Raw genomic sequence first — 54,770 nt, forward strand, 5'->3', positions numbered from 1 at the left:
CCCCGCAAATATCTCCCGCATTGCCGGGTGATCACCGACCGAAATCACCATCTGCCCCTGAATCGAGCGCGCTAGCTCAGCCATCGCTTCATACTCCTCGAACGCAAACGCTCCCGCCCCATACCCAGCCGTTGCCCAATACGGCGGGTCCAGATAGAACAACGTGTGCTCCCGGTCATACCGCCGGATGCATTCCTTCCAATCCAGATGCTCCACGGTGGCCCTGGCCAACCGCAGGTGCGCCTCGCTGAGCTTCTCCTCCAGGCGCAGCAGGTTCAGTTTCGGCGCCGTAGTGGTCGATGTACCAAACGTGCGCCCTGTGGGCTTGGCCCCAAAGCACAGCTGCTGCAGATAGAAAAACCGTGCGGCTCGTTGGATATCCGTGAGCGTCGCCGGCGCTTGCAGCTTGGCCCAGTCGAACATGGTGCGGCTCACCAACGCCCATTTGAACTGGCGGACGAACTCCTCCAGGTGGTTGGCGATCACCCGGTACAGATTCACCACTTCGCCGTCCAGGTCGTTGATCACTTCCACACGGCTGGGCTCTTTCATGAAGAACAGCGCCGCGCCACCGCAGAAGGGTTCCACATAGCAGTCGTGTTCAGGAAATTCAGGGAGGATATGTTTTGCCATGCGGCGCTTGCCGCCCATCCAGGACATTATCGGTAACGTCATTGGCATCCTTCTTTGGCCGTTGACCAGGGGGTATTCAGCCAGCTGCAGGGCCGGCACGTTGGCCAGGCTCGGCAGCGGCAAAACGCACCACCTCCTCGCCCAGGTGTTCGTTTATCTGCTGCAAGCGCGCCTGGATCGGTGCGAGTTCGTTTTCCAGCCACGCCTCGGTGGCATCCTTGATCGAGCCGAAGCCGCCGGCGTTCTGCGGCACAATGCCCATCAGCTGCGGCGGTATGCGCAGCGCGGCCAGCACGTCATCGCGGCTCACGTTCTTGATCGAGCTAAATTCATCCTTTGCGGCTACCTCGCTCACCGGAATCACCTGAATGCCGTCCTTCTTCCCACCCGGCGCATACACGAACAGGTTCCTGAAATTGCCCGGCCCCTTGGCCGACTTCAGCGCGGTGCGGATACCCTCCACGTCCACCTCGTTATTGGCCGTGTCCGTCAGGTAGAGGATGAAGCCGGCATGGCTGCCGTTGTTGTAGTACTTGCGCCGGAACAAGGTGGCGGACTCGTTCAGCAACGCGCTCTGCAGCGCCGGCAGCCACTCGGGTAGCCCATACACTTCCTGGCTGATGTCCGCCTCACGGATGTGGCAGATGGCGCCGGGTTCGAACGCAAGCTCATCCTGCCAACCGCGCACTTGGAAGAAGCTGTCCGCGCCCTCGCCGCGCCGCATGTACTTGGCGAGCGTGGGCTGCAGGCTGATCAGCCCACCCAGGCGGGAGAGGCGCTTTTCGAGGTAGGCATTGCCCGACCACAGCCAGTCCAGGGCGAACTGCTCGAACCCCGCACGGCTGAGCAGCCGATGGGGAATGAAGGTGCGTGCCAGGGCGTTGCGCTTGAAGTTCAGGCCAGACCGAAGGAACACGCTGGCGCCCGTTGCCCGGGCCAGCCCCTCCAGGGCCACCGGCGGCTCATACCAACGCCCGTTGAACCAACACTCGCAGCAGTCCAGCACTTCGCGCCCATCCAGCACCGGCACCGGTTCACCGAACGTAAAGGCTTCAACGCGGGCGCCCGGTGCGGTGGCCAACTCGGAAGTGGTCATCAGTAAATCTCCATAAAGCCAGTATTCACCCCCGTCTGCCCCTCCAGCGGCTCGTTGTGCAGCGCGTGGAACAGCGCCCACGCCAAGTCCGCGTGCCCAGTCGAATCCGTCCTCCCCGCCGTATACGTAAACTGCCGCCCACTCGCCGTGACTGTCTTACGGATCGCCATCAGCGCCTGGGCAAAATCCGTCCACCCGGCATCGAACTCCAGCCGCCCTTTGTGGATCACGTCCCACGCCTTCAGCACCAGCCGGGTCTTCACCTCAGGGGAGTAGCTGAAGGTCACCAGCCCAGGAAAGAACTGGCGCACCAGTTGCGCCACGCCTGCGCCCATGCCGGTGACATCGATGCCGATGTAGGTCACCCAATAGCGCCGCGTCACCTGGCGAATCGCCTCAGCCTGGGCGGCGAAGTCCATGCCCCGGAACTGGTGACGCTCAAGCACGCGGAATTTGCCACCAGGCACCAACGGCGGCGCGACCACCACCAAGCCAGCGGTGTCTCCGGTTTCGGCGGGGTCGTAGCCCACCCACACAGCGCGATTAGCAAGGGGCCGGGCTGCGAAGGGCTTATAGTCGTCCGCCCAGGCCTCCCAACTGTCGACCATGCACCGCTGCAACACCGTCAGCGGAAAAATGCTCGCGCCGTCATCGACGAACTGGCACATCAGCAAGTTGGCGAAGGCCTCGGCGTCGTACTCCAGCCTCAACTCTTCAAGGTCGAACAGGTGGCAGCCGCGGCCTTCGGCATCGAGGATGGTGACGATCTGCCGCCAGATGCGGTCCTCGCACAGCCGGCCGCCTTGGAGGGCGTCGTGGCCGACGTCGATGCTGAGCCGCTGCGCCGCTGGCTTGCCCTTGTTGAAGCGCTCGCCCGTCCAGAAGCTGTACGCCTCATGGGCCATGCTCGAAGGCGTGGAGAAGTAAGTGCGGCGGTAGCGCTTCTGCATGGCCATGCCGCTGGCCACCTTGTTCAGCTCGTTGAACTTGAAGGTCCAGAAGAATTCATCGAAATAGAAATTGCCGTGGTAGCCCTGGGCGGTGCGGGCGTTGGTGCCAAGAAAATGCAGCTCGGCGCCGTTGGCGAGGATGATCGGATCGCCGGTCACCTCCACGCCACACACCTCGCGAGCAAACGCCTGGATGTACGCTTTGAAGATGTGCGCCTGGCTCTTCGAGGCCGACAGGAAGATCTGGTTACGCCCGGTCGTCAACGCGTCTATCAGCGCCTCGCGAGCGAAGTAGAAGGTCGCACCGATTTGTCGGCTTTTGAGAATCGCCCGGGTGCGCTGATTACCGGCGCGGTACCAGTCCCGCTGGTAATCGAAGCACTGATCCAAGAACGCCGACGTTAGCTGCTCGACCTGGTCCTCGCTGAATTCATTGCGAGCGGGCTTCTTCTTCGGGCCGGCGTTGCGCTTGGCCAACTCCGGGTTCAGGTCCGTTTCGGTGCCGCCGCCCTGATAGCGCTGAATGCGCGCCTGGCGCTCCAGTTGGCGGTGCAGCAGGTCGATCTCCTTGAAATCGCCCCCGGTCTTGCCCTCCTTGAGAATCAGCTGCACCAGCCGCGCTTCCAGGGCGCCGCCGATGCGCTCCACGTTATCGGCCCGGTCCCATCCATCCCGGGTTTTCCAGGCGTGCACGGTTTTTTCGTTCAGCCCCAGCAGCTCGGCGATGGCGCACACCCGCAGGCCACTCCAATACAGGAATTTGGCCTGGCGGCGGTCGTCGCGAGCAGGTGGTGGTGTAAGGGCTTGAGCGAGGGCTGTCATGGCGGCGATGCTGCCGCCCCGCGCACGCGAACGCGTAGCGCCGGCCGTTGTGCATCACCTCGATACAGTTCCGGCCAATTGCTGTGACGCCGTGCCCTCACGAACATGGCCCCAACACTGCGTTGAGGACGTGCCCTGATGAAAAAATTCCGCTCCAGCTGGTTCCGCGTCGCTACCGCTGGCGCCACCACGGATGGCCGTGAGATCGATGCTGCCTGGATCACCGAGATGGCCAGCAGCTACAACCCGGCCGTGTATGGCGCCCGGGTGTGGATGGAGCACATTCGCGGCACCATCGCCGACAGCCCCTTCCGCGCCTACGGCGACGTGATCGCACTCAAGGCCGAAGACGTGGACGTCTCGCTCAACGGCCACACCGAAAAGCGCCTGGCCCTGTTCGCGCAAATCGAACCCACCGCCGACCTGGTCGCCATGAACAAAGCGCGGCAGAAGATCTACACCAGCATTGAGGTCAATCCTCAGTTCGCCGGTACCGGCAAGGCGTACCTCACCGGCCTGGGCATCACCGATAGCCCCGCCAGCCTGGGCACCGACGTGCTCGCCTTCGCTGCCAAACATCCGGACGCCAACCCGTACAAAGCCCGCAAGCAGCACCCGGAGAACCTGTTCAGCGTGGCGGAGGAAGTGGCGTTGGTCTTCGAAGAGATCGAGGACAAACCCTCGCCCGCCGCCGCGCTGCTCAGCCGTATCAGCGAGCTGTTCAAAACCCGGGACGCTAAAACCGACCAAGACCTTACCCAGTTTGGTGAAGCCGTCACCGCCCTGGCGGAGCACGTCAAAGCCCAAGACGACCAGTTTGCCGCCGAGCAGCAGGCAAGCCGGGAACAGCGCACCCAACTCCAGCAGTTGACGACCAACTTCAACGCACTCAAGCACCGCCTGGAAACCACCGAAACCCAGCCCCAACGCCCGCTGGTAAGTGGCGGCGGCGCGACCACCTTGACCGACTGCTGAGAGCCTCCTATGCGCAACGACACTCGCCTATGTTTCACCCAGTACCAGGACCAGTTGGCCAAACTCAGCCAGGTAGCCGACACCTCCGTGACCTTCGCCGTCGCCCCCACGGTGCAGCAGAAGCTCGAAGACCATATCCAAGAGTCCAGCGACTTCCTCAAGCGGATCAACATCATCGGCGTGGATGAACTGGCCGGGCAGAAGGTCGGGTTGGGCGTTAGCGGCACCATTGCCGGCCGTACCGACACTTCCGGCAACGGCGTACGCGTGCCACGCAATGTCGCCGCGCTCAGCGAGAAAGGCTACGAGTGCAAGCAGACCGATTACGACACCGCGATTCCCTATGCCCTGCTCGACGCCTGGGCCAAGTTCAAGGACTTTCAGGTGCGCCTGCGTAACGCGATCATCAAGCGGCAAGCGCTGGACCGCCTGGTGATTGGTTTCAACGGTAAGTCGGCGGCAGACACCACGAACCGCGAGCAAAACCCACTGCTTGAGGACGTGAACATCGGCTGGCTGCAGAAGTACCGCGTGCATGCGCCCGAGCGCGTGATGAAGGAAGGCAAAACCTCAGGCAAGGTGGTCATCGGCACCGGCCGAACGGCCGACTACAACAACTTGGACGCCCTTGTGTACGACGCGGTCAGCAACTTGATCGACCCCTGGTATCGCCGCGACCCAGGCCTGGTTGTCATCCTTGGCCGCGAGCTGGTCCACGACAAGTACTTCCCCCTGGTGAACCGTGAGCAGCCTGCCAGTGAAAAGCTGGCCACGGACCTGATCCTGGCGCAGAAGCGCATGGGCGGACTGCAGCCAGTGGAGGTGCCCTATTGCCCGCCAAAGGGGATGCTCATCACCTCCCTTGAGAACCTGTCTCTCTATTGGCAACTGGGCGGCCGTCGCCGCTACATGAAGGAGGCGCCCGAGAAAAATCGCATCGAAAACTACGAGTCGAGCAACGACGCTTACGTGGTCGAGGACTACGGTTTGGGCTGCCTGATCGAGAACATCACCCACGAAAGCGAAGCCGAGAACGATGGCGAAGGGGGCGAGGATGGCGAACAGCCCAGCTAAGGCCCACTACCTGCGCGTCACTGCCGCCCAGGCCGCCGAGCAAGCAGCGCCCACCGCGAGCATGGCCGGGCTCACGGCCTATGAGCAACAGCTGAGCCAGCTGCACCAGGACCGCTTGCGCCTGAAAAACGTGCAGTCGAACACCGGCAAAGCCGAACTCAAGCGCCAGCTATTGCCCGCTTATGTGCCCTACGTGCAAGGCGTGCTCGCAGCCGGCCACGGCGCCCAGGATGAAGTGCTAACCACTGTGATGCTATGGCGCATCGACGCCGGCGACCATGCCGGCGCGCTGGACATCGCCGCCTACGCGCTCAAGCACGGTTTGAAAATGCCCGACCGCTTTGCCCGGTCCACTGGCTGCCTGATCGCCGAAGAAATGGCCGAAACGGCGCTCAACGTCATGAAGGCTGGGGGCGAGCCGGACCGAGCCTTGCTGCAGCGCACTGCCGAACTGACCGCCGAACAGGACATGCCAGACGAAGCCCGCGCCAAGCTCTACATGGCCCTCGGCCGGGCGACCTTGCTTGGCCTGACGGAAGCCGAACCCGGCCGCTCTGGCCAGGTACTTGCCGGCATTGAGCTGCTACGCCAGGCCGTGCGCCTGCACGACAAATGCGGCGTAAAGAAGGACCTTGAAGCGGCCGAGCGGCTGCTTAACAAACTCAAGCCTCACCAGGGCTGACCCGAGCGTTCCCCGCGCACCCCGGCGGCCCGGAGTCGATTGGCAAGCCCTGTGCCTCGCCCTGACACCCCGGCCACCGCCGAATCAAGGGAGAAAACCATGAGCGGATTTATCGCTGGCGGCCCGGTTGCCAGCACCCCCCTCGATAACGACGGGTTCTGGCCAAACATCGATGCCGGCGCCGTTACTACCGTGCTGCGCCTGGACGGCAGCGTTCCCGTGGTGCGCCTGGAACAGGCTGTGCTCAACGCGATGCTCAGCCTGAACCGCGAACTGCGCGCCCTTAAAGCACGCTACCGCGCCGAGGGTTTCACCACCCTGGCCCAAGTGCCGGCTGAACAAGTAGGCGGCGAAAGCGAATGGCTGTTGCTGTATCGCCGCGCGGTGTATTGCGCCGCCGGTGCGGAGCTGTGCGAACGCTACCGCAGCTATGACAGCACCGGCGAGGGACACAACCGCGCCGACGTCCTGGCCCCGACCGTGGACGAGTACCGCCGCGACTACCGCTACGCTGTGCGCGACTTGCTTGGCAACGGGCACGCCACGGTAGAGCTCATCTGAATGGCCCGGCAAGCCTTGGCCCAACAGGGCGATACCGTCGACGCCTTGTGCTGGCGCGCTTACGGCCGCACTGCCGGCATGGTCGAGCGCGTGCTCGAGGCCAACCCTGGGCTGGCCGACCACGGCGCAGTCCTGCCCCACGGCACGCCGGTGCAGTTGCCGGACGACGCCCCATTAGCTGAACGCAAGGAGCACATCCAGCTATGGACCTGAACCCCCCTCCTAAAAGGACCCCCACCATGCCGGACAAACCGGAAACCTGGGCCTGGCTCTCGGCCTGGCTGCAACAGCACTGGCCGCCCGTGTACGCCGGCCTACTCGCCGGCGTGATCGCGGGCCTACGTGTGATCTACGGCGGCGGCACCTGGCGCCGCGTAATACTCGAAGCTCTGCTGTGCGGCGCCTTGGCCCTGGCGGGCAGTTCCGGTCTGGAAATGCTCGGCATCGCCAATAGCGCCGGGCCGTTCTTCGGCGGGGTCATCGGCCTGCTGGGCGTTGAGGCGGCCCGCGTGTTGGCACTGCGGTTATTCGCCGGCAAAGCAGTCCAGCTATGACCCAGTTGCGCCAAGGCGTCTTCGGCCTGGCACTGTTGTTCGCGCTTGGCCTGTTACTGCGGCTCAACGCCCTGGAGCGGAGCGCGGCCGAGGCCCGAATCCAACGTGCGGATGAAGCCCGCTCGCGCAACGACGCCGTGTTGAACGACCTCCGCCATACCCTGCACGCCGAGCGTGAAGCCCAAGCTCGGTTACGCGAGCAATACGACCAGCTCACCGCGCTCGCGGCGCAACGCAAACGCCTCATCGAGGACCTCAAACGTGAAAACACCGACCTGGCCAATTGGGCTGGCCGGCCTCTGCCTGACCTTGCTCGCCGGCTGCACCAGCACCCTGCCCTCACCGGCGCCGCTGCCTACCGTGAGTGGCTGTCCAGCCGTGGCGAGATGCACCTTGAGCGCAAGCCAGCCGCAAAATAATGGCGACCTGCAGGCCGCGCTTGATGCAGCAGAGGCGGACTGGGCTCGCTGTGCCGCGCAGGTGGACATCATCGCCGACCACCAGGAGCGCGCCCCATGAACAAACCCGACGCCTTGCGCCAGCAGTTGCTCGCCAATGTGGCGGAACTGCGCAACAGCCCAGACCGGCTAATGATCTTCATCGACAACGGCACCATCCGCAGCACCGCTGCCCACGGTCTGTCCTTCGAATACGCCTACACATTGAACGTGATCCTCACGGATTACGCCGGCCACCCCGACGCGGTCGCCATACCCTTACTCGCCTGGCTGGGTCAGCACCAACGTGAGTTGCTCCACGACCTCGAAAAAGCCCGGGAAGCCATCACGTTCGAGGCCGACCTGTTGGACAACAGCAAGGTGGACTTGGCCATTAAGCTCCCGCTGACCGAGCGAGTGATTGTCAAAACCGAGGAGGATGGCTCGCTGAGGGTTGTTCACCCGCCCGAGCCGCCGCTGGACGACTATTGCATGCCAGACGAGGGCGTGATCATTCGTAGCAGCAGCGGTGAAGAACTGGGCCGCTGGAGTAACCCATGACTCTGCACGCCCTGGAAGACTGGGCCGACACCCTCCTCGCGCGGCTCGAACCCTCCGCACGCCGGCAACTGCTCACTCGCCTGGCCCAAGACCTGCGCCGTAGCCAGCAACAACGTATCCAGGCCCAGCGCAACCCAGATGGCAGCCGCTATGAGAAGCGAAAGCCTAAGCAGCGCTTACGCAAGCGCCATGGGCAGGTCAAGCGGCGTATGTTCACCAAGCTGCGCCTGGCCCGGCATCTCAAGATGAGCACCAGCAATACGGGGCTCAGCGTTGGATTTAGTGGGCGGGCGTCGCGGATCGCGTGGGTGCATCAGCGTGGTAAACTTGATAGGCCTGGGGCGGGCCAAGCCGCGGTGCCCTACCCCTCCCGCCAGTTGCTCGGATTGACCCGCGAAGAGCTGGCTTGGATACACGACGCACTGCTGGAGCACCTGAGCCCTCACTGAACCATATTGAGTCAGTCACATGCAGGTGTAGCCATAGACGGGATGATTGGGCGCGCAGTAGCCGCTGCAAACCTGAACGTGTACACCGCCGGAGGCACATCTGACTTCCGGGGCCTGGCAAGTTCCCAGCGGGGTGCCGCAACTGCTCGACGGTCGCGTATTCATAAAGGAGGCGAATGGGTGAGGAATGATGGCTGGTGACGCACTGGGGACGCCCGCGCTCTGTTGGACATTGCGAGTGACAATCCAAGCGGCATACCGCGTTTGAGCACCATAGGCCTCCTGCTCTACTGAGGTCGAATCTCGTCTAGGACAGCAACTGCGCCGCGAGGGCACGCAGTTAGTCGGGGGCATACGGTCGAGATCGGGCAGCGAAGTCATGGTTGTGGACTGTACCTAAGCAGCCCGATAGTACTGGCTCGTCGCGAAACAGATCGTGGCAGCGCCCCTCGCCCTCAGCGCCTACGTGTAAGCGTGGGCCGCCGACTTCGAACCGGCACCCACGAATGCCAAGGTCTCACCCATCACTCCGTAATTCTGGCAACAAAACTTCGCAAATCATCCAGCATCAACTGTGGTTGTTCCCAGGCAGCGAAGTGGCCTCCACATGCCATTTCGGTCCAGTGCACAATGTTGAACGTCTTTTCCACAAATGAGCGCGGCGGCGGGATAAACACTGGGTCGCGAAAGGCCGCAAAGCCGGTCGGCACGGTTATGTAGGTACCTGCCGGAAACTTACCAGAGCCTTCAAGCCTTTTGCCGTGATACATCCAGGTCGCCGTGATAAAGGAGGATGTGGCCACATAGAGCATGATGTTGGTCAGCAGTTGTTCCTCGCCAAATGTGCTCCAGATGTCCGGGTCGCCTTCCGCGTTGCGCGGCAGGTCGGCCCACTTTCCAAATTTTTCCAGTATCCATGCGGCGGCGCCCACGGGGCTATCGGCCATGGCTACGCCTAAAGTCTGCGGCCGGGTTTCCTGCTCATGGTTATATCCGGTCTCCCAATCAAGAAGAACGTCACGTCGTGCGACAAAATCCCGTTCCTCGGGCGTGGTAGCGATGGTGCCCTGCGCAAGCAGATCAGCCATGTTCAGATGGATACCGAGTAACGCTGGCGCAAAGTCGTGCGCGAGCCAACCGGCTATCCCCGAGCCCCAATCCCCGCCTTGCACGATGTAACGCGATTGCCCGAATAGCTGCCCCATCAATCCGTTCATAAGTTCCGCAGCTCGCCGGGGGCCGATGACGCCAGTGATAGGCGTCGAAAACGCGAATCCTGGAAGCGAGGGCACAATCACATCGTGCCCGCATGCAGCAAGCGGTTCGAGCAGATGTTCAAATTCGATAAACGAGCCCGGCCAGCCATGCAGCAACAAGAGTGGAGGTTTGGAGCTATCGCCGTGAACGTGGATAAAATGAATGCATTCACCCTCGATTTGAGTCGTGAAGTGGGGTAACTGATTGAGACGCTTTTCAACCTGTCGCCAATCGTAAGCCTGATCCCAATAACGGACGAGACGCCTGAGATCACTGATACCCACGCCTGACTTCCAGCCTCCAGTATCGGGAAGCTGACCCCAGTCATAGGCACTGACTTTCGCCCTGATTGCAGCCAAACGCTCCTCTGGAATATTGATAGTGAAAGGAATCGCCATGATTGTTCCTCCTCAGATTGCTGTGCAATAGTTATCCAAGATGCGCTAGTAGTTATGTGTTTTCTATTGAGCTGTTCTACGCAATACTAACCCACGTAGGATCGAGCTTTAATCCCAATAAAGGGCTAAGCACCTATGCGTTCTTTGCAAAAGTGAGAATCTATGGATGTGGCTGGCGAACTTGAAATATTCACTCTGGTGGCCGATACACTCAGTTTTTCAGAGACCGGCCGGGTGCTGAGGCTGGCTCCCTCCTCTATCGCACGCACCATTGATCGCCTCGAAGCACGAATCGGTGTTCGGTTGCTATTGCGGACGACACGAGCGCTCGCCTTGACTGCTGAGGGGGCGACTTATGTATCCTCGGCACGAAGAATCCTCGCCGACCTGAAAGAGACCGAACAGCTAATTGCCCATCAGAGTTCACCACGCGGACGGCTACGGGTGAGCGCCTCCGTCCTGTATGGCAAAACGTTCCTGCTGCCGCTGCTCAAGGAGTTTATCCAAAGGTATCCAGACATCCTTATCGAGATCAATCTCACGGACGTCGTTGTAGATATCAGCGCCGGCCAAGCCGATGTGGCGTTGCGACTTGGCCCTCTAGCAGACGGGCCCTTAAAGGCGCGAAGACTGGGAAGGACCCGGAAGCTTATCGTCGCGTCTCCCTGCTATCTGGCGCGGCGAGGGACGCCTCAAGTGCCACAAGACCTGCTCGACCACGACTGCATCGATTTCAATTTCAAGCGTGCTGCACCTGGGTGGCCGTTTCTAGACGGAGGTCAGGAATATGCATTGAAGATCAAAGGCTGCGTGGAAACCAATAATGGAGACACACAGGGGCAACTCGCCAGAGAAGGTATTGGCATCGCTCGTGTGTGTGCCGAGACCGTCCAACAGGCTATCGTAGCGGGTGAGTTGGTGCCGATATTGGAAGCCTTCAATCCAGGAGATGGGGAGGAAATCCACGTGGTCTTTCTAGGCGGTTCCCATCTTCCTGCGCGTGTAAGGTGCTTCGTTGATTACCTAGTGGAGTGCTTTTCGGTAGGAGGTGAAAATATCGGATGTATCGCCAAAGGCGGAGCTGTTTGAACTTTGCCTGAGAAATTGGTTGCCGCTTTTTATGGAAAGATTTAGCGAGGGCTGTCATCGAAGGTTTTCGAGCATTTTTTAACCGTGCAGTAATCAGATAATAGCGTTACCTGCTTGAGAGCTACAAGGTGTGTTCGCTGGCCGCTTACGAATCTCGAACGTATCGAACGGAGAAATCGTGTACTCCCTAATTCTGATACTGCTGCACATGCGTTAATTCATGCGCTTGTAAGGGTCGATCTTATCTTTGAGTTGCCGGTTAACATCATCCATCGACGTTCCGAGACCGGGAACTAACTGATCCACAATGCCGCCTAGCAGCCCCCCTGCTTGCACCGCGCAGGAGAGAGAGAGCGTCAGAAAGAGTGGAAGGAAGCGGAGGATACCCATGGCTGACTCCTCAAATAGATGTCGATAGTCCCAAGCATGGCCATCGACATCTCAAGGATCTGAACCACTGGTGGTAAGGGTTGGGACGCCCTATTTCAGCGTAGATGAGTCAATGTCGAATCACATAACCGACAAGGAATATTCCCGCAGTCTGCGGATGGCGTATCGGACGTAGTGGGCGAATTTAGAGGTGCGCCTTAGTACCTCTGAGCTACACAAACTCCGCAACGTGCATCGGGCGTTCACGGTAGCCACCATCGTGGCCATGGATTTCCTCACTGAACTCAACCGCGCCCTACAAAACCTGATCCGAGGCGGCAACATCGCCGCCCTGGATTCGAGGACCGTCCGCTGCCGCGTCGCCACCGGCGGCCTCGTCACGGGCTGGCTGCCCTTCTTCCAACCCCGAGCCGGCGAAGACCAAGAATGGGACCCGCCCAGCCTGGGCGAACAATGCGTCGTCTTCTCCCCAGGCGGACGACCGGAGTGCGGCTTTGTGCTGGTCGGCCTGTTCAGCCAGCGCTTTCCTGCGCCAGACGACTCCCCCGACCGTCATCGGCGCCGCTACCGTGACGGGGCGGTGATCGAATACGACACAACCTCTCATTGCTTAAGCGCGTCCCTGCCGGCCGGTGGCCGAGTCCAAATGGTCGCACCTGAGGGGATGGCGATTACAGGCGATTTAACGATCCAAGGCACCGTCACCGCCAGCCAAGATGTGATCGCCGGCGCTCAAGCCATCAGCCTGGTCAACCACCCTCATGGTGGAGTCAAGGCCGGCCCCGACAGCTCGGGAAAACCGCTGCCATGATCGGCATGAGTGCACGTACGGGGCGGCGTATCGAAGGCGCGGAACACCTCGCGCAATCCATCGCGGATATTCTGCTCACACCTGTAGGCTCCCGACTGATGCGCCGCGACTATGGCTCGCTGTTGTTGGACCTGATGGATTGGCCCCTGAACGGCCATACCCGCCTGCAAGCCTACGGTGCAATAGCCATCGCCCTGATGCGTTGGGAGCCGCGCATTCGCCTAGCGCGTATCAACATGCAGTTGGGCGAACAGCCCGGCCAAGCCATTCTCGAACTGGATGCCCTGCGGCTGGACAACAACGAACCGCTAAACCTGCGCGTGCCGCTGAATCTGGGAGCAGCGGCATGAGCACCTTCACCCCCATAGACCTGGCCCAGCTGCCGGACCCTGCGGTGGTCGAGCACCTGGATTACGAAACGATTCTGGCCGAGCGTAAGGCATACGCCATTGCCCTATGGCCCATAGCCCAACGGGAGGAAGTGGCAGCCACCTTGGCGCTCGAATCTGAGCCGCTGACCAAACTGCTGCAGGAGAATGCCTACCGGGAAATGCTACTCCGCCAGCGTGTGAACGAGGCGTCGCTGGCCTGCCTCCTGGCTAAGGCGCGTGGCACGGACCTGGAGCAGTTGGCTGCCAACGTCAACGTGAAGCGCCTAGTCGTCACACCGGGGAATCCCACGGCAACGCCTCCTGTGGCGCCGGTGAACGAATCAGACGACAGCTTGCGTGAACGTGCACAAATGGCTTGGGAGGGCCTATCGACTGCGGGGCCGCGCAAAAGCTACATCCTTCACGCTCGTAGTGCCGACGGACGCGTGGCCGACGCTACGGCTGAAAGCCCTTCGCCAGCGGAGGTGGTGGTGACGGTGCAGGGCCTTACCGGCGATGGCACCGTAGGCCAGGAGGTGCTGGCTACCGTCAGCGCTTACCTCAGCAACGAAGACCGCCGGCCCCTGGGCGACCGGCTCACGGTGCAATCCGCAAGCATCTTGCCCTATAGCGTGAATGCCACGCTTTACCTCAGTTCCACCGGGCCAGAAAGCGAACCCGCTCGCGCGGCCGCCGAAGCACGCTTGCTGAACTATGTGCACAAACGTCGGCGCCTCGGCGTGGAAGTGGTCAAGTCCGCCCTGCATGCCGCGTTGCATGTGGAAGGCGTCAGCCGCGTGGAGCTTCATGACTGGAAAGACCTTCAACCCACGACCGCGCAGGCAGCATTCTGCACCGCCGTCACAGTGCGCATCGGCGGTACCGCATGAACACGTTGCTGCCACCCAACGCCACCCAGCTCGAGCGCCTGGCCGCCGAAGCATTGACCCAGATCGAGCAGGTACCGGTACCAATGCGCGAGCTGGTCAACCCCGACCTCTGCCCCGCTCAGTTGCTTCCCCATTTGGGGTGGGCGTTCTCCGTCGACCGCTGGGACTCGGCTTGGTCCGAAACCACTAAGCGACAAGTCATCAAGGCTTCGTACTACGTCCATGCCCACAAAGGCACACTCGGTGCGCTGCGCCGCGTGGTCGAGCCATTGGGCTATCTGATCGAAGTGGTGGAGTGGTGGCAAACCGAGCCAAACGGCCCACCCGGCACATTCGCGCTTAAGGTTGGTGTGCTCGACTCGGGCATCACCGAACCCATGTACGAGCTGCTCAGCTGGCTGATCGACGACGCCAAGCCCCTCTCTCGTCATATGACGGGTTTGGCCATCAGCCTGGAAACCATCGGCCAATTGTCCCTTATGGCCAGCGCCCACGACGGCGAGGAACTCGACGTGTACCCGCCACAGTCACGCGACATCGAAGTAGGCGGCGCCATCGGCATCACCGGCCATGAAACCTCTCTCGACCTGCTGGACGTGTACCCATGACTGACCTCGCTTCACAGTTTTACGCCATCCTCACCAACATCGGCCTGGCCAAGCAGGCCAACGCCGACGCCTTGGGCATTTCTTGGAAGATCACCCATATGGCGGTCGGCGACGCCAACGGCACTGACCCCCAGCCCTCGGCGACGCAAACCCGGTTGATCAATGAGGTGCGCCGCGCGCCGCTCAATCAACTCAAGGTTGACCCGGCCAACGAGGCGGTGGTCATCGCCGAGCAGGTTATCCCCGCCGACGTGGGCGGCTGGTGGATTCGCGAGCTAGCGCTGTTTGATGAGGCGGGAGACATGGTGGCGGTCGCCAACTGCCCACCTTCCTTCAAGCCTCTGCTTGCACAGGGAAGCGGCCGTACTCAGGTGGTGCGGATGAACCTGGTGGTTAGCAATGTAGGCAATGTGGAGCTCAAGATCGATCCTTCGGTGGTGTTGGCGACGCGATCTTGGGTGAGCGACATTATTGAGGCACTTAAAAAACAGCTGGTTCAAGCGACCGAAGCCGTTATTGGCTTGGCGAAAATCGCATCACAGTCTCAAGTCAACTCAGGCGCTGACGACACGACCATTGTAACGCCAAAAAAACTTAGACTTGGCTTTTGCGTTTCGCTTTCTGAAATTGGGTACATCGCGCTACCTACATGGATGGGGGGGCTAATTTTTCAATGGGGTGTGGTTTACGACGTTGGTCAGGCATCTCATACAGGCAATACGCCCGGGCCAACGAAGACAATCACATTGCCGATTACTTTTCCCAGAGAAACCTATGTAGCCATAGCATCCATGCACTTCAATACCATGTCGACAACGAGCGCATTTGCGCCAGGAGCTGTTTTTCTAAGCAAGTCGCAGATCTCGGTACAAAACAACTACACCAGTTCTGCAGGCAACCTTGTATGGCTAGCGATCGGAAAATAAGAATGGGTGAATATTTTTATAGCAAACACCTCGGCGGCTTCGGCAACATCCGGATGTTTGGCGCGTCTAATATCCCCGCCGACGCGGTTGAAGTAACAGATCAGGAGCGGCTTGCCCTGTTGCTTGGCGAGTCAGCAGGTCAGCTGATTACAACCGATGAGAAAGGTTTTCCTGTCCTAAAGACTCCACCTATAGCCGAGGTGGACGTCAGGGAGCGCATTGCGTTCGTCCGCTATGAACGCGAGACGGCCGGCATTACATTCAATGGCGCGCCCGTCCATACCGATCGGATGACGCAGAGCCGCCTCGACGGCATGAGCCGCCGTGCCGCTGAGGATGCTGCCTATACAACAGATTGGAAGCTCGCCGACGGCACTTTCGTGTTGTTAGATGCTTCGGAGGTGGTGAAAATGGCTGACGCCGTCGATGAGTATGTACAAGCATGTTTCACCCGAGAGAGAGAACTGCTAACTGCACTGAACAATGATGTTTACGACCCAGACATGCTTGCTGATGGCTGGCCAGGGCAGTTGAGATGATTTTTTCAAGCAAGCGCACTCGCCAGCAAGACAAGTAAAGCTATTAAGAGGTTTAGCTCTTGAACAGATGCGTCGCCCCTTTTCCTAGGCACACGCCACAAAATTACCTTATAGGGGCATCGGTTAGCATCGTAGATTGATAATACCAAGGCCCGTCCCTGTCGGCGATATATTTTTTGTATTCATCGGATCCATAATAAGCTTTTGTTATAGGATCTATCGGAGCTTCCACTGCCTCTTTCGGGACCAGGCAGTCTGCAATACGATTGGGCATGACGCTTAAATCCCTAGCCGCTTTAAAAAGACTTTCTACCTCAAAGTACATTAATTTTATTTCTTTAGCCTTAAAATGATGATCGCTGGTATGAAACCATTCACCTTTGCTCGTGAAATCCATATAAGCACCATTATGGACAAGTCTATTTCGAAAAGCACCTATTGCTTTCAGCTGCGAAAAAATAGACTTCAGATCATTAGTACATTTATCGCTACAACCTTGAACCTTAAGGAGGCTTATCATAGTGTCCATATATGAAGAAATATTAAGTTTTTCCGTAATAAGTTTAACAGCCTTGTCCGCAACCAACCAATTTCCTGCCGTCTTTTGATGATCCGTTATCTCTCTTAGGGCTGATACCCCGGCCTCCTCGCAACCATTCAAAAAAACAGGCGCTGAACTAAATATTTCTTTTATCAAATCTTGCAGGTGAATCGCGAGGCATGTTTCAACAGAAGAGTAGTAAGTCATGAGCATTCCAACGCCTATGTAATATTTATTTTGCAACCACTCCGGCGGCACGGTTCTAAAATTTGATTGCGGGTCGAGGTCCGCAAGCTCTTCAGGAATTGAAGCACTGCACGCTGCACACTTTATATTCAAAGACATAGAGGTCTCTCTCGATTCACTTCATCTCAACATTCACTCTAGTGTAGAGCGACACCTGACAATAAGCTAAAGAAGAAGAATTCTTTTGCGAACATCATAATCAACTGATGTTGTCTATAAGGTAAACACAATGCCCACCTCCTACCACCACGGCGTCCGAGTTCTCGAAATCAACGAGGGCTCGCGCCCGATCCGTACTGTATCCACTGCCGTGATCGGCATGGTCTGCACCGCCCAGGACGCAGACGCTAAAACCTTCCCCCTGAACAAACCCATTCTGCTTACCGACGTGCTGAGCGCCAGCGGAAAGGCTGGCAAGAAAGGCACTCTGGCCTCGAGCCTGGATGCCATCGCCGACCAGGCGAGCCCGGTCACCGTGGTGGTGCGTGTAGAGGAAGGTAAGGACGCGGCCGAAACGACCAGCAATATCATTGGGGGCAGCACCCCTACCGGGCAGTACACCGGCATGAAGGCGTTGCTGGCCGCGGAGGCACAGCTCGGGGTCAAACCACGCATCCTGGGCGTGCCGGGGCTGGAAAGTTTGCCGGTAGCCACCGAGCTGGCAGGCCTGGCGCAGAAGCTGCGCGGTTTTGCCTACGCCAGTGCCTGGGAATGCGAGACGGTCACCGAGGCTACTGCATACCGCCAAGGCTTCGGTCAGCGTGAACTGATGCTGCTGTGGCCAGATTTTTTGGGCTGGGATACCGCCAGCAATGCCGAGGTCAAGGCCGCGGGGACGGCCCGGGCGCTGGGCCTGCGGGCGAAGATCGACCAGCAGACCGGCTGGCATAAAACTCTCTCCAACGTCGCGGTCAATGGGGTGACCGGGTTGAGCAAGGACGTGCATTGGGACCTGCAGGACCCGGCCACCGACGCCGGCTTGCTCAATGCGGCCGACGTCACCACCCTGATCCGCCGCGACGGCTTTCGCTTCTGGGGTTCGCGCACCTGCAGTAGCGACCCGCTGTTCGCCTTCGAGAACTACACCCGCACTGCCCAGGTGCTGGCAGACACCATGGCCGAGGCACATTTCTGGGCGGTAGACGCCCCGCTCCACCCGAGCTTGGTGCGGGACATTCTGGAGGGCATTAACGCCAAGTTCCGCGAGCTGGTTCGCCTGGGCTACTTGATCGGCGGCTCGGCTTGGTACGACGACGCGGTGAACGACAAGGACACCCTCAAGGCCGGCAAGCTGTTCATCGACTACGACTACACGCCAGTCCCGCCGCTGGAAAACCTGCAGCTTCGCCAGCGCATCACGGACCGCTTCCTTGCCGACTTTGCCGGCCGCATCAACGGCTGATCCAGGAGTACCCCATGGCTTTGCCCCGCACCCTCAAGCACATGATGCTGTTCAACAACGGCACTAGCTACGTTGGCCAGTGCGCCAGCGTCACCTTGCCCAAACTGGGCCGCAAGTTAGAAGCCTGGCGTGGTGGCGGTATGGACGGCCCGGTGAAAGTGGACCTGGGCCATAGCGACGATGGCATTGAGCTGGAATGGACGCTCGGCGGCCTCGACCTGCTGGTGTTACGCCAGTTCGGTGCGGTCAAGGCTGATGGAGTAATGCTGCGTTGGGCGGGCTCGTACCAGCGGGACGACACCGCTGAAACCACCGCCGTGGAAGTGGTGGTGCGCGGCCGCCACGAGGAACTGGACATGTGCGAAGCCAAGCCCGGCGAGAGCACCGAGCACAAGATCAAGACCGCCTGCACCTACTACAAGCTCAGCGTGGACGGTAAAGAGGAGATCGAGATCGACCTGCTCAACTTCATCTACCAAGTGGACGGTAAGGACCTGCTCGCTGAGCACCGTAAGAACATCGGCCTTTGATCACCACCGGAGCAGCGTTCATGACTCAGCCCACTTACAGCGACCCCATCATGTTGGACAACCCGATCATCCGGGGCTCGACCTCAATAACCGAAGTTACCCTGCGCAAACCCTTGTCTGGCGAACTGCGAGGCTTGAAGCTCGTCGACCTGCTCAATGGCGATGTGAACGCGACCCTTCGGCTGGTGCCAAGGATCAGCCAACCCACGCTCACCGAGCAGGAAGTCGCCAGCCTGGACATTGCAGACCTGGTTCTATGCGCAGATGCCGTCGCGGTTTTTTTGCAGAAGAAGGCAGCGACGGCGGCCTCCCTGGAACCGTAGACGACGCCATGGCGGACATCGCGATGGTGTTCCATTGGCCTCCTGCCCCGATGGCCACCATGCCGGTCAGCGAGCTGGTGCAGTGGCGAGAGCAGGCACGCCAGCGCTGGGAGTTGACCCATGGGGCGTGACCTTCGCGTACAGGTCGTGCTCCGTGCCCTGGATCGGGCGACTCGGCCGCTGCGCAGCATTGACGGTCAGGCTAAACGTGTCGGCCGGGCAATGCGGGGCGCGCATTCGCAACTACAAGCGCTCAACAACAGCCAACGCCAGATTGGCCAGTTCCGTGAGCTGCGCCAAGGCCTGGATAGCACCCGCACCGCCCTTGGGAACGCCGCCCAACGCACCCAGGCGCTTGGCCGCCAGTTCAGCGCGACTACCCAACCCACCCGAGCGCTGCGCCGCGAGTTTGAACAGGCCAAGCGCACGCTGGGAAGCCTGAAACAGAAGGAAGTTGGCCAAACCCTCCAGCTGCAGCAGATGCGGCAAACTCTGCGGGCCACTGGTATAGATACGCAACAATTGACGACCCATGAGCGCCGCTTGGCTACACAGGTGCGGGAAACCACCCAGCGCCTCGAAGCCCAACGGGCGGAGCTGAGGCGGCTTGGCCAACAGCAGCACGCCAGTGCACAGGCTCGATCACGCTTGGAGAATACCCGGGGCCTTGCCGCAACCATGGCGGGGCAAGGGGCGGCATCGGCAGCCGCAGGCGGGACTGCGCTGTACGCAGGTGCCAGGATGATCCAACCGGGGCTTGAGTTCGACGCGAGCCAGAGCAAGGTCCAGGCGCTGACTCGCCTCGACAAGAACGCCGAAGCCATGAAGGCCCTGCGGAGCCAGGCTCGACACCTTGGCGCGACTACCCAGTTTACCGCCACCGACGCCTCCGATGGGCAGGGCTACCTGGCCATGGCCGGGTACACGCCCCAGGCCATCCAGCAAGCGCTGCCGGGCGTTTTGGACCTTGCCAAAGCCGGAGATACGGGCCTGGCTGAAACGGCGGATATCGCCTCGAACATCTTGTCCGGGTTCAAGCTCAAGGCATCCCAAACAGGGCAAGTGGGCGATGTGCTCGTGGGTACGTTCACCCGGTCCAACACCGACCTGCGGATGCTCGGCGAGACTATGAAGTACGTCGCGCCGGTTGCGGCGGGCCTGGGTCAGGATATCGAGACCGTTGCGGCCATGACCGGCAAGCTTGGCAACGAAGCTATCCAGGGCAGCATGGCCGGCACCGCCTTGAGGTCCATCCTCAGCCGGCTGGCGGGGCCGCCTAAAGAGGCGCAGAAAGCGCTGGCGAAACTCAACATCACCACTAGAGACGCCAATGGCAATCTGCGGAGCATGCCCATCCTGCTCGAGGAAATTCACCGCAGCAGCAAGAACCTGGGCAACACCGAGCGCACACAGCTATTCAAGGCCATTGCAGGGCAAGAAAGCTTTGGGGCGCTGCAGGTCCTCGCGACTCAAGCGGGGTCTGGCGAGCTCCAGGCGTTCATAGGGCTACTTCGCGATGCCAAAGGCGAAGCCTTGAACACCTCCAAAGTGATGGCGGACAACTTACGTGGCGATCTCGACGCGTTGGGTAGCGCCTGGGCAGACCTTGGTATCCAACTAGAGGAACAGCAGGATGGCCCATTGCGCAGCCTCGCGCAGAGCCTGACGGGGCTGGTGGGGAGTGTGAAAGCCTGGGTAGCTGAGCATCCTAGGTTGGCGTCACAGCTCACCAAGGCTGCCGCTGCGGTGAGTGTGCTGATGCTTGGCATGGGCGCGCTGACACTGGCCATGGCCGCCCTACTCGGGCCGTTTGCCCTGGCCCGCTTTGCCATGACCCTGCTAGGCATCAAGAGCCTCGGCTTAATAAGTGGCCTCAAGCTGCTTGCGGGCCCAGTGCTGGGCACGTTGGCCACAGGCATCCGCACCGCCAGCATGGCACTGTGGGGGCTGGCCGCCAACCCAGCGGTGTTGGCGATCGGCGCGACAGTAGCGCTGCTGGGCGGCGCTGCCTACTTGCTTTGGCGCAACTGGAGCAGCGTTGAGGGTTTCTTCACTGATATGTGGGGCCGCGTTAAAACGTCCTTCTCCAACGGCCTGGCGTCTATTACGGGTCGCTTGGCCACCTTCTCCCCCATGGGAATGCTGCACCGGGCGCTATCTACCACCTTAAAGCAACTTGGCAGCACCCTGCCAACGCGGTTCCGTGAGCTTGGCGGCATGCTGATTGGCGGCTTGGCAGATGGCCTGCGCTCGGCAATGGCAGAGGCAAAGCAGGCCGTCGCTAGCTTGGGCGACAACCTGATCGGTGGCTTCAAGGCCAAGCTAGGCATCCATAGCCCAAGCCGGGTGTTCGCTGAGCTGGGCGGTTTCACCATGGCCGGTTTAAGCGAAGGGATAGCCTCCAAGAAGGCGCTGCCACTTACCGCCATTACTGACATCAGCGAGAGCTTAGGCCGTGCTGGCCGATTCGATCTCCGGGCCAACTTGGCGCCCCTGCCCCGTATCGATAACCGTGGCCCGCTTCGCCCGGCTGCGGTGCGAGCCTCGGCCCCGAGCGGCGATGTCATCACGATTAACATTCAAAGTTCGCCTGGCCTAGACCCTCAAGCGATTGCCCGCGCCGTGGGCGCCGAACTGGACCGCCGCGAGCGAGCCAAGGGCGTGCGAGGGCGCAGTGCACTGTATGACAACGACCAGGAATAGACACGCATGATGATGGCCCTGGGGCTGTTCGTATTCGGCCTTGAAACCTTGGCGTACCAGGAATTCCAGCGGCAAACCCGATGGCGTCATGCGAGCACATCGCGCATCGGCGCGCCACCTGCGCGGCAATTCACCGGCCGGGGAGATGAAACGCTCACCCTGCCAGGCGTGCTGTTGCCCGGCCTGGCTGGCGCTCCTTTAAGCTTGGACACGCTGCGGTACATGGCAGACACCGGCAAGGCGTGGCCGCTGGTGGAAGGCACAGGCCGCCTGTATGGCGCCTGGGTGATCGAAAGCCTGCAGGAGACGCGCACGTTGTTCTTCCGCGATGGTGCCGCCCGGCGCATTGAGTTCAGCCTGGCCCTGCAGCGTATCGATGACGGTAAGGACGACGCACTGGGCGCAACACTGGGTTCTACAGGCGCTCTTCTGAGGCGACTGCTGTAATGCTTGGCGACCTGCTTGCGGCCGACACCGCTAGCTACCCCCACCCAAGCTGCCGAATTGTAGTAAACGGCCGGGACATCACTCGCACCGTAGAACAACGGCTAGTCCACCTTTCGCTCACCGACAACCGAGGCCTTGAAGCCGACCAATTGGACGTCACCCTAAGCGATCATGACGGCCTGCTGGCGATCCCGCCACGGGGTGCCAAGGTGCACCTATGGCTGGGCTGGAGCGATAAGGGGTTGGTGGACAAAGGCACCTTCGTAGTCGACGAGATCGAGCACAGCGGTGCCCCGGACGTGCTCAGCATCCGCGCCCGCAGTGCCGATCTGCGGGCAGGGTTGAAGGTCAAGCGCGAGCGTAGTTGGGATCGCCGCCTGCTGGGCGACATCCTTCGGGACATTGCCGCCTCCCATGGGTTGATGGCGGTGGTGAGCGACGCCCTGGACCGCCAACTGGTCGCCCACTTGGACCAGGCCGGGGAATCGGACGCCAACCTGCTGAGCCGCCTAGGGCTGGATTACGACGCCGTGGCGACGGTCAAGGCGGGGCATTTGCTGTTCATGCCCACCGGAGCCTCTACATCGGCCAGCGGCTTGGCCTTGCCTCACATCCACCTTAGCCGCCAGGACGGCGACCAGCACCGCTACCTGCAGGCGGATCGAAACAGCTATAGCGGCGTACGTGCGCATTACTACGATGCTCACGGTGCCGAAAAGAAAAGCGCTATTGCCGGCGCCGAGGGCAACCTGAAAACCCTTCGGCACCTGTACACCGATGCCGGCAGTGCCCTGGTGGCTGCTCGAGCGGAATGGACCCGGTTACTACGAGGTACCGCGACCCTGACCTACACCCTGGCACGTGGCCGACCGGACCTGATCCCGGAGTTGACGTATAGCCTCTTTGGGGTGAAGGAAGAGATCAGCGCTATTGTGTGGCTGGGCGCTAACGTGCGGCATGGCTTTTCTCCCGAGGCGTTCACTACCGAGCTGGAGCTGGAATCCAAGTTGCCGGATAGCGCAGACGTGGGGGCATTGGTAGATGGGAAGCTGACCGAGTACACAGGTGTGGTGGCATGGTACCGGGGCGCAGACGGCGCCCAGAAGGCTTATACCCTGGGCGACCAAACCCGGCCGTTGCGCCTGGTGCACCTGTACGCAAGCCAGACAAATGCGAAACGAGCGGCGGAGCGGGCAATGCAACTTCACTCTGGCCGCTGAAATTTGCTGGCCTGGACCAACACCTTTAATGTGCGGAGCATCCGGCGCTGATTATCGCTACTTAACTTACCAAAGAGAGTCACAACCTCCAACTTAATGTCTGAGGCAAGCTCAGCAGCCCGGGGTGATTGTTCTTCGTGAAGCTGATCAAAAGGCTCGGACTTCATAAAAGCAGACATCCCTAAAAGGTGTGTCTGCACATTACAATTCTGATTCAAGCCCAACAACAAAGAAGTTGTAACGCTTTGAAAAGTTTTCTGAACTCCAAAGAAATTGGAAAAATCGCCTGCAACCTCTAGCACTACCTTGCCTTCAGGGCAGTTACCAGCTCTTCTGCTCCCTGTTCGCTAGCGTACAGTTTCGCAAACGGCTTCACCCAACCATCGAGCTGCATAGTCCCAAGTTTCTGAGGCTCCACCAACTCAGACAAATCTGAGACAGGTATAAAATCCTTCGCCACGGCCAGCGCGTCGTCTCGGGTGACTTTTAAGCGCAACACAGGGGAATCCAACAGCTTGACCGTGTCTGTGTGGAGGTCATGCAATAATGGCGACGCAGTCACCTCCACGGCCTTGGCGTTGGTATGGATAAAGATCCGATAAACACCATAGAGTGCTGCCCTGTTAACTGAGTCAAGTTGCGACGACGCGGGCTCACCGGATAACACCATCGGGTGGAATGCGACTTCCAAGGGCGAAGTGGAGATAAGTTTGAACGTATCATTATCAGCGGAATAGTCTCCAAACTCTTCCACCATGGTCTCAACACTGTCAAAATGTTGAGGTTCCAGGGCTGCGGCTGATTGACAAAAAATAACAAACAAAGAAAGCGTCAACGCCTTAAACATGTTGGTTTTCATAGTGCTCCCTGCTTCGGTTATTAGTGTAACTTTGTGACTTCCGCCATTGAATAAGCCATACGACGGATCGTTTCCTTGTCGTAGTCGTTCAGCCCCCGTAAATAATCAAGTACCTCCCGCTCGAAAGCGTCCAGCGGCCCCGTTTGCCCATCTGCAGTGCTTCCGAAGATCACGAAATGGACGTCAACGCCCGCCTGGCCAGCGGCCAGAAGGTAGGCCGCATCTGGGCTGCGTTCATCTTTTTCATAATTGAGCTGCGTGTTCTTCGCTACCCCGCAGAGCGCGGCAAAGTCCGTCTGGCTCAGGCCCAAACGAGACCGCTCAGCCCTGAGCCTAGATCCAATGGTCATCGAAACCGCACCTCACGAGGTTGACAGGTACAAATTTGAGTACCATTATCGTTGTAAACCCACAGAAAACCACACGAATGAGCACTATGCCCAACCCGCCCATCAGCGAGCAAGCGCTGGACAAGGCCCGTTACCGGCTCGTCCAGCACGGCGTATCCACCAGCCGTTTTGCAAAGGAACACGGCCTGAACGCTAGTACCGTCTATGCCGTGCTAAATGGTCAATCCAAATGCCTGCGCGGTGAAGCCCACCGCGCTGCGGTATTACTCGGTATCAAGCAAGGTGCGGGCGAACTTACGGAAGTACAAGAATGTGGGAAACAGAACCATGGCGTGCAGCCTGAAGCATTGTGCCAATGCGCTGGGCATCGCCCACATAAGGCAGGCGCATGAGCGTTTACAAGCTGGTCTGCCCCCACTGCCACGGGAAGATGCGCATTCGCACCAGCGACGGTGTGCATATTTTTCTGCGGGTGGCTTACCTGCAATGCGTCCACGAGGGCTGCGGCTGGGCGTGCCGAGCCCAGTTTGAGATGACTCACGAACTGAGCCCTTCCGGTATGCCAAACCCGGCCATCGACTTGCCACTGGCCCCGAAGGCATTGCGCCTAGAAGCGCGGCGGCGCCCTACCACTGACCATCAAATGGACCTGACCGGCCTGGAGTAGCTGTTATGAATACCCGCATCCCTTTTGACTACCGTAGCGCCCTTCATCGCATGGCATTGGCATTTTTGGAGGATCACCAGGCCGCACACCTAAGCGGCGACCAGGCGCTATTTAGCCGTACCGTTGCCCATCTGCGCCATGAGCATGGCGTGGATGAAGCCTTGGCCCAACTGACCGCAAGCCGGGCCTACGGCGAATTTCGCAGCGCTGGCGAGCGCCGACACCTGGACGTGGCCAACAGCAGCAGATCTGTTGCCGTACTGACGGACCCGTCCAGCGGCCTGACCTACGCGGTACCCGTTGCCGTTATCTTCCGCTTGATCATTGACGCCCCCGAACGCCGCCGACTGCGCGCGGTGTACTGACCCTTCCCTGAGCAACCACCCACTGCCGTGGGTATGGGTGAACTACGCCCTAAATTCGGAAAAACCGCATGAAAACAGGCATCGAAATACGAATGAAATGGCGCCAAGGCGAGGCCTGCGCCTTGGCGCAGGCGCTGGGTGAACATCTGCGCCAGGCGCTGCAGGAACTCGGGCTCGATGTCCGGTCCCGCCACGTACCCGATGGGGTACGGACCCGCGCGATCCTAGATGGCTCCCCAGCCTTGCCAGCGCAGAAAGCCGCGCTGCAGAGGCTACGAGCATGATGCAGGAGCGCTTGCGCGCCGAGGTGCTGCATCGGCTGCAGGAGGCTTACGGCTTGAAAGCGCGCCCGGGCACGCAGTACCTTCGGGGCGGCACCTGCCCCGCCTGCGGCAAGAAGGAGCTCTATACCCGCAGCGACGCACCGTGGGTGGTGCGCTGCGGTCGCGAACGGGCATGCGCGGCCCAATGGCATGTGAAAGAGCTTTATGCAGACCTGTTCGACGACTGGAGCCGCCGAGCGCCGGCGACCGAACACGCCCCCGATGCCAGCGCCATCGCCTACCTGGAGTTTGCAAGGGGCTGCGGACTGACCTGGTTAAGGGACGATTCAGCCAGGAGCATTACTTCAACCGCGACCTCGGGATAGGCTCGGCGACCATTCGCTTCCCGCTCGAGCAGGGTGGTTACTGGGAACGGCTGATCGACCAGCCGCAACGCTTCGGCAAGATGAAAGCCCGCTTCAAGCCGGGCGAAAGCTACAAGGGCCATTGGTGGGCCTGCCAGCCAGAGGCGATGGTCCTCACCGAGGAGGTGTGGATCGTCGAGGGTATCTTCGATGCCATTGCGCTAGCGCAAAACGACCTGGTCGCCGTTGCTGCGCTGTCCTGCAATGCCTTCCCCGAAGCCTCGCTGCTGGCACTGGCCCAAGCGCGGGCCGGCGCCCTGCCGAAGCTGGTGTGGGCACTGGATAACGAACCTGCAGCCCGGCGGTACACCCGGCAGTGGGTAAAGAAGGCTGAAGCGCTAGGCTTCCGTTGCAGCGCCGCTCAGATTCCACAGCGCGACGGCCGCAAGGTGGACTGGAACGACCTGCATCAGCGCTGGGGTTTCCTAGAGGAAGAGGACCGCGCTGAGCGGGTAAGCAAAGACGTCGAAGAGGCGCGATATCACGGCGCACTGCTGCTGGCCGAAAGCGCGGTGGAGAAAGCGCTGTTGATGTATCAGTGGCGCGAGCGGGATGAGTTCCATTTCCGCCACGACGCCCGCCTGTACTGGTGGAAGCTGGACATCAGCAAATACAACAGCGCGTTCCAGGCGCTGGAGAGCAGCGACAAACACGAAGATCAACTGCTCGATGACAAAGCGCGACGGGAGAAAGCATTGCGCATGAGTGGCGGCGTGGTGGAAATCGCCAACTGCTACCCGCAAGCGCTGTACTTCCAGCGCAACGAGATCACCGACGAGTCTTGGTACTTCTTCCGCGTGGACTTTCCCCACGACGGCGAGCCGGTCAAAAACACGTTCACCGGCGCCCAACTGGCGGGGGCCAGCGAGTTTAAAAAGCGGCTGCTGGGCATGGCCGCCGGTGCGGTATTCACCGGCAGTGGACAGCAGCTGGACAAGATCATGAAAGACCAGCTGTTTGGCCTGAAGACGGTGCAGACCATCGACTTCGTGGGCTACAGCAAAGAGTACGGCTGCTACGTTTACGGCGACCTGGCGGTGAAGGCCGGGCAGTTGATAGCAGTCAACGACGAGGAATTTTTTGACTTCGGCAAGCTGCGCCTCAAGACGCTGCAGCGGGGTGTACCGATCCGCCTGCAACGCGATGCAAATACCTACGATGAGCGCTGGCTGCCGCTGCTCTGGACCTGCTTCGGCGCCAACGGGGTAACTGCTCTGGCGTTCTGGTTTGGCTCGCTGTTCGCCGAGCAGATCCGCACGCGCTACCAGTCCTTCCCGTTCCTTGAAGCGACGGGCGAGGCAGGTGCGGGCAAAACAACCTTACTCAATTTTCTGTGGAAGCTGTTCGGCCGCAATGGGTACGAAGGCTTCGACCCAGCGAAGTCCACCAAGGCTGGCCGGGCCCGGGCCATGGGCCAAACGGCCAACATGCCGGTGGTGTTGCTCGAATCCGACCGCAGCGGCGAGGGCCGCGCTCACGCGGTGACCTTTGACTACGACGAACTCAAGGACCTCTACAACGGCGGCACGCTCAGCACCCGGGGCTTGAAGACCGCCGGCAACGAAACTTACGAACCGCCCTTTCGCGCCACGATTGTGATCAGCCAGAACGCCGCGGTTGATGCCTCCGAAGCGGTGATGACGCGGATCGTGAAGTTGCATTTCAAGCGGCCAGAGGTGACAACCCAGAGCCGTGCGGCGGCAGACCGGCTAAACGCCCTGGAGGGCGAAACCCTCAGCCATTTTCTGGTGCGCGCCGTGCAGATGGAGGCCGCGATCCTGGAGCAACTGGCCGAGCGCATTCCGGTGTTCGAAGCCAAGCTGCGCCAGCTAAACACTCAATGCGCCAGCTGCGATGCGCCCTTCCCCGCCGGGCAAAAAGCTACCGGCTGCGCCTGCGGCGCGAGAGAGCGCGGGTACATCCGCGTAGAGCGGATCATCAAGAATCACGCACAGATGATGGCCTGTGTGGATGCGTTGCGCTTGGTGGTGCCCATGAGCGATGAGCAGGTGAGCCTCACCCGCCGCCACCTGATAGAAGCCGCCCTGGAGCGCCAGCGAGCCATCAGCGCCGATCATCCGTTCGTAACTGAATTCTGGGAGGTGTACGACTACCTCCAGGGCCTCGACGTAAACGGTCCAGTGGTCAACCACAGCAAGAACCCGAAACTAATCGCGGTAAACCTCAACGAATTCGCCGAACGCGCCGCCGAGCATCGGCAAAAACTGGCCGACGTCGGCGAGCTGCGCGCGCTGCTGCCGGCGTCGACCCAGCACAAATTTATCGACAAGAACCGCGCCGTAGATAGCGCTGTGAGGGCATACCAGGCCGGCCGACTAAACGGTACCTCTAACAAGTCACCCACGGTGAAGTGCTGGATTTTTGAGGCCTAGGGTCGGACCCAGGCTGGCATTTGAAAGGAGCAGACCATGCAAGCAGAAACGCCGATCAACTTGGAACAACGCTTTGCCTTTGAGGAATGGGCGAAGGGCCACGGGTTGGATGTACGTGCAGAGGGTGACGGTAGGTTTGTAGCGCCTGCCACACAGCTGGCTTGGGAGGGTTACCAGGCCTGTTGTCATAGGCTAGCAGGCCGCCAGCCGCTGGAGCTTTTCGCACGCATTCGCCCGCGTAGCGAGTACGCCCATCAGGCCAACCGGATGATCCGTGACGGCCACCGCTATCCCTTCCCGGTTGCGTTAGCCCGAGATACGAACGGCTATGTGGTTAAGGGCGGCGTGGGCGGGTGCTATCGGCTCAAGGATGTGGATTTGATCGCAGTGGTGGATGGCGCAGAGCTGGAGCTCACTGGGAAGCGAGGCGGCAAATGAAGGAATCGCCGAACGGGCCCGGGCTGCTGGTGATCGCCGGCGAAGCGCTAGGGGTGGCGGGGCTCATTGTGGTTATGGCGTATGCGGTGCCGTTGGGATTGGAGTTGATGCAGTTGTGAATCACGTGGCGCCAGCGCGTAAACGTCAGTGCAGTAGAGGAACCAATGAACACAGCATTTCTATTAATGGCCCAATACAACGGCCTCGCGGTGATTCCGCTGGAAAGGGTTTGCCGGGACTATTTCAGCCCGCTTACGCCTGAGTCGCTCAAGCGCAAGCTAGCAAGTGGAGAAATTGACTTACCTATGGTGCAGATGACTCGGTCGCAAAAAGGCGCCAGGGGGGTTGCTCTGGTCGATTTGGCGAACTACCTCGACCGGCAATGCGAGCTAGCCAGAACGGAGAATGACAAGCTGCAAAACCGCAGCCCCCATAGAGCCTGCAAAACCGTCGGGTAGTCAGCGGCGACTACCCAGCTTCACGGGCGAAGCAAGAATTTTGGGAAGCCAATTCCACCCGTCATAGGGGTCACCGCGCCCTCTAAGATGGGTGTACCTGCGCATCGAGTTCCAGTCTCTGTGGCCGGACACACTGGCCACCCGTGGAATATCCCAATCCATTTCGAACAATCGGCTCACACCGTCATGGCGAAGGTCATGGAAGCGCAGGTCTTCGACGCCTACCATCTTGCAGGCCCTAGTCCAGGAAGTTGATACAGAATCGCTGTTGTAAGGAAATATCCGCGCGCAGTGGCGCGGCATGCTTAGAATCAACTGCAGCGCTTCGGTGGGCAGGTGACACCACACGTTATTGCCGATTTTCTGACCTGGGTTCTTCATATCGCGCACTAATACGCGACTGCCGGCTTCGTCCAGATCGTCCCAACGGATCCGGCAGATCTCGTCTTGCCGCCGTGTGGAAAAAATAGCGAAGGCGAGCAATCGTGGCATGTGCGAGGCGCTAGGTCGACGCTCAAGTATTCCGAAGAAGTGCTCAAGGAGCTTCTCCAACTCCTCGCGGGTTGGCCGTCGATCACGCTCACGGCTCCTGCTGACCATGCCGAGCTTGCGAAGAACCGCGCGAGCCTGAGTCATTGCATGCGGATCAATTTCATAGCCCCAGGCCGGCTTGGCCACACTCAGTACAGCGCCCAGATGTGAAAGGTCATTGCCTACCGTCTGCGCCTGCACGCCTCCACCCTCGGCGGACATTCGCCACTGGGCGTATTCAACGAGCTTCTGGCTAGTAAGCTCAGTCTCGGCAAGCGTACCCAACCAGCGGGCCTTCAAAGCGATGAGCGTGGCCCGCTTGGTCTTGCCAAGCGGGCGAATGCGCTCGTATTCATCTAGGTAGCGTTGGATGATTTCGGCGAGGGTGGCTTGGCCGCCGCGCTGGGCCAAGGCCAGGCCGCCAGGCTGTGCGAGTTCCGATTCCCGTCGCGCGCCCCAGCTTTTGGCCGCCAGCAGGCGGTTAAAGGTCTGGCATTCTTGATAGACTACGGCACCATTCCTTTTGATGCGGATTTGCACGGTGTAGACCGCTGTGCCGTCCTTCTTTTTTCGCTTTCGTATCGTTGCCATTGGCCGGTGGTAAACCTCGTTTTCGGGGGGGTACATTTTACCCCCGAGCCTTCGAAAACCCACCGAAAGCGGTAAAAACGAGCCCAAATCTGACGCCTAAAATGACACAAGAAATTGCTTCAAACCCAGCAACCACGCGCCCTGCGCTGTCCCGGCGCTTTAGCGTTGCCCCGATGATGGATTGGACGGACCGCCACTGCCGGTTCTTCTTGCGCCAGTTATCCCGGCATGCCCTCCTCTATACCGAAATGGTCACTACCGGAGCGTTGCTCAACGGCGATGCCGCGCGGTTCCTGCAGCACGATGCGGAGGAATACCCGCTGGCCCTGCAACTGGGCGGCAGCGTGCCAGCAGACCTGGCAGCGTGCGCCAAGCTTGCCGAGGCGGCCGGGTACGATGAAGTGAACCTCAACGTAGGTTGCCCAAGCGACCGGGTGCAGAACAACATGATCGGCGCGTGCCTGATGGCACATCCGGGGTTGGTGGCACAGTGCATCAAGGCCATGCAGGATGCGGTTAGCATTCCTGTGACGGTCAAGCACCGCATTGGCATCAATGGGCGGGACAGCTACGAACAGCTTTGCGATTTTGTAGGCCAGGTCGCCGAAACCGGTTGCACCAGCTTCACAGTGCATGCGCGCATCGCCATTCTCGAAGGGCTATCACCCAAGGAAAACCGTGAGGTGCCGCCGCTGCGCTATGACGTGGTAGCGCGGCTCAAGGAGGATTTCCCGGGCCTGGAGATGATACTCAACGGCGGTATCAAGACCCTGGAAGAGTGCTTGAGCCACCTGCAGATATTCGATGGGGTCATGCTTGGCCGGGAGGCGTATCATAACCCCTACCTGCTGGCGAACGTGGACCAACGGCTGTTCGGCAGTAGCGCGCCAGCGATCAGCCGCAGCGAAGCCCTGGCGCGGATGCGCCCCTATATCGCCGCACACATCGCTGCGGGCGGGGCGATGCACCACGTCACCCGGCACATGCTCGGGTTGGCTCAGGGCTTCCCAGGCGCCCGGCGCTTCCGCCAGCTGTTATCGGTGGACATCCACAAGGCGCCAGATCCGCTGGCGCTGCTCGATCAAGCCGCCGTGTTGCTCGAAGGTCGCTGAGCCGGAACCCAGCACGGTTCACGCACTCGAAGGTCGTATTCTTTTGCTAGCTACGGCCCGTTGAGGGCCCGGCGCTGCTGGGGTAATGTCGTTAAACCGTACAGGACAGAGAACGCTTATGACTTCCAAGCTGGAACAACTGAAACAATTCACCACCATCGTGGCTGATACCGGCGACCTGGACGCCATCAAGCGCCTTAAACCGCAAGATGCGACCACCAACCCGTCCCTGCTGCTCAAGGCCGCCAGCCTCCCTGGCTATGCCGAAGTGCTGAAAAAAACCATTAGCGAATCCAATGGCGACGTCGGCGTGGCCGCGGATGCCCTGTCGGTCGCAGTAGGCGGTGAAATCCTTAAATCCATCGATGGCCGCATTTCCACTGAAGTGGACGCGCGCCTGTCGTTCGACACACAGGCCATGCTCAGCAAGGCCAACCACCTGATCGAGCTGTACGAAAAGGCGGGCGTGGGCAAGGATCGCGTGCTGATCAAACTCGCCTCCACCTGGGAAGGCATCCGCGCCGCCGAGCAACTGGAGAAGGACGGCATTCAGTGCAACCTGACGCTGCTGTTCTCCTTTGCCCAGGCCGCAGCCTGCGCCGATGCGGGTGTGTTCCTGATTTCGCCGTTCGTGGGGCGTATCTACGACTGGTACAAAAAGGCCAACAATACCGACTACACCGGCGCCGAAGATCCGGGCGTGCAATCGGTTACCCGCATTTATAACTACTACAAGGCCAATGACTACAAAACCGTGGTCATGGGCGCGAGCTTCCGTAACACCAGCCAGATTGAACAACTGGCTGGTTGCGATCGCCTGACCATCAGCCCGGAACTTCTGGACAAGCTCCTCCAGGATGAAGGTTCGCTGGAACGCAAGCTCAAGCCTGGAACCGGCGGCGAAGCCAAGCTGCAACTCGATGAAGCCAAGTTCCGCTGGCTGTCAAACGAGGACGCCATGGCCACCGAAAAACTGGCCGAAGGCATTCGCCAATTTGCTCGGGATCAGGAAAAACTCGAGAAATTGATCAAAGAATACAAGGGCTGATATTGGCAGCGGGCGGCGTCACCCGGCGCCGCTCTACAACGCTGCAACGTTGGGAATCGATGACACGGTGGAAGCTGTGTCAGCTACGCTCGAGAGCGCTGACCAGGTCGTGGAAGGCTTCGCGGTTCGAGTCGTTCAGGCCCATGAGGATCTTGTGCGCTTCTAGCACCTTGGAGCGAACCACCTCTTCGGACTGGTCTTGGGAAGGCAGGTCGGTCAAGCATTCCGGGCACGGGATTGGCCGGTCGACGATATTGAATACCTGGTCGAACCCCATGGACGCCAACAGCCGGGTGATGTCCTCATGGGTGGTCACCACCGTCGGTAGAAGGCCGACCTTCTGTCGCGACAAGATAGAGAGCTTGGCCAGCAACCCTAGGGTAGTGCTGTCGATACTGCGCGTTTCGGTCAAGTCGATAACGATGGCCGAAAAATCCAGGGCGGAAAAGATTCGCTCTATGGTTGCATCCAGGGCAGAACAAAGCGTAAGGCGCACTTCCCCAACGAACTTGAGGACAAACGTGCCGCTCTGTTCGGCGAACTGGATTCTACCGGTACTCATTCAAAATTCCTGCTAAGCACCAACATGGCGATGTCGTCCGGCATCTCTCCAAGGGTGGCCAATCCGAACTTCTGGCGCAAGCCATCCAGGCTACCGCCTGCGGCCTTGACGATTTCCGGCAAGGCGGCTTCTTTATCTTTGAGCGTTTCTCCCGGCAAAAGGTCCAGAATGCCATCGGAGAACAATGTCAGGCTGAAGCGTTCCGGCAGCTCTACCACATGGTTGGTGTAACTGGCTTCATCGAACAGCCCCACAGGCAAACCACGCCCTTGAAGATAATGCGCCTGGTCTCCGGTAAAGAACACCGGCAAAGGCAAGTGCCCGCCAATGCTATAGGTGAGCCGGCCCGTTTCTTCATTGATCACACCGCCCACCATCGTCACATGCTTGCCCAGCTTGCAGTTGATCAAACCACGGTTGATATGCGACAGCACATCGGAGGGCCTGAACTCGGGCATCAAACCGTTGCGCCTCGACTCAAACATCAGGCGGGTGGTCATGAATTTCAAGAGCACCGTGACGAATGCCGACGAAGCGCCATGCCCAGATACATCCGCCAGATAAAATGCCACCCGGCGCTCATCGACGCGGAAACAATCAACGAAATCACCGGACAAGTACAGCGAGGGGATAATCTGGTGTTCGAAGCGAAAGCCGTCGGTTACCCAAGGGTTCACCGGAAGCATGTTCATCTGCACTTGACGGCCCGCGTTCTGGTCCTCTTGAAGCAGATGCAGGCTCGCTTCGAGTTCGCGATTGGCGGCCTCGAGTTTTTCTCGGTAGCGTTGGTTTTCGCGCATCAAGCGGGAGCGATCGAGCGCCCTGTGCACGGAGTGCTCAAGCACCGCGAGGTCTTCCAGCGGCTTGATGAGGTAGTCCGCCGCGCCCAGGCGCAATGCTTCTACCGCGTCGCTCATCACGCCTGCACCGGACACCACGATGACTGGAACGCCGGCACCTCGCTCGCTGATCTGCCGAATGATTTCCAGGCCGCCGATCTGTGGCATGCGCAGGTCACAGATGATCAGGTCAGGGCGTGTTTCCTCGAACACTTCCAGGCCGCGCTGGCCATTACTGGCCTGCAGAACGAGGAAGCCGCTGTCTTCCAGGTAGGCGGCCAGGCTGGCGCGCACTACATCGTCATCGTCGATTATGAGCAGCGTTGCACTGGAGTTTTGCATTTGGGCAAACGGCGCCAGAAATGGGTTGGCATCAGGAAGGCTCGGCCGGGGCTGGACGGCATTGCTGGTTTCTTTTCTAGCCCCTCCTGTACGGTGTAGGTCAATTAACCCTGCACGGCAAATATTGGAGGTGCCCTGTAAGGCGCAGACGGTACTCCCATCCGCCTGGCGTTTCAAGCGGGCACCGATGGTCGCACGGCCCCTTTACACCGTAATTGACGCGGCGTTATAAAACCGTGAAAGCTTTTTGTCCCAATCGAAGGAAGAGAACATGGGCCAGCTGGACCAGCAGTACAGCGAAAAACGGGATTTCATTCGCATGACGGTCGACGCCGAGGTCACCGCCACGGCACGTGGAGAGCGAATTCAGGCCATTTGTCATGACCTTTCAGGGAATGGCATTCAATTGCGGGCTAAATGCCAATGGGAGGCGGGCGACAAGGTGCAGGTGCACTTGCCATCCCACTCCCGTGAACTCGCGGATTACGACGCTACTACAGAAGTAGTGCGGGTCGAAGAACTGGCAGACGGTTACCGCTTGCTGGGGCTAAGCGTTATCAAGGAATAACGCAGCGGGGAGGCGCGCAATGCCCCTCCCCTGCCTACTCTGGAATCAGAAGTCGTCTTCTACCTTGCCATCCTTGACCTTGAACTCGCGGTTCTGGAGGTAGGCATTGCGCAAGAACACGTACTTGTCGCCGTTGATCAGCTTCTCAGCAGACAGCAGGCTGGCCCGGGTATCGATGATGTCCGCGCCGAGTATGGTATTGCGCGTAGGTACATGGTCGATGTACCGATACGGGCGAGCATAGGTATCCGGGTATTTGCCAATAGCGTCTCGAACAGTGCTCGGGCCGAAGAACGGCAGCATCACATAAGGCCCGCTGGCCACGCCCCAATAGCCGAGCGTCTGGCCGAAGTCCTCGTCACTGCGTCGCAAGCCCATGCGGGTGCCCACATCAAAGAACCCCAAAACCCCGAAGGTGGTGTTGAAGATCAGCCGCGCCGTGTCCTTGCCAGCCTCGGCGGGCTTGGCCTGGAGCACATTATTTACCAGGTTTGTGACGTCGCCCACATTCCTGAACATATTATGAATGCCGTCCTCGAGAAACTGCGGTGTCACAGCTTCATAGCCCTTGGCAAGAGGCTTGAGGGTGTAGGTGTCGAGCGTGTCGTTGAAGCGGAAGATCGCCCGGTTCACACCTTCCCAGGGGTCTTCATCCGCCGCTAGGCCAAGCGCTGGCACCACGGCCAGACCTACCGCCAGGCAAGTTCCGGCGAAACGATTGAACAGGGCCACACCCTTGCAACGCATAAGCAATTCCTCATGGATAAGGGCAAACGATCCTGCGCATGCCCGCTTCAAAACGTCCTCAGTATAAGACTTAAGTACGCCCTTGCGCAGGCGGGCGTCGGCGGCATTGCACGTTAATGTCGCCTAAGCTGATGACGATGCAAGGGATTTTTTACCAGCTTCCGGCGGTCAATGCCTGTGTCTACTTACAAGGAGAACGTTATGCCGGTCCAAGAACTGCAAGCCCAACTGGACGCCCTGCGCGAGGAGCTGGACCGAAACCCTCCTGCCACCCAGGAAGAGCGAGATGAACTTGCCCAACTGATGCAGCAGATCGAAGCAAGGGTTCAGCTCGAGAATGCCACTCACGCCGACAGCCTTGTGGACAACGTGAACTACGCCGCGGAGCGCTTCGAAGTGAAGCATCCAGGCCTTGCTGGGGCGCTGCGCAACGTCATCCAGACCCTAGGCAATATCGGCGTCTAGCCCCACCCACGCGTGCACCCGTTTGCCGCCCGCGCTTACTGACGCACCAGCCTGGCGTTATCGAAGGCAACGGCGTGGGTGCTGCGATAGGGGTTGATGTCCAGCCCGCCACGGCGCACATAACGTGCGAACACCGTCAAACGCTCTGGCTTGAGCAGGCGCTGCAGATCGAGGAACACCCGCTCCACGCATTGTTCGTGGAAGTCGGAATGCTCGCGGAAGCTCACCAGATAGGCTAGGAAGCTGGCGTGGTCCAAGGCCGCGCCAGTATAGCTGACCGCCAGGCTGCCCCAATCGGGTTGGCCCGTTACCGGGCAATTGGAACGCAGCAGATGGCTATGCAGGCTCTCTTCCACAATCGTGCCTTCGTCGCAGCGCAGTAGCTCCGGCCGTGGGTGGCGGTAGTCGCTGGGGGCAATATCCAGATCGTCCACGCAAACGCCAGGCAGCCCCGCTACGCCCTCGGCCTGGACCTCCGCCAGTGTCCGGATGCGCACGCCTACCGGCTTGCCCGCTGCGGCAGATAAGTCTCGCTCCAGGCAAACCCGCAGCGCTTCATCGGTTTCGAACGGCGTCTGGTTGAGGGAGTTGAGGTACAGCTTGAAGGACTTGGACTCGATGATGTTGGGCGAGTCCGCCGGGATCGCGAACTCGCCAATGGCTACCACCGGTTTTCCGGACGGCAGCAACCAGGACAATTCATAGCAGTTCCACAGGTCCACGCCCACATAGGGCAAGGTGCTGGCGGTCAAGCCCAGCTCGGCCCACTTTGCCAGGCGAGGAATGGGAAACAACAGGCTGGGCGTGTAGGTGGACACATACTGGCTGGCTTTGCCCAAGGGCGAGTGTTCGGCGGCGGGATGCATCGTGGCGGACCTGAAAAACGAAAGGCGGCTATTCTACCGGCTTGGCGCTCCCGCCTGCACCCTGCCCCCGGCCGCTGATCAGTAAATTCAATCGGTGGGATGCGCGCCCTCTACTTGTCGGTTCGCCCAGTGTGAACGATGCTTGCTCAGCCAATGTGCGACCTTCCTACCAACAACAACGGGGCCGGCCATGAAAACAGTAGCGCAACTTATCAAGCTCAAGACGCACGTTGACGTCTTCACCATCGGCCCAGACCAGATGGTGCTGGACGCCCTGAAGCTTATGGCCGAGAAGAACGTAGGTGCCCTGCCGGTGGTGGAGAATGGCCAGGTAGTCGGCGTGGTGAGCGAGCGAGACTATGCCCGCAAGATGGTCCTGGCCGGGCGCTCTTCGGTAGGTACGCCGGTACGGGCGATCATGAGCGCCCCGGTGGTGACCGTTGGCCCGAGCGAAAGCGTGGAGCGGTGCATGAACACGATGACCGACAGCCATTTGCGCCATCTGCCGGTAGTGGAGGACGGGCAATTGGTGGGCCTGTTGTCCATCGGCGACCTGGTCAAGGAAGCGATCGCCGAACAGGCCAGCCTGATCAATCAGCTCGAGCAGTACATCCGCGGTGAGTGACACTCACCGCGAGCGCCGGTTTATTCGTAGCGCAAGGCGTAGGCCGGCTCGACCTGCGAGGCACGCCAGGCGGGGTACAGGGTTGCCAGGAAGCTCAGCACCAGCCCTGCCCCGCTGACCAACGCGACATCTGGCCACTGCAACTGCGACGGCAGATTGCTGATGAAGTACACATCGGAGGTAAAGATGTGCTGGCCGGTGACGCGCTCCAGCCAGCCGACGATCTGGCTCACGTTCAGCGCCACCACGATGCCCAGCACGCTTCCCACCAGCGTGCCGATGACGCCGATGATGCTGCCCTGAACCATGAAGGTGGCCATCACCTGCCGCGGGGTGGCACCGATGGTTCGCAAAATGGCAATGTCCGCGCCCTTCTCGTTCACCACCATCACCAGCGTGGCGATGATGTTGAACGCTGCCACCGCAACGATCATCAGCAACAATAGCCCGATCATGGTTTTTTCCATTTTCATCGCGGCAAACAGGCTGCCCTGGGTATGGGTCCAGTCGTCGGGGTGATACCCCTGCCCCAGTTGGCCAGAAATGCTTTTGGCGACCTCTGGCGCGGCCCAGAGATCACGAACCTTCAAGCGCACGCTCTGGACCTGCCCAGGCTGCCACTTCTGGATGTCCGCGGCGTCCGCCATGTGAATCAACGCCAGCGAGCCGTCGATTTCCGCGCCTACACGGAAGATCCCTACCACGTTCAAGCGCTGCATGCGCGGAGTGATGCCGCCTGGGGCGTTGCTCGCTTCCGGCACGATCAGCGTGAGCTTGTCGCCTACCCCCAGGCGGAACCGCCTGGCAGTGATATCGCCGATCACTACCCCATATTCACCCGGCACCAATTGCTGCAGGCTGCCTTGGGTAATGTGGCTGGCAACGATGGACACCTTGGCTTCTTGTGCGGGGTCCACGCCGCTGAGCTGGATCGGTTGCATCGCGCCTTTATAGGAGAGCATGCCATCGAGTTCGGTAAACGGCGCCGCGGCGACCACCTCCGGATTACGCAGCGCCGCCTCGGCCACCGGGCGCCAGTCGTTGAGCGGGGTATCCCCCACCACGGTGGCGTGCGGCACCATGCCAAGGATCCGCGCGCTCATCTCCCGCTGGAAGCCGTTCATGACCGAAAGCACCACGATCATGGCCAGCACGCCTAGCGCCAGGCCGATCATCGAGGTCATGGAGATGAAGGAAATGAAGTGATTGCGGCGCTTGGCACGGGTGTAACGAGCGCCGATGAAGAGGGGCAAGGGTCTGAACATGCGCGGGCACCGTGGAAAATAAAGGCGGGAGGCGGCGAGCGCCCCCGGGAATCAGAGCGGCACCAGCCGGCCTTCGTCCAGTTTGAGCACGCGATCCATCTGCCGGGCCAGGGCCGGGTCATGGGTCACGACCAAAAAGGCGGTACGCAGCGAACGGCTCAGCTCCAGCATCAGGTCCTGAATGCCTTGAGCGGTATGTTGGTCCAGGTTACCGGTAGGCTCGTCGAGCATGACCAGCCCGGGGCGGTTCACCAACGCGCGTGCAATAGCCACTCGCTGGCGTTCGCCGCCGGACAGCTCCGCGGGCTTGTGCGCCAAGCGGTGCCCCAGGCCGACCCGCTCGAGCAGCTCGGTCGCTCGTTGGCGAGCTTCTGGAATGGGGGTGCGGCCAATCAACAGCGGCATGCACACGTTTTCCAGCGCGGTAAACTCAGCGAGCAGGTGGTGGAACTGATAAACGAAGCCCAGTGCGCGATTGCGCAGCAGGCCGCGGTCTCGCTCATTGAGCGAGGACAACTGCTCGCCGGCCAGCCACACGCTGCCCTGGCTTGGGGTGTCCAGGCCGCCGAGGAGGTTGAGCAGCGTACTCTTGCCCGAACCTGAAGTCCCCACGATCGCCACCCGCTCGCCGGCATACAGCTCCAGCTCCAGGTTCGCCAACACCACCACTGATTCCGGGCCCTCTTCATAGGCCTTGCCCAGGTTGCGGCAACTCAGTACGGCTTTTTCACTCATGCCCAATTCACTCATAACGTAGCGCCTCCGCAGGCTGGGTGCGCGCTGCGCGCCAGGCCGGGTACAACGTGGCAAGGAAACTCAAGGCCAGCGCCGCACCACAGACCAGGAGCACGTCCTGGGCCATCAGCTGCGACGGGATGTAATCGATGAAGTAGACGTCCGGGTTGAGGAATTTATGCCCGAGGAGCCCTTCGAGGCCGGCGATGGCCCGGCTCACGTTCAGCGCGCCGAGGACGCCGAGGGCGCCGCCCACCAAGGTACCGATCACCCCGATGATGGTGCCCTGAACCATGAACACGCCCATGATCTGCCGTGGGGTCATGCCCAGCGTACGCAAGATGGCGATGTCGCCTCGCTTGTCGTTCACCACCATCACCAGGGTGGAAATGATGTTGAACGCCGCCACCGCAACGATCAGCAGCAACAGCAGGCCGATCATGTTCTTTTCCATGCGGATGGCCTGGTACAGGTTGCCATGGGTGCGGGTCCAATCGCGGGTGTAATAGTCCGCGCCGAGCTGTTGGGCAAGCTGGTAGGCCCCTCGGGGTGCCTGGAACAGATCGTCGAACTTGAGCCGCAACCCCTGCACCTCTCCGGCTTTCCAGCGGTGCAGGCGGCCGAGGTCCTCGAGGTTGGCCAGGCCCAGGTAGCCGTCGATTTCACCGGCGCCCACGTGGAAGATGCCGGTGACGGTGAAGCGCTTCATGCGCGGGAACATCCCGGCCGGGGTAACGGTGACCTCAGGGGCCACGAAGGTGACCTTGTCGCCTACCTTCACGCCGAGCTTGGTGGCCGCTTTGTCACCGATCATCAGGCCAAAACCGCCGCTGGCGAGGTCCGCCAGCTGGCCTTCGCGGAGAAAGGCGTCGACGATCGAAACCTTCGCCTCCTGGGCAGGGTCGATACCGTTGAGCAACACCTTCTGGACCTGGCCATCGTGGGTCAACAGCCCTTGCAGCTGAGTGAAGGGCGCAACGGCGGCGACACCAGGATACTGCCCTGCCTTGGCGGCAAGTGCCGGCCAGTCGGCGATGGGCTGGGCGGCTTCGATGGTGGCGTGGGGCACCATGCCCAGCACGCGGTTGCGCATCTCGCGGTCGAAACCGTTCATGACCGACAGCACCACGATCATCACGATCACGCCCAGCGCCAGGCCGGTCATGGAGGTCAGTGAAATAAACGAAACGAAATGATTCCGACGCCTGGCGCGGGTGTAGCGCGCGCCGATGAAGGCAAATAGAGGTCTGAACATGTAAGTGCTTGTTCGAGTGAAAGGAACATCCGTGTGGCGAGGCCGCCGCAGCGGTCGTACACTCGGACCACAACCGCCAACTTGGGTTCGCCATGCCGACATCAGATGACGCAGAGCGCCGCGAATACTACCGTATCGAGGACCGCATCGCACTTGAAATAACCCCGCTGGACGACTCGCTCGAAGCGCCGTCGGAGGGATCGCCGCTGTTCAACCTGCTCAGTGAACTGCACTTGAGCGAGTTCGAATCCCAGCACTTGCTGCGCCAGTTGGGCGACGCCAACCGCGCGCTGAGCGGCTTCCTGAAAGCGCAGAACAAACGTATCGACCTGCTCAGCCAGGTGCTTGCGCAAATGCTGTTGGGTTCGCTCGGCGATCCACGCCCGGTCGTGATGTCCGAAGCCGGGCTGGACTTCCACAACCCCTCGCCGTTCGCCCCCGGCACCCGCCTGGACATGAAGATGGCGTTCATGCCGCAAGCGCTTGGCATGATGCTTCGGGCTCGCGTGGTGCACTGCAACACCCTGGCTGAAGGCGGCTATGCCATCGGCGTGGAGTTCGAGGGCAGCACTGACGCCCAGCGTCAGCTGCTGGCCCGGTACGTCTTGCAGAAACAGGCGATGGAACGTCGCCAGGCCCGCGACCAGGCACTGGACGCAGTCTGACCCCACTACTACAAGGAACCAGCTGTGACCTTGATCTACGGCCACCGCGGCGCGAAAGGCGAAGCCCCCGAGAACACCCTTGCCAGTTTCCAGCAATGCCTGGAGCACGGCATAAAACGTTGCGAATTGGACTTGCACCTGTCCAGCGACGGCGAGCTGATGGTCATCCATGATCCGACCCTCAAGCGCACCACCGACCGCCGCGGCAAGGTCGTGGACTATACCGCCGATGAGCTGGCCGGGATCGATGCCCGCAAGGGCGGCCCAGGCTGGCGCACGCCCTGCCCCATCCCCCGGCTAGAAACCTTGTTCGAACAATGCCCTTTCGAGCACTGGCAACTGGAAGTGAAGAGCGCATCACGCACCCGGGCGGCGACCACGGTGCTGAACATCCGCGAGCTGGCCCAGCGCCATGGCCTGCTGGACAAGGTCACCATCACGTCGAGTTCGCGCGAGGTGCTACGCGCTGCGACTGACTTGGTACCGGACATTTCCCGCGGCCTGGTCGCTGAATACGCCTGGCTGGACCCGCTGAAGGTCGCGCAGAACTACGGCTGCCAGTTCCTGGCCCTGAACTGGACCTTGTGCACTCCCGAGCGCCTGCTCAAGGCACAGCGCCAGGGCTTGCATGTGTCGGTATGGACGGTGAACGAACCGGCACTGATGCGCCGGCTCGCCGATTTCGGCGTGGACAGCCTGATCACAGACTTTCCCGGTTTGGCCAGCGCCACCCTCGAGAATCGCTGAAGGCTTGCGCCCCGGCCGGCTCGGGCCACCGGCCGGAGCCGCTCAAAAAAGCCGGTTCAGGCCGTCGTAGGCCGCTACCCGATAGGCTTCGGCCATGGTCGGGTAGTTGAAGGTGGTGTTCACAAAGTACTTCAAGGTGTTCAGCTCGCCAGGTTGGTTCATGATCGCCTGGCCGATGTGGACGATTTCCGAAGCCTGGTCGCCGAAGCAGTGAACGCCCAGCACCTGCAAGGTTTCCCGATGGAACAGGATCTTCAGCATGCCCACCGGCTCGTTGGAGATCTGTGCCCGGGCCATGCCCTTGAAGAATGCCTTGCCTATTTCGTAGGGAATCCGGTCCCGGGTCAGCTCCTGCTCGGTGCGGCCCAGCGAGCTGATCTCCGGGATGGTATAGATGCCCGTGGGCACGTCATTGACGAAGCGCCAGCTACCGTTGTCGACGATGGTGCCCGCAGCGGAGCGCCCCTGGTCGTAGGCAGCGCTGGCAAGGCTTGGCCAGCCGATCACATCGCCGGCACCATAAATAGTGGGTACGCTAGTGCGATAGCTTTCGTCCACGTCGATCTGGCCCCGGCTGTTGACCTTGATCCCGATGTTTTCAAGGCCAAGGCGGTCAGTGTTGCCGGTGCGGCCGTTACACCAGAGCAAGGCGTCGGCCTTGATCTTCTTGCCGGACTTGAGATGCAGGATAACGCCGCTGTCCATCCCCTCGACGCGCTCGTACTCTTCCTGGTGGCGAACCATCACGTTGTTGTTGCTGAAGTGATAACTCAGGCCCTGGGAGATTTCCGAGTCCAGGAAGCTCAGCAATTGCTCGCGGTTATCCACCAGCTCGACCAAAACGCCCAGCCCGCTGAAGATCGATGCGTATTCGCAGCCGATCACCCCTGCGCCATAAATGATCAGCTTGCGGGGGGTGTGGGTCAGGCCCAGGATGGTGTCACTGTCGTAGATGCGCGGGTGGCTGAAGTCGATGTCCGCCGGGCGGTACGGCCGCGAGCCCGTGGCAATGATGACCTGCTTGGCCACCAGCTTCTCCTGTGCTCCGTTGGAGCACACGACCTGCACGGTCTGCTCATCGGAGAAGCTGCCCGTGCCGAAGAACACATCCACGCGGTTGCGCGCGTAATAACTGGTGCGCGAGGCGACCTGTTTGGCGATCACCCGCTCAGCGCTTTTGAGAACGTCGGGGAAGGAGAACCAGCGGGGCTCGCCGATGACCCGGAACATCTCGTTGGTGTTGAACTGGATGATCTGCTTGACCGAGTGGCGCAAGGCCTTGGAGGGGATGGTTCCCAGGTGGGTGCAGTTGCCGCCGACCTGCCGACGGCTATCGACCATTGCGACCTTGCGTCCTGCCTTGGCGGCGTTCATTGCCGCCCCTTCACCTGCCGGGCCAGAACCCAGCACCACTACATCGTAGTTGTAGACAGCCATGCGTACTCCTTCAAAACAGGCCGCTGCGCCTCTGGGCTGCTGCGGCACGAAATGCCCGGACCGGCACCGAATCGTTGTGCAGTCTAGCCAAGCCTGCAAGGCGCGAACATTAACCCTTGGTTGAGCGATTGGCTATCTCGGCGTCACGACAATTGTAGTTACCGCTTTGGTAATAATCCCGCCATTGGGGCGGCACTAGTGCCCGCGATATGGCGATCTGCTAGCTGGGCAGAACGGATTTCATTTGCCCCTGTCCATTGCTTACACATAAGGTTACAAATCCGCCTCCTAGACCGTCAGGCGAGCGGCAACCCTTGCCGCAGGTGTCTGAAACAGGGATTCCCTCCACTCCAATCGATAATCGGGTACCTACATGGCCTCTTCGACAGGCAAGGGCAAGGCGATCTTTCGCGTTGTCAGCGGCAACTTCCTCGAGATGTTCGACTTCATGGTGTATGGCTTTTACGCCACCGCTATCGCGGCCACCTTCTTCCCCACCGACAGCGCTTTCGCCTCGCTGATGCTCTCGTTGGCTACCTTCGGCGCCGGCTTCCTGATGCGGCCGCTGGGCGCCATCGTGCTGGGCGCTTACATCGACCGTCACGGCCGTCGCCGCGGCCTGATCGTGACCCTGGGCCTGATGGCCATGGGCACACTGCTCATCGCCCTCGTTCCCGGCTACGCCAGCATCGGCTTGGCGGCGCCGGTACTGGTGCTCGTCGGCCGCCTGCTGCAAGGGTTCTCGGCAGGTGTCGAGCTGGGAGGCGTATCGGTGTACCTGGCCGAAATCGCCACACCGGGCCACAAGGGGTTCTTCGTGAGTTGGCAATCGGCCAGCCAGCAAGTGGCGGTTGTGTTTGCCGGGCTGCTGGGGGTGATCCTGCACCACTTCCTCTCCCCAGACGAGATGAGCCAATGGGGCTGGCGCGTGCCCTTCCTGATCGGCTGCCTGATCGTGCCCGTGATCTTCTTCATCCGCCGCTCTTTGGAAGAAACGCCAGAGTTCCAGGCGCGCACGCACCGGCCAAGCATGCGACAAGTGTTGACCTCTATCGGCCAGAACTTCGGGCTTGTGATCGCAGGCATGGCCATGGTGGTGATGACGACCGTGTCCTTCTATCTGATCACCGCCTATACCCCGACCTTTGGCAAGGCCGAGCTGCACCTCTCCGAGCTGGATGCGCTGATCGTCACCATGTGCATCGGTTTGTCCAACTTCATTTGGCTGCCGGTCATGGGCGCGGTGTCCGACCGCATCGGCCGCAAGCCGCTGCTGGTCACCACCACGGTGCTGGCGATCATTACGGCCTACCCCCTGCTGTCTTGGCTGGTTGGCGCGCCGAGTTTCGCGCACTTGTTGATGGTCGGGCTTTGGCTGTCCTTCCTCTACGGCTCTTACAACGGCGCCATGGTGGTTGCGCTTACCGAGATCATGCCCAAGGAAGTGCGCACCACGGGTTTCTCGCTGGCCTACAGCCTGGCCACCGCGACCTTTGGCGGCTTTACCCCGGCAGCCTGCACCTGGCTGATTCATGAACTGGGCAATCAAGCCGCGCCGGGCCTTTGGCTCAGTGGTGCCGCGGTGATGGGGCTGGCAGCGACGCTCTACCTGTTCCGCACCAACCCGCAGTTGCGCACGGCCCACGCGATGTAGAACACCCTTGGGGGGCGACGGCAGCCCGTGCATGCCCTGGGGCAGGTTCAACGTTCGCGGGCTATTGCCCACTCCCAGGGTTCATGAGCACAAAAAAGCCCCGGCCTGTTCAGGACCGGGGCTTTTTTGTGGATCAGGCAAAACTTACTTCGGGAAAGCCGGCGGGTTGACCCCGGCCATGTCTTCCATCACGCGGATCACCTGGCAGCTGTAACCGAACTCGTTGTCGTACCAGACGTACAGCACCACGCGGTTGTCATTGCAGATAGTCGCTTCGGCATCGACCACGCCGGCGTAGCGCGAGCCTACGAAGTCGGTAGACACCACCTCGGTGGAGCTGACGAAGTCGATCTGGCGAGACAGGTCCGAATGCAGCGCCACGTAGCGCAGGTATTCGTTGATTTCGTCGCGGCTGGTGGCGGTGTCCAGGTTCAGGTTCAGGATCGCCATGGACACGTTCGGCGTCGGTACGCGAATCGCATTGCCAGTGAGCTTGCCCGCCAGTTCCGGCAGGGCCTTGGCAGCTGCGGTGGCGGCACCGGTTTCGGTGATGACCATGTTCAGCGCGGCGCTACGGCCACGGCGCGAGCCCTTGTGGAAGTTGTCGATCAGGTTCTGGTCGTTGGTGTACGAATGAACGGTCTCGACGTGACCGTTGGCGATGCCGAACTTGTCGTTGATGGCCTTGAGCACCGGAACGATGGCGTTGGTGGTGCAGGATGCAGCCGAAACGATCTTGTCTTCCGCCGTGATCAACCCGTGGTTGATGCCGTGCACGATGTTCTTCAGCTTGCCCTTGCCAGGCGCGGTGAGGATCACCCGGTCAACGCCAGGGCAGGCCAGGTGCTGGCTGAGGCCCTCGGCGTCACGCCATACGCCGGTGTTGTCTACCAACAGCGCGTTCTGGATGCCGTACTGGGTGTAGTCCACCTCGTTCGGTGCCTTGGCGTAGATGACCTGAATCAGGTTGCCGTTGATGTTCAGGGTGTTGGCTTCTTCGTCCACCAGGATGGTGCCGTCGAAGGAGCCGTGAACCGAGTCGCGGCGCAGCAGGCTGGCGCGCTTGCTCAGGTCGTCGGACGAGCCTTTGCGGACCACGATCGCACGCAGGCGCAGGCCGTCGCCACCACCGGTCTTCTCGATCATGATACGCGCCAGCAGGCGGCCGATCCGGCCGAAACCGTACAGCACCACGTCCTGGCCCTTGCGATGACCGGCTTCGGTGGTCTGCTTGCCGACCACATCGGCCAGCTCCTCGCGAACGAAGGCATCGGCGCTGCGGCCATTACCTTCGGCCTTGAACTTGACCGCCAGCTTGCCCAGGTCGACCGAAGCCGCGCCCAGCTTGAGCTCGCTCATGGCCTTGAGCAGGGGGAAAGTCTCGTGCACCGACAGCTCGCTCTCGTCGACCTGGCGGTGACGGGCGAAACGATGCGCCTTGAGGATCGCAATAACGGAACGGTTGATCAGGCTGCGGCCGTAGATCGAGGTCACCACGTTATTGTTGCGGTAAAGCTGACCGATCAACGGGATCATCGCCTCGGCGAGCGCTTCACGATCGATCCATTCACCAAGGCACTGGTCGGGCTTCTGATTCACGGGAACCTTCCACATGTAGGGAGAGAAAAAAGGAGCTACATTATGACTTCGGCCGTTGCGCCAAAGCAATGCGCTCCCGTCAGCACGGCTGCATTGACCGCCACAGAGCCTTTAAGTTCTTGACCGCCGGGGCGTTCTTTTTACGCCCCGCGCCACTGACAGGCAGGCTGCTGCACCGCTACAATCCTCGCTTCAGATCGAGTACCTGGAGCCTTACCTTACCGTGCCAGTTCTGCGCCTCCCGCCGTTACCCTCCGTGGCGACTTCAGCTTCGCCGGTCAAACAGACCTGGGGCAACCTGCCAGGTGCCGCCCTGAGCCTGGCCATCGCCGAGGCAGCCAGCACCGCCAGGCGCTTTACCCTGCTGCTGACCCCCGACAGCCAGGCTGCGGACCGGCTCGAACACGAGCTTCGCTTCTTCGCCCCGGACCTGCCGGTGCTGCACTTCCCGGATTGGGAAACCCTCCCCTACGACCTGTTCTCGCCCCACCAGGACATCGTGTCCCAGCGCATCGCCGCCCTTTACCGGCTGCCTGAGCTGAGCCACGGCATTTTGGTAGTGCCGATAACCACAGCCCTACATCGGCTGGCGCCAACCCAGTTCCTGCTCGGCAGCAGCCTGGTACTGGACGTGGGCCAGACCTTGGACGTAGACGCCATGCGAACGCGCCTTGAGGCCGCGGGCTACCGCTACGTGGACACGGTCTACGAGCATGGCGAGTTCACCGTGCGAGGCGCGCTGGTGGACCTGTTCCCGATGGGCAGCAAGCTGCCCTACCGGATCGACCTGTTCGACGACGAAATCGAAACCCTGCGCACCTTCGACCCGGACACCCAGCGCTCGATCGACAAGGTGGCGTCGGTCCGCCTGCTTCCCGCCCGGGAGTTTCCGCTGCAAAAGGAGGCGGTCACCCGCTTCAAGGCGCGCTTCCGCGAGCGCTTCGACGTCGATTTCCGCCGCAGCCCGATCTTCCAGGACCTCAACAGCGGCATCACCCCGGCAGGTATCGAATACTACCTGCCACTGTTCTTCGACCAGACCTCCACGCTGTTCGACTACCTGCCCCAGGACACCCAAGTGTTCTCGCTGCCGGGGATCGAACAAGCCGCCGAACAATTCTGGAACGATGTGCGCAATCGTTTCGAAGAGCGCCGCATCGACCCGCTGCGGCCACTGCTGCCCCCGGCCGAACTGTTCCTGCCGGTGGAAGACTGCTTCGCCCGGCTCAAGAGTTGGCCGCGAGTGGTCGCTGGCAGCGAGGACCCAGGCACTGGCGCCGGCCGCGAGCGGTTCGCCGCCAGCCCGCTGCCCAACCTGGCCATCGAGGCCAAGGCCAGCCAACCAATGGCGGCACTGGCGCAATACCTGGACCAATTCCCTGGCCGGGTGTTGTTCACGGCTGAATCCGCCGGGCGCCGCGAGGTGCTGCTGGACATGCTCGCCCGCCTCAAGCTCAAGCCGCATACGGTCGACGGCTGGCCGGCCTTCGTCGAAAGCGATGCTCGCCTGGCCATTACCATCGCCCCGCTGGACGAAGGCTTGCAACTGGACGACCCCGCCCTGGCGCTGATCGCCGAAAGCCCGCTGTTCGGGCAGCGGGTGATGCAACGTCGGCGCCGGGAGAAGCGCGGCGATGTCAGCAGCGATGCGGTCATCAAGAACCTCACCGAGCTGCGCGAAGGCGCGCCGGTGGTGCACATCGACCACGGCGTGGGCCGCTACCTTGGGCTGGCGACCCTGGAGATCGAAAACCAGGCCGCCGAATTCCTCACCCTCGAATACGCCGAGAACGCCAAGCTCTATGTGCCCGTGGCCAACCTGCACCTGATCGCGCGGTACACCGGCAGCGACGACGCGCTCGCCCCGCTGCACCGGCTGGGCTCGGAAGCCTGGCAGAAGGCCAAGCGCAAGGCGGCCGAACAGGTGCGCGACGTGGCCGCGGAGTTGCTGGACATCTACGCGCGCCGCGCCGCGCGCAAGGGCTACGCCTTCGGCGACCCTGCGCTGGACTACGAGACCTTCAGCGCCGGTTTCGCCTTCGAGGAAACCCCAGACCAACAATCGGCGATCGAGGCCGTGCGCGCCGACATGCTCGCGCCACGCCCGATGGACCGCCTGGTGTGCGGCGACGTGGGGTTTGGCAAAACCGAGGTAGCCATGCGCGCGGCCTTTATCGCGGTGCATGGCGGCAGGCAGGTGGCTATTCTGGTGCCCACTACCCTGCTGGCCCAGCAGCATTACAACAGCTTCCGCGACCGCTTCGCCGATTGGCCGGTGCGCGTCGAGGTCATGAGCCGCTTCAAGTCGGCCAAGGAAGTGGCCGACGCCGTTGCCGAGCTCGCCGAAGGCAAGATCGACATCGTGATCGGCACCCACAAGCTGCTGCAGGACGACGTCAAGATCCAGAACCTCGGCCTGGTGATCATCGACGAGGAGCACCGCTTCGGCGTGCGTCAGAAGGAAGTACTCAAAGCCCTTCGTAGCGAAGTGGACATCCTTACCCTTACCGCAACGCCGATCCCGCGCACCCTGAACATGGCCATGTCGGGCATGCGCGACCTGTCCATCATCGCTACGCCGCCGGCGCGCCGGCTGTCCGTGCGGACCTTCGTGATGGAGCAGAACAAGAGCACGGTCAAGGAAGCCCTGCTGCGCGAGCTGCTTCGCGGCGGCCAGGTGTACTACCTGCACAACGATGTGAAAACCATCGAAAAGTGCGCCGCCGACCTGGCTGAATTGGTGCCCGAGGCGCGCATCGGCATCGGCCACGGGCAAATGCGCGAACGCGAGCTGGAACAGGTGATGAGCGACTTCTACCACAAGCGCTTCAACGTGCTGGTGGCCTCGACCATTATCGAAACCGGCATCGACGTGCCCAGCGCCAACACCATCATCATCGAACGCGCCGACAAGTTCGGCCTGGCGCAGTTGCACCAGCTGCGCGGGCGGGTGGGGCGTAGCCATCACCAGGCCTATGCTTACCTGCTCACGCCGTCACGCCAGCAGATCACCCCAGACGCGGAAAAACGCCTGGAAGCCATCGCCAACACCCAGGACCTGGGCGCAGGCTTCGTACTGGCCACCAACGACCTGGAAATCCGCGGCGCCGGTGAGTTGCTCGGCGAAGGCCAGAGCGGGCAGATCCAGGCGGTGGGCTTCACGCTGTACATGGAAATGCTCGAACGGGCGGTGAAGTCGATTCAAAAAGGCGAGCAGCCCAATCTGGACAAACCGCTCAGTGGTGGCCCTGAAATCAACCTCAGGCTACCGGCCCTGATTCCCGAGGATTACCTTCCCGACGTTCACGCGCGGCTGATTCTCTACAAGCGTATCGCTTCGGCTGTCGACGAAGAGGGCCTCAAGGACCTGCAAGTCGAGATGATCGACCGTTTCGGCCTGTTGCCAGAGCCGAGCAAGAACCTTATCCGCCTGACGTTGCTCAAGTTGCAGGCTGAAAAACTCGGCATTTTGAAGATAGACGGCGGGCCTCAGGGCGGGCGTATCGAATTCGCCGCGGAAACGCCGGTGGACCCGATGGTGCTGATCAAGCTCATCCAGAGCCAGCCCAAGCGCTACAAGTTCGAAGGCGCTACGCTATTCAAATTCCAGGTTCCCATGGAGCGGCCGGATGAGCGCTTCAATACCGTCGAAAGCCTGCTCGAACAACTGGCCAAGGCAGGGCCGGCCCATGCGTAACCGCCGCGCGTCGCCAGCAGTCGACGCCGCGCCATGCACGCCAGTGTAAGCGGCGCCGCCACGCCACGGCCCCGGTTGTGGCTGGGCAGCGTCGAGTTCAGCGCGTTCGAGCCACGCAATGGGCGGATGCAGCGCCACGTTCAGCATCGTGCCGCGCTCGCCTTCGGTTATAGCGGGCAATACCTGGCGCCCTCCTCCGGCCCCGCACCTCGCGGCAACGCCAGCGCGGTTGCCCGCGACCTGGGGGTTGAACGCCAGGCCCGGGAGCAACTGCTGCGTCTGGGCTTTCGTATCGCCACGCGGCAAAGCAAGGCACTGCCGGACAGCGCCGGAGAGCTCTACGAGCTGCCCTCCGACAGCGCCTGGCTTCGGTTTGTGTTGCACGACCTGCCCGCCCTGCGCGAACAAGGCTGGGAAATCGAATACGGCGAGCAATTCAGCTTTCAGCTCACCCCGGTAGATGACTGGTACGCAGTGGTCGAGGAAGCCAGCGGGCATGACTGGTTCGACCTGGAGCTGGGCATCGTGGTCAATGGGGAGCGGCAAAGCCTGTTGCCCATCCTCCTCAACCTGGTGCGCAGCCACCCAGATGCCCTGAAGCCTGGGGCGATCGCCAGGCGCAAGGACGACGAACTGCTGGTGGTGCCGCTGCCGGGCGCTCAGGCGAACAAGCGCGCCGTTCAGGTCGCGCTCCCCTACGCCCGGCTCAAGCCCGTGCTGGCGGCACTGGGCGACGTTTATCAACAAGAGGCCGGCGTGACCCGGCTGCGGCTAGCGACCCCCGATGCCTCGCGCCTCAATGCGCTCGCCGAGCTGCCGCTGCGCTGGCAAGGAGGGGAACGCTTGCGGGAGCTGGCTACCCGCCTGCGCGACCTGCGTAGCCGCCCTTGCCTTGCGCCTAGCGGCCTGAATGCAACCCTGCGCGGCTATCAGCTCGAGGGGCTGAGCTGGATGCAAAACCTGCGTGAACTGGAAGTGGGCGGCATACTGGCGGACGACATGGGCTTGGGCAAAACGCTACAAGCCCTGGCGCATATTCTTACCGAGAAGAACGCAGGGCGCCTCGACCGCCCGGTGATGGTGGTCATGCCCACCAGCCTGATTCCCAACTGGCAGGACGAAGCCAGCCGCTTCGCGCCGGGGCTCCGCGTGCTCACCTTGCAAGGGGTGGGCAGGAAGAAGTATTTCGATCGCCTGGATGAATACGACCTGCTGCTGACTACCTACGCCCTGCTGCCCAAGGACGTGGAACGCATCGGCCAGCTCAAGCTGCACCTGCTCATCCTCGACGAAGCCCAATACATCAAGACCCCCGGCAGCAAGGCGGCGCAGGCCGCTCGCCGCTTCGACGCCAGGCAACGCCTGTGCCTGAGCGGCACTCCGCTGGAAAACCACCTAGGCGAGCTCTGGTCGCTGTTCCACTTCCTGATGCCCGGCTGGCTGGGCGACAGCAAGGCCTTCAACCTCCACTACCGGGTGCCGATCGAGCGCCACGAAGACCAGGAACGCCTGCAACACCTTAATGCGAGGATCAAACCCTTCCTGCTACGTCGTACCAAAGAGCAAGTTGCCACTGAATTGCCCGCCAAGACCGACATCATCCAGTGGGTCGAGCTCAACGACGCCCAGCGCGACCTTTATGAAACCGTTCGCCTGGCGATGGACCGCAAAGTACGCGCGGAAATCAGCCGCAAAGGCATGGCCCGTAGCCAAATCATCATCCTGGAAGCCTTGCTCAAGCTGCGCCAGGTGTGCTGCGACCTGCGCCTGGTGGATAAATCTCGCGGCCCGGAGCTCGCCGGCAGTTCGGGTAAGCTCGAAAGCCTGATGGGCATGCTCGAGCGGCTGATGGCCGAGGACCGCCGCGTTCTAGTGTTTTCGCAGTTCACCTCGATGCTTGAGCTGATCGAAGCCGAGCTGCAACAGCGCGGCATGGGGTACGCGCTGCTCACCGGCAGCAGCCGTGACCGCCGCGCGCCCGTGGAGGACTTCCAGCAGGGCCGCAAGCGCATCTTCCTGATCAGCCTGAAGGCCGGCGGGGTCGGTTTGAACCTGACGGCCGCCGACACGGTGATTCACTATGACCCCTGGTGGAACCCCGCCGCGGAGCAACAAGCCACCGACCGCGCCTATCGCATCGGCCAGGACAAACCGGTATTCGTGTTCAAGCTGATCACCCGCGGGACCGTCGAAGAGAAAATCGCTCAACTGCAACAGGAAAAGACCGCTCTCGCCGCCGGGGTGCTCGATGGCCGCCGCGCCGCGGATTGGCGCTGGGAGCCGGAGGACATCGAAGCACTGCTCGAACCCTTGCCGGAGCAGCGATAGCCCGGGTGGCACCGGCTCGCCGGCTGCGCCTGTGGGAGATTCCAGGGTTGTCCGCAAGCTTTAATGCCTAGCCGCGCGGCTTGCTAGCGACAGACGTGATACGGAGCTGCGTCTGATCGCGGGCGAGCCCAGTGGTTACAGCCCTGATGTGCAGGAGCTGGCGACAGCCTGCGAACGTGATGAATCAGCCGTGCAATACCCTGGCCAACACGTTGCGGACCTTACCGATACCCTGATGCAGCGCCGCCTCGATCTCCGCCATGGTAATCACATCCGTACTTTTGCCTGCCGCGGGGTTCACCACCAGCGCCAGGCAGGCATAGGCCAAGTCGATTTCCCGGGCCAGCGCGGCTTCGGGCATACCGGTCATGCCGACGATGTCGCAGCCGTCGCGCTCCATCCGGGCGATCTCGGCAACGGTTTCCAACCGCGGCCCCTGGGTGCAGCCATACACGCCAAAGTCGCTGCCGGCATACCCCTCGGCCGCGAGCGCAGCGATCAACTGCTGGCGCAATGGCTCGCTGTAGGGGTAGCTGAAGTCGATGTGGGTCACCTGGTCCAGGTCATCGGCAAAGAACGTATGTTCGCGCCCACTGGTGTAATCCACCAATTGATGAGGCACGCACAGGTGACCGGTGCCCATGGCGGGGTGAATACCACCCACCGCGTTGACCGCCAGCACCGCCTGGGCGCCAGCCTGCTTGAGCGCCCAGAGGTTCGCCCGGTAGTTGACCTTGTGCGGTGGAAAACGATGCGGATGGCCATGCCGGGCCAGGAACAGTACCTCTCGCCCGGCATATTCGCCCACCAGCACCGGTGCGGAAGGCGCGCCATAGGGCGTTTCAATATCGACCGACCGGCGGATTTCCAGGCCGTCGAGCTGGGTCAACCCAGTCCCGCCAATGATTGCGTAGGTAGTCATGGTCAAGCTCCTGGCTCGAGCAGCCCGGCGTGGCGCAGCGCGCTCAGCGCTTGCAACCAGCGAGGGTGCTGCCGATATTCGGGGGTAAGGTAAGCGCGGCGGCGCATGCCGGCCAACCGCAACGGGGCAGTGACACCCAGGCGCTGGGCGGCGCCAAGCGCCAGCTCGGCAGCGGCGCGGTCATTGCACACCAGGCCCATGTCGCAACCGGCGCCAAGCGCGGCTTCGATACGTGCCGCCGCATCGCCCACCACGTGCGCGCCAGCCATGGACAGGTCGTCGCTGAAGATCACGCCCTCGAACGCCAGCTCGCCCCGCAGAATGTCCTGCAGCCAGCGGCGCGAGAAGCCTGCGGGGTTGGCATCTACCGCCGGGTAGATCACATGGGCAGGCATCACCGCCGCCAGGTGCTGCCGCAGCTGGATAAAGGGTTGCATATCAGTTGCGCGCAGCGTGGCAAGGTCGCG

Annotated in this window: 60 protein-coding genes and 2 pseudogenes (1 of these 62 running past the window's edge); 42 read left to right on the top strand and 20 right to left on the bottom strand. The window is 61.1% G+C overall.

Features of this window, described 5'->3' with window-relative positions; all coding sequences use genetic code 11:
* From OGL93_RS20835 to OGL93_RS20845, 3 genes are all read right to left on the bottom strand, one after another.
* On the bottom strand, positions 1-675 hold a 675-nt coding region (locus OGL93_RS20835; protein WP_263264876.1), incomplete at its 3' end, for a DNA adenine methylase.
* Positions 676-709: 34 nt separating this feature from the next.
* On the bottom strand, positions 710-1,729 hold the full coding sequence (locus tag OGL93_RS20840) for a phage portal protein (protein ID WP_263264877.1): 1,020 nt from the start codon (positions 1,727-1,729) through the stop codon (positions 710-712).
* On the bottom strand, positions 1,729-3,501 hold the full coding sequence (locus tag OGL93_RS20845; protein ID WP_263264878.1) for a terminase ATPase subunit family protein: 1,773 nt from the start codon (positions 3,499-3,501) through the stop codon (positions 1,729-1,731). Before OGL93_RS20845 ends, OGL93_RS20840 begins: the two co-directional genes overlap by 1 nt.
* 138 nt (positions 3,502-3,639) lie before the next feature.
* On the opposite strand from OGL93_RS20845, the gene OGL93_RS20850 reads away from it, so the two are divergent.
* The 10 genes from OGL93_RS20850 (at position 3,640) to OGL93_RS20895 (ending at position 8,794) form a co-directional block, all read left to right on the top strand.
* Positions 3,640-4,476 (top strand): GPO family capsid scaffolding protein, encoded by an 837-nt coding sequence (locus OGL93_RS20850; protein WP_263264879.1) that lies wholly within the window; start codon positions 3,640-3,642, stop codon positions 4,474-4,476.
* Positions 4,477-4,485: 9 nt separating this feature from the next.
* A complete protein-coding gene (locus OGL93_RS20855; protein ID WP_263264880.1) occupies positions 4,486-5,550 on the top strand; it encodes a phage major capsid protein, P2 family in 1,065 nt (354 codons plus the stop codon).
* Positions 5,531-6,232, top strand: coding sequence for a phage terminase small subunit (gene gpM, locus OGL93_RS20860; RefSeq protein ID WP_263264881.1), 702 nt, complete (start codon positions 5,531-5,533; stop codon positions 6,230-6,232). Before OGL93_RS20855 ends, gpM begins: the two co-directional genes overlap by 20 nt.
* 99 nt (positions 6,233-6,331) lie before the next feature.
* Complete coding sequence (locus OGL93_RS20865) at positions 6,332-6,793, top strand: head completion/stabilization protein (RefSeq protein WP_263264883.1); 462 nt, start codon at positions 6,332-6,334, stop codon at positions 6,791-6,793.
* Complete coding sequence (locus OGL93_RS20870) at positions 6,794-7,006, top strand: tail protein X (RefSeq protein ID WP_263264885.1); 213 nt, start codon at positions 6,794-6,796, stop codon at positions 7,004-7,006.
* Positions 7,007-7,032: 26 nt separating this feature from the next.
* Positions 7,033-7,347 (top strand): phage holin, lambda family, encoded by a 315-nt coding sequence (locus OGL93_RS20875; protein ID WP_263264887.1) that lies wholly within the window; start codon positions 7,033-7,035, stop codon positions 7,345-7,347.
* A complete protein-coding gene (gene lysB, locus OGL93_RS20880; protein ID WP_263264888.1) occupies positions 7,344-7,766 on the top strand; it encodes an Rz-like lysis system protein LysB in 423 nt (140 codons plus the stop codon). Before OGL93_RS20875 ends, lysB begins: the two co-directional genes overlap by 4 nt.
* Positions 7,681-7,866, top strand: a complete 186-nt coding sequence (lysC, locus tag OGL93_RS20885; RefSeq protein ID WP_263264969.1) for an Rz1-like lysis system protein LysC — start codon at positions 7,681-7,683, stop codon at positions 7,864-7,866. The genes lysB and lysC overlap by 86 nt, the downstream gene beginning before the upstream one ends.
* Positions 7,863-8,345, top strand: a complete 483-nt coding sequence (locus OGL93_RS20890) for a phage tail protein (RefSeq protein WP_263264889.1) — start codon at positions 7,863-7,865, stop codon at positions 8,343-8,345. The genes lysC and OGL93_RS20890 overlap by 4 nt, the downstream gene beginning before the upstream one ends.
* Entirely contained in the window at positions 8,342-8,794 is a 453-nt protein-coding gene (locus tag OGL93_RS20895; protein ID WP_263264890.1) for a phage virion morphogenesis protein, read from the top strand. The genes OGL93_RS20890 and OGL93_RS20895 overlap by 4 nt, the downstream gene beginning before the upstream one ends.
* 524 nt (positions 8,795-9,318) lie before the next feature.
* On the opposite strand, the gene OGL93_RS20900 is transcribed toward OGL93_RS20895, so the two are convergent.
* Entirely contained in the window at positions 9,319-10,449 is a 1,131-nt protein-coding gene (locus OGL93_RS20900) for an epoxide hydrolase family protein (protein WP_263264892.1), read from the bottom strand.
* A 162-nt stretch (positions 10,450-10,611) separates the two neighbouring features.
* Between OGL93_RS20900 and OGL93_RS20905 the strand changes: the two genes are divergently transcribed.
* On the top strand, positions 10,612-11,538 hold the full coding sequence (locus tag OGL93_RS20905) for a LysR substrate-binding domain-containing protein (RefSeq protein ID WP_263264894.1): 927 nt from the start codon (positions 10,612-10,614) through the stop codon (positions 11,536-11,538).
* 213 nt (positions 11,539-11,751) lie between these two features.
* On the opposite strand, the gene OGL93_RS20910 is transcribed toward OGL93_RS20905, so the two are convergent.
* A complete protein-coding gene (locus tag OGL93_RS20910; protein ID WP_263264895.1) occupies positions 11,752-11,928 on the bottom strand; it encodes a hypothetical protein in 177 nt (58 codons plus the stop codon).
* 265 nt (positions 11,929-12,193) lie between these two features.
* Between OGL93_RS20910 and OGL93_RS20915 the strand changes: the two genes are divergently transcribed.
* The 6 genes and pseudogenes from OGL93_RS20915 (at position 12,194) to OGL93_RS20940 (ending at position 16,073) form a co-directional block, all read left to right on the top strand.
* Positions 12,194-12,739 (top strand): phage baseplate assembly protein V, encoded by a 546-nt coding sequence (locus tag OGL93_RS20915; protein ID WP_263264970.1) that lies wholly within the window; start codon positions 12,194-12,196, stop codon positions 12,737-12,739.
* Positions 12,736-13,089, top strand: coding sequence for a GPW/gp25 family protein (locus OGL93_RS20920; RefSeq protein ID WP_263264896.1), 354 nt, complete (start codon positions 12,736-12,738; stop codon positions 13,087-13,089). Before OGL93_RS20915 ends, OGL93_RS20920 begins: the two co-directional genes overlap by 4 nt.
* Positions 13,086-14,000 (top strand): baseplate J/gp47 family protein, encoded by a 915-nt coding sequence (locus tag OGL93_RS20925; RefSeq protein WP_263264897.1) that lies wholly within the window; start codon positions 13,086-13,088, stop codon positions 13,998-14,000. The genes OGL93_RS20920 and OGL93_RS20925 overlap by 4 nt, the downstream gene beginning before the upstream one ends.
* Positions 13,997-14,608, top strand: coding sequence for a phage tail protein I (locus OGL93_RS20930; protein ID WP_263264898.1), 612 nt, complete (start codon positions 13,997-13,999; stop codon positions 14,606-14,608). Before OGL93_RS20925 ends, OGL93_RS20930 begins: the two co-directional genes overlap by 4 nt.
* Positions 14,605-15,069, top strand: a pseudogene (locus tag OGL93_RS20935) (phage tail protein); the annotation flags it as partial. The gene OGL93_RS20930 and the pseudogene OGL93_RS20935, both read left to right, overlap by 4 nt.
* Before the next feature lie 467 nt (positions 15,070-15,536).
* Positions 15,537-16,073, top strand: coding sequence for a DUF4376 domain-containing protein (locus OGL93_RS20940; RefSeq protein ID WP_263264899.1), 537 nt, complete (start codon positions 15,537-15,539; stop codon positions 16,071-16,073).
* 103 nt (positions 16,074-16,176) lie between these two features.
* On the opposite strand, the gene OGL93_RS20945 is transcribed toward OGL93_RS20940, so the two are convergent.
* Positions 16,177-16,959 (bottom strand): hypothetical protein, encoded by a 783-nt coding sequence (locus OGL93_RS20945; protein ID WP_263264900.1) that lies wholly within the window; start codon positions 16,957-16,959, stop codon positions 16,177-16,179.
* Between the two features lie 130 nt (positions 16,960-17,089).
* On the opposite strand from OGL93_RS20945, the gene OGL93_RS20950 reads away from it, so the two are divergent.
* Genes OGL93_RS20950 through OGL93_RS20980 form a run of 7 tightly spaced genes read left to right on the top strand, consistent with a single transcriptional unit; the run spans position 17,090 to position 23,485 of the window.
* Positions 17,090-18,262 carry a phage tail sheath protein gene (locus tag OGL93_RS20950; RefSeq protein ID WP_263264901.1) on the top strand — a complete coding sequence of 391 codons (1,173 nt, stop codon included), beginning with the start codon at positions 17,090-17,092 and terminating at the stop codon, positions 18,260-18,262.
* A gap of 14 nt (positions 18,263-18,276) precedes the next feature.
* Positions 18,277-18,792, top strand: a complete 516-nt coding sequence (locus OGL93_RS20955) for a phage major tail tube protein (protein ID WP_263264902.1) — start codon at positions 18,277-18,279, stop codon at positions 18,790-18,792.
* 20 nt (positions 18,793-18,812) lie between these two features.
* A complete protein-coding gene (locus OGL93_RS20960) occupies positions 18,813-19,115 on the top strand; it encodes a phage tail assembly protein (RefSeq protein ID WP_263264903.1) in 303 nt (100 codons plus the stop codon).
* 8 nt (positions 19,116-19,123) lie between these two features.
* Positions 19,124-19,246 (top strand): GpE family phage tail protein, encoded by a 123-nt coding sequence (locus OGL93_RS20965; RefSeq protein WP_263264904.1) that lies wholly within the window; start codon positions 19,124-19,126, stop codon positions 19,244-19,246.
* Positions 19,236-21,818 (top strand): phage tail tape measure protein, encoded by a 2,583-nt coding sequence (locus tag OGL93_RS20970; RefSeq protein WP_263264905.1) that lies wholly within the window; start codon positions 19,236-19,238, stop codon positions 21,816-21,818. Before OGL93_RS20965 ends, OGL93_RS20970 begins: the two co-directional genes overlap by 11 nt.
* A gap of 6 nt (positions 21,819-21,824) precedes the next feature.
* Positions 21,825-22,265 (top strand): phage tail protein, encoded by a 441-nt coding sequence (locus tag OGL93_RS20975; protein ID WP_263264907.1) that lies wholly within the window; start codon positions 21,825-21,827, stop codon positions 22,263-22,265.
* Positions 22,265-23,485 (top strand): phage late control D family protein, encoded by a 1,221-nt coding sequence (locus OGL93_RS20980; RefSeq protein ID WP_263264908.1) that lies wholly within the window; start codon positions 22,265-22,267, stop codon positions 23,483-23,485. The genes OGL93_RS20975 and OGL93_RS20980 overlap by 1 nt, the downstream gene beginning before the upstream one ends.
* Before the next feature lie 301 nt (positions 23,486-23,786).
* Here the strand turns inward: OGL93_RS20980 and OGL93_RS20985 are convergent, their stop codons facing one another.
* On the bottom strand, positions 23,787-24,344 hold the full coding sequence (locus OGL93_RS20985) for a hypothetical protein (RefSeq protein ID WP_263264909.1): 558 nt from the start codon (positions 24,342-24,344) through the stop codon (positions 23,787-23,789).
* 20 nt (positions 24,345-24,364) lie between these two features.
* Positions 24,365-24,694 (bottom strand): helix-turn-helix transcriptional regulator, encoded by a 330-nt coding sequence (locus OGL93_RS20990; protein ID WP_263264910.1) that lies wholly within the window; start codon positions 24,692-24,694, stop codon positions 24,365-24,367.
* Between the two features lie 35 nt (positions 24,695-24,729).
* Between OGL93_RS20990 and OGL93_RS22270 the strand changes: the two genes are divergently transcribed.
* The 8 genes and pseudogenes from OGL93_RS22270 to OGL93_RS21030 all read left to right on the top strand — a co-directional run bounded on the left by OGL93_RS22270 (position 24,730) and on the right by OGL93_RS21030 (position 29,703).
* Positions 24,730-25,086: a DNA-binding protein gene (locus tag OGL93_RS22270; RefSeq protein ID WP_346659658.1), complete on the top strand. Its 357-nt coding sequence runs from the start codon at positions 24,730-24,732 to the stop codon at positions 25,084-25,086.
* On the top strand, positions 25,083-25,361 hold the full coding sequence (locus OGL93_RS21000; RefSeq protein ID WP_263264911.1) for an ogr/Delta-like zinc finger family protein: 279 nt from the start codon (positions 25,083-25,085) through the stop codon (positions 25,359-25,361). Before OGL93_RS22270 ends, OGL93_RS21000 begins: the two co-directional genes overlap by 4 nt.
* Positions 25,362-25,366: 5 nt before the next feature.
* Complete coding sequence (locus tag OGL93_RS21005) at positions 25,367-25,726, top strand: hypothetical protein (RefSeq protein ID WP_263264912.1); 360 nt, start codon at positions 25,367-25,369, stop codon at positions 25,724-25,726.
* Between the two features lie 92 nt (positions 25,727-25,818).
* Positions 25,819-26,010 carry a hypothetical protein gene (locus tag OGL93_RS21010; RefSeq protein WP_263264913.1) on the top strand — a complete coding sequence of 64 codons (192 nt, stop codon included), beginning with the start codon at positions 25,819-25,821 and terminating at the stop codon, positions 26,008-26,010.
* Positions 26,010-28,807: pseudogene (locus OGL93_RS21015) on the top strand (toprim domain-containing protein). Before OGL93_RS21010 ends, OGL93_RS21015 begins: the two are co-directional and overlap by 1 nt.
* Before the next feature lie 36 nt (positions 28,808-28,843).
* A complete protein-coding gene (locus OGL93_RS21020; RefSeq protein ID WP_263264914.1) occupies positions 28,844-29,245 on the top strand; it encodes a hypothetical protein in 402 nt (133 codons plus the stop codon).
* Positions 29,242-29,364 (top strand): hypothetical protein, encoded by a 123-nt coding sequence (locus tag OGL93_RS21025; RefSeq protein ID WP_263264915.1) that lies wholly within the window; start codon positions 29,242-29,244, stop codon positions 29,362-29,364. Before OGL93_RS21020 ends, OGL93_RS21025 begins: the two co-directional genes overlap by 4 nt.
* A 45-nt stretch (positions 29,365-29,409) precedes the next feature.
* Positions 29,410-29,703, top strand: coding sequence for a pyocin activator PrtN family protein (locus tag OGL93_RS21030; RefSeq protein WP_263264916.1), 294 nt, complete (start codon positions 29,410-29,412; stop codon positions 29,701-29,703).
* On the opposite strand, the gene OGL93_RS21035 is transcribed toward OGL93_RS21030, so the two are convergent.
* On the bottom strand, positions 29,704-30,861 hold the full coding sequence (locus tag OGL93_RS21035) for a site-specific integrase (RefSeq protein WP_263264918.1): 1,158 nt from the start codon (positions 30,859-30,861) through the stop codon (positions 29,704-29,706).
* A 65-nt stretch (positions 30,862-30,926) separates the two neighbouring features.
* On the opposite strand from OGL93_RS21035, the gene dusA reads away from it, so the two are divergent.
* Positions 30,927-31,937: a tRNA dihydrouridine(20/20a) synthase DusA gene (gene dusA, locus OGL93_RS21040; RefSeq protein ID WP_263264919.1), complete on the top strand. Its 1,011-nt coding sequence runs from the start codon at positions 30,927-30,929 to the stop codon at positions 31,935-31,937.
* 118 nt (positions 31,938-32,055) lie between these two features.
* On the top strand, positions 32,056-32,985 hold the full coding sequence (gene tal / locus OGL93_RS21045) for a transaldolase (protein ID WP_263264920.1): 930 nt from the start codon (positions 32,056-32,058) through the stop codon (positions 32,983-32,985).
* A 79-nt stretch (positions 32,986-33,064) separates the two neighbouring features.
* On the opposite strand, the gene rssC is transcribed toward tal, so the two are convergent.
* A complete protein-coding gene (gene rssC / locus OGL93_RS21050) occupies positions 33,065-33,547 on the bottom strand; it encodes an anti-sigma factor antagonist RssC (RefSeq protein ID WP_263264922.1) in 483 nt (160 codons plus the stop codon).
* Entirely contained in the window at positions 33,544-34,728 is a 1,185-nt protein-coding gene (gene rssB / locus OGL93_RS21055) for a two-component system response regulator RssB (RefSeq protein ID WP_263264923.1), read from the bottom strand. Before rssB ends, rssC begins: the two co-directional genes overlap by 4 nt.
* A gap of 271 nt (positions 34,729-34,999) precedes the next feature.
* Between rssB and OGL93_RS21060 the strand changes: the two genes are divergently transcribed.
* Positions 35,000-35,296: a PilZ domain-containing protein gene (locus OGL93_RS21060; protein WP_263264924.1), complete on the top strand. Its 297-nt coding sequence runs from the start codon at positions 35,000-35,002 to the stop codon at positions 35,294-35,296.
* A gap of 45 nt (positions 35,297-35,341) precedes the next feature.
* On the opposite strand, the gene OGL93_RS21065 is transcribed toward OGL93_RS21060, so the two are convergent.
* Positions 35,342-36,043: a VacJ family lipoprotein gene (locus tag OGL93_RS21065; RefSeq protein ID WP_263264926.1), complete on the bottom strand. Its 702-nt coding sequence runs from the start codon at positions 36,041-36,043 to the stop codon at positions 35,342-35,344.
* Positions 36,044-36,244: 201 nt separating this feature from the next.
* On the opposite strand from OGL93_RS21065, the gene OGL93_RS21070 reads away from it, so the two are divergent.
* Complete coding sequence (locus OGL93_RS21070) at positions 36,245-36,508, top strand: DUF4404 family protein (RefSeq protein ID WP_263264927.1); 264 nt, start codon at positions 36,245-36,247, stop codon at positions 36,506-36,508.
* A 35-nt stretch (positions 36,509-36,543) separates the two neighbouring features.
* Here the strand turns inward: OGL93_RS21070 and queF are convergent, their stop codons facing one another.
* Complete coding sequence (gene queF / locus OGL93_RS21075) at positions 36,544-37,374, bottom strand: NADPH-dependent 7-cyano-7-deazaguanine reductase QueF (protein WP_263264928.1); 831 nt, start codon at positions 37,372-37,374, stop codon at positions 36,544-36,546.
* Between the two features lie 190 nt (positions 37,375-37,564).
* Here queF and OGL93_RS21080 point away from each other — a divergent pair, with 190 nt between their 5' ends.
* Complete coding sequence (locus tag OGL93_RS21080) at positions 37,565-37,999, top strand: CBS domain-containing protein (RefSeq protein ID WP_263264929.1); 435 nt, start codon at positions 37,565-37,567, stop codon at positions 37,997-37,999.
* A gap of 20 nt (positions 38,000-38,019) precedes the next feature.
* On the opposite strand, the gene OGL93_RS21085 is transcribed toward OGL93_RS21080, so the two are convergent.
* Genes OGL93_RS21085 through OGL93_RS21095 form a run of 3 tightly spaced genes read right to left on the bottom strand, consistent with a single transcriptional unit; the run spans position 38,020 to position 41,254 of the window.
* Complete coding sequence (locus OGL93_RS21085; protein ID WP_263264930.1) at positions 38,020-39,264, bottom strand: lipoprotein-releasing ABC transporter permease subunit; 1,245 nt, start codon at positions 39,262-39,264, stop codon at positions 38,020-38,022.
* A gap of 51 nt (positions 39,265-39,315) precedes the next feature.
* Complete coding sequence (lolD, locus tag OGL93_RS21090; RefSeq protein ID WP_263264971.1) at positions 39,316-39,999, bottom strand: lipoprotein-releasing ABC transporter ATP-binding protein LolD; 684 nt, start codon at positions 39,997-39,999, stop codon at positions 39,316-39,318.
* 7 nt (positions 40,000-40,006) lie between these two features.
* Positions 40,007-41,254 (bottom strand): lipoprotein-releasing ABC transporter permease subunit, encoded by a 1,248-nt coding sequence (locus OGL93_RS21095; RefSeq protein ID WP_263264932.1) that lies wholly within the window; start codon positions 41,252-41,254, stop codon positions 40,007-40,009.
* Positions 41,255-41,346: 92 nt separating this feature from the next.
* Here OGL93_RS21095 and OGL93_RS21100 point away from each other — a divergent pair, with 92 nt between their 5' ends.
* Positions 41,347-41,919: a PilZ domain-containing protein gene (locus OGL93_RS21100; protein WP_263264934.1), complete on the top strand. Its 573-nt coding sequence runs from the start codon at positions 41,347-41,349 to the stop codon at positions 41,917-41,919.
* A 24-nt stretch (positions 41,920-41,943) separates the two neighbouring features.
* Positions 41,944-42,666, top strand: a complete 723-nt coding sequence (locus OGL93_RS21105) for a glycerophosphodiester phosphodiesterase family protein (RefSeq protein WP_263264935.1) — start codon at positions 41,944-41,946, stop codon at positions 42,664-42,666.
* A 42-nt stretch (positions 42,667-42,708) separates the two neighbouring features.
* Here OGL93_RS21105 and sthA read toward each other — a convergent pair whose 3' ends face one another.
* Positions 42,709-44,103, bottom strand: coding sequence for a Si-specific NAD(P)(+) transhydrogenase (sthA, locus tag OGL93_RS21110; RefSeq protein ID WP_263264937.1), 1,395 nt, complete (start codon positions 44,101-44,103; stop codon positions 42,709-42,711).
* 373 nt (positions 44,104-44,476) lie between these two features.
* Here sthA and OGL93_RS21115 point away from each other — a divergent pair, with 373 nt between their 5' ends.
* Positions 44,477-45,757, top strand: coding sequence for an MFS transporter (locus tag OGL93_RS21115; protein ID WP_263264939.1), 1,281 nt, complete (start codon positions 44,477-44,479; stop codon positions 45,755-45,757).
* Between the two features lie 144 nt (positions 45,758-45,901).
* Here the strand turns inward: OGL93_RS21115 and OGL93_RS21120 are convergent, their stop codons facing one another.
* On the bottom strand, positions 45,902-47,371 hold the full coding sequence (locus tag OGL93_RS21120) for a glyceraldehyde-3-phosphate dehydrogenase (protein ID WP_263264940.1): 1,470 nt from the start codon (positions 47,369-47,371) through the stop codon (positions 45,902-45,904).
* Positions 47,372-47,579: 208 nt separating this feature from the next.
* On the opposite strand from OGL93_RS21120, the gene mfd reads away from it, so the two are divergent.
* A complete protein-coding gene (gene mfd / locus OGL93_RS21125; RefSeq protein WP_263264941.1) occupies positions 47,580-51,053 on the top strand; it encodes a transcription-repair coupling factor in 3,474 nt (1,157 codons plus the stop codon).
* 33 nt (positions 51,054-51,086) lie between these two features.
* Entirely contained in the window at positions 51,087-53,381 is a 2,295-nt protein-coding gene (locus tag OGL93_RS21130; protein WP_263264942.1) for a DEAD/DEAH box helicase, read from the top strand.
* A gap of 184 nt (positions 53,382-53,565) precedes the next feature.
* Here the strand turns inward: OGL93_RS21130 and OGL93_RS21135 are convergent, their stop codons facing one another.
* Together OGL93_RS21135 and nagZ are read right to left on the bottom strand one after the other, a co-directional pair.
* Entirely contained in the window at positions 53,566-54,303 is a 738-nt protein-coding gene (locus tag OGL93_RS21135; protein WP_263264943.1) for an S-methyl-5'-thioinosine phosphorylase, read from the bottom strand.
* A 2-nt stretch (positions 54,304-54,305) separates the two neighbouring features.
* On the bottom strand, positions 54,306-54,770 hold the 3' portion of the coding sequence (gene nagZ, locus OGL93_RS21140; protein WP_263264944.1) for a beta-N-acetylhexosaminidase. It continues 564 nt past the right edge of the window; only the last 465 of its 1,029 coding nucleotides appear in the window; its start codon lies off the right edge, out of view; it ends in the stop codon at positions 54,306-54,308.

This window comes from Pseudomonas sp. RIT-PI-S (assembly GCF_025642975.1).
GTDB lineage: Bacteria > Pseudomonadota > Gammaproteobacteria > Pseudomonadales > Pseudomonadaceae > Aquipseudomonas.

Coding starts and splice junctions, on each gene's coding strand:
- OGL93_RS20840 (WP_263264877.1), bottom strand. CDS start 1,729: ATGACCACTTCCGAGTTGGCCACCGCACCGGGCGCCCGCGTTGAAGCC.
- OGL93_RS20845 (WP_263264878.1), bottom strand. CDS start 3,501: ATGACAGCCCTCGCTCAAGCCCTTACACCACCACCTGCTCGCGACGAC.
- OGL93_RS20850 (WP_263264879.1), top strand. CDS start 3,640: ATGAAAAAATTCCGCTCCAGCTGGTTCCGCGTCGCTACCGCTGGCGCC.
- OGL93_RS20855 (WP_263264880.1), top strand. CDS start 4,486: ATGCGCAACGACACTCGCCTATGTTTCACCCAGTACCAGGACCAGTTG.
- gpM (WP_263264881.1), top strand. CDS start 5,531: ATGGCGAACAGCCCAGCTAAGGCCCACTACCTGCGCGTCACTGCCGCC.
- OGL93_RS20865 (WP_263264883.1), top strand. CDS start 6,332: ATGAGCGGATTTATCGCTGGCGGCCCGGTTGCCAGCACCCCCCTCGAT.
- OGL93_RS20870 (WP_263264885.1), top strand. CDS start 6,794: ATGGCCCGGCAAGCCTTGGCCCAACAGGGCGATACCGTCGACGCCTTG.
- OGL93_RS20875 (WP_263264887.1), top strand. CDS start 7,033: ATGCCGGACAAACCGGAAACCTGGGCCTGGCTCTCGGCCTGGCTGCAA.
- lysB (WP_263264888.1), top strand. CDS start 7,344: ATGACCCAGTTGCGCCAAGGCGTCTTCGGCCTGGCACTGTTGTTCGCG.
- OGL93_RS20890 (WP_263264889.1), top strand. CDS start 7,863: ATGAACAAACCCGACGCCTTGCGCCAGCAGTTGCTCGCCAATGTGGCG.
- OGL93_RS20895 (WP_263264890.1), top strand. CDS start 8,342: ATGACTCTGCACGCCCTGGAAGACTGGGCCGACACCCTCCTCGCGCGG.
- OGL93_RS20900 (WP_263264892.1), bottom strand. CDS start 10,449: ATGGCGATTCCTTTCACTATCAATATTCCAGAGGAGCGTTTGGCTGCA.
- OGL93_RS20905 (WP_263264894.1), top strand. CDS start 10,612: ATGGATGTGGCTGGCGAACTTGAAATATTCACTCTGGTGGCCGATACA.
- OGL93_RS20910 (WP_263264895.1), bottom strand. CDS start 11,928: ATGGGTATCCTCCGCTTCCTTCCACTCTTTCTGACGCTCTCTCTCTCC.
- OGL93_RS20915 (WP_263264970.1), top strand. CDS start 12,194: ATGGATTTCCTCACTGAACTCAACCGCGCCCTACAAAACCTGATCCGA.
- OGL93_RS20920 (WP_263264896.1), top strand. CDS start 12,736: ATGATCGGCATGAGTGCACGTACGGGGCGGCGTATCGAAGGCGCGGAA.
- OGL93_RS20925 (WP_263264897.1), top strand. CDS start 13,086: ATGAGCACCTTCACCCCCATAGACCTGGCCCAGCTGCCGGACCCTGCG.
- OGL93_RS20930 (WP_263264898.1), top strand. CDS start 13,997: ATGAACACGTTGCTGCCACCCAACGCCACCCAGCTCGAGCGCCTGGCC.
- OGL93_RS20940 (WP_263264899.1), top strand. CDS start 15,537: ATGGGTGAATATTTTTATAGCAAACACCTCGGCGGCTTCGGCAACATC.
- OGL93_RS20945 (WP_263264900.1), bottom strand. CDS start 16,959: ATGTCTTTGAATATAAAGTGTGCAGCGTGCAGTGCTTCAATTCCTGAA.
- OGL93_RS20950 (WP_263264901.1), top strand. CDS start 17,090: ATGCCCACCTCCTACCACCACGGCGTCCGAGTTCTCGAAATCAACGAG.
- OGL93_RS20955 (WP_263264902.1), top strand. CDS start 18,277: ATGGCTTTGCCCCGCACCCTCAAGCACATGATGCTGTTCAACAACGGC.
- OGL93_RS20960 (WP_263264903.1), top strand. CDS start 18,813: ATGACTCAGCCCACTTACAGCGACCCCATCATGTTGGACAACCCGATC.
- OGL93_RS20965 (WP_263264904.1), top strand. CDS start 19,124: ATGGCGGACATCGCGATGGTGTTCCATTGGCCTCCTGCCCCGATGGCC.
- OGL93_RS20970 (WP_263264905.1), top strand. CDS start 19,236: ATGGGGCGTGACCTTCGCGTACAGGTCGTGCTCCGTGCCCTGGATCGG.
- OGL93_RS20975 (WP_263264907.1), top strand. CDS start 21,825: ATGATGATGGCCCTGGGGCTGTTCGTATTCGGCCTTGAAACCTTGGCG.
- OGL93_RS20980 (WP_263264908.1), top strand. CDS start 22,265: ATGCTTGGCGACCTGCTTGCGGCCGACACCGCTAGCTACCCCCACCCA.
- OGL93_RS20985 (WP_263264909.1), bottom strand. CDS start 24,344: ATGAAAACCAACATGTTTAAGGCGTTGACGCTTTCTTTGTTTGTTATT.
- OGL93_RS20990 (WP_263264910.1), bottom strand. CDS start 24,694: ATGACCATTGGATCTAGGCTCAGGGCTGAGCGGTCTCGTTTGGGCCTG.
- OGL93_RS21000 (WP_263264911.1), top strand. CDS start 25,083: ATGAGCGTTTACAAGCTGGTCTGCCCCCACTGCCACGGGAAGATGCGC.
- OGL93_RS21005 (WP_263264912.1), top strand. CDS start 25,367: ATGAATACCCGCATCCCTTTTGACTACCGTAGCGCCCTTCATCGCATG.
- OGL93_RS21010 (WP_263264913.1), top strand. CDS start 25,819: ATGAAATGGCGCCAAGGCGAGGCCTGCGCCTTGGCGCAGGCGCTGGGT.
- OGL93_RS21020 (WP_263264914.1), top strand. CDS start 28,844: ATGCAAGCAGAAACGCCGATCAACTTGGAACAACGCTTTGCCTTTGAG.
- OGL93_RS21025 (WP_263264915.1), top strand. CDS start 29,242: ATGAAGGAATCGCCGAACGGGCCCGGGCTGCTGGTGATCGCCGGCGAA.
- OGL93_RS21030 (WP_263264916.1), top strand. CDS start 29,410: ATGAACACAGCATTTCTATTAATGGCCCAATACAACGGCCTCGCGGTG.
- OGL93_RS21035 (WP_263264918.1), bottom strand. CDS start 30,861: ATGTACCCCCCCGAAAACGAGGTTTACCACCGGCCAATGGCAACGATA.
- dusA (WP_263264919.1), top strand. CDS start 30,927: ATGACACAAGAAATTGCTTCAAACCCAGCAACCACGCGCCCTGCGCTG.
- tal (WP_263264920.1), top strand. CDS start 32,056: ATGACTTCCAAGCTGGAACAACTGAAACAATTCACCACCATCGTGGCT.
- rssC (WP_263264922.1), bottom strand. CDS start 33,547: ATGAGTACCGGTAGAATCCAGTTCGCCGAACAGAGCGGCACGTTTGTC.
- rssB (WP_263264923.1), bottom strand. CDS start 34,728: ATGCAAAACTCCAGTGCAACGCTGCTCATAATCGACGATGACGATGTA.
- OGL93_RS21060 (WP_263264924.1), top strand. CDS start 35,000: ATGGGCCAGCTGGACCAGCAGTACAGCGAAAAACGGGATTTCATTCGC.
- OGL93_RS21065 (WP_263264926.1), bottom strand. CDS start 36,043: ATGCGTTGCAAGGGTGTGGCCCTGTTCAATCGTTTCGCCGGAACTTGC.
- OGL93_RS21070 (WP_263264927.1), top strand. CDS start 36,245: ATGCCGGTCCAAGAACTGCAAGCCCAACTGGACGCCCTGCGCGAGGAG.
- queF (WP_263264928.1), bottom strand. CDS start 37,374: ATGCATCCCGCCGCCGAACACTCGCCCTTGGGCAAAGCCAGCCAGTAT.
- OGL93_RS21080 (WP_263264929.1), top strand. CDS start 37,565: ATGAAAACAGTAGCGCAACTTATCAAGCTCAAGACGCACGTTGACGTC.
- OGL93_RS21085 (WP_263264930.1), bottom strand. CDS start 39,264: ATGTTCAGACCCTTGCCCCTCTTCATCGGCGCTCGTTACACCCGTGCC.
- lolD (WP_263264971.1), bottom strand. CDS start 39,999: ATGAGTGAAAAAGCCGTACTGAGTTGCCGCAACCTGGGCAAGGCCTAT.
- OGL93_RS21095 (WP_263264932.1), bottom strand. CDS start 41,254: ATGTTCAGACCTCTATTTGCCTTCATCGGCGCGCGCTACACCCGCGCC.
- OGL93_RS21100 (WP_263264934.1), top strand. CDS start 41,347: ATGCCGACATCAGATGACGCAGAGCGCCGCGAATACTACCGTATCGAG.
- sthA (WP_263264937.1), bottom strand. CDS start 44,103: ATGGCTGTCTACAACTACGATGTAGTGGTGCTGGGTTCTGGCCCGGCA.
- OGL93_RS21115 (WP_263264939.1), top strand. CDS start 44,477: ATGGCCTCTTCGACAGGCAAGGGCAAGGCGATCTTTCGCGTTGTCAGC.
- OGL93_RS21120 (WP_263264940.1), bottom strand. CDS start 47,371: ATGTGGAAGGTTCCCGTGAATCAGAAGCCCGACCAGTGCCTTGGTGAA.
- OGL93_RS21130 (WP_263264942.1), top strand. CDS start 51,087: ATGCACGCCAGTGTAAGCGGCGCCGCCACGCCACGGCCCCGGTTGTGG.
- OGL93_RS21135 (WP_263264943.1), bottom strand. CDS start 54,303: ATGACTACCTACGCAATCATTGGCGGGACTGGGTTGACCCAGCTCGAC.